A 53,984-nucleotide genomic window follows, 5' to 3' on the forward strand; every position below is an offset into this window, starting at 1 on the left:
TCCGCAGGCACCGGTGGCCACGAGCCGGCGCCGGGGATGGCGGAGACGAACCTGTTCGGCGCCGTCACCGCGGAGAAGATTCTCGACTGGATCCGAGACCTCGGACCCGACGCCACCCTCACCCCAGTCATCGACACCAACCAGACCTGGGCCGTCGACCAGCACGACCCACCCGAAGCCATGCGCGAACAAGTCCTCACCCGCGACCGAAACTGCGTCTTCCCACACTGTTCGGTTGACTCGAGGCGTTGCGACCTCGACCACATCACCGCCTACGACGACACCGGGCCACCGGGCCAGACCAGCCCCGACAGACTTGCCCCGTTGTGTCGACGACATCACCTCGCCAAAACCCACGGCAGATGGTCCTACGTCCGCAACAAGGACGGCACCTATACCTGGACCAACCAATACCGCCGGACCTGGCTGGTCACCACCCACGGGACCATCGAACTCCCCACCAACTGAACCCGACACCTGCAGCCTCATCCGCGGGCAATGTCGGGAACAGCACAAGCAGCACCGGCCCCACAGCACCACCAGCGCAAGCCCCGCCACCACAACACGGTGGCCGGGGCTACCGCCACGCCCACACCCGGCCCCACCCGCCGTCCTCACCGCCCGCCTGGCCCTGTTGCCCTGACCGGGCCTGGTTTCGGGACGGTCGCCAGAGCGACCTCCTCAACCACCGATCCATGCATGGTTCGAGACGGCGCTGGCGCGCCTTCTCAACCACCGAGAAGCGCACGGCGTCGCAAGCACGGCCTTCCGAGGTGGCTGACGACTCCCGATCGTCGTCTGGACGACAAGCACCCACCACGGAAACAACAGCCCCGACGCCCGCGCGAATACGAGACCGCAGACCCTTGAGCGACCGAGGCAAGCCTGACTATCGAGCTTGGAGGAAGGCGGTCAGCAGGGGGCCGGCGGTCGCCGAGCCGGACTCGCCGGTCTCCACGAACACCGCCAGGGCGAGGTCCTTCGTCGACGCGATCATCCAGGTGTGCGTGGGAAGCGGGTCGCCGGTGCCGTACTCCGCGGTGCCGGTCTTGGCCATCACCTCGCCTGGCAGCCCGGCGAGGAACGAACCCGAACCGTCGGTGACCACGCCCCGCATCAGCTCGCGCAACTGGTCCGCCTCGCGGGCGGTCAGCGGCACCTCGGGCTCGATCTGGGTGACCTTGTGGCCGGTGATCAACCGCGGAAGAACCGTGCGTCCGGCGCGCACCGACGCAGCCACCGTCGCCATCGCCATCGGGGAGGCGAGCACCGTGCCCTGGCCGATCTGGTCCGCCGCCTTGCCAGTCTCGCTGGTCGGATCCGGCACCTGCCCGAAGTAGGCCGGGAAGCCGAGGTCGTGGTCGACGCCGAGGCCGAGGGCTGCGGCGGCCTGCGCCAGGTCGCCCTTCTTCAACCGGTCGCGCTCGGCGATGAAGGCGGTGTTGCAGGACTGGGCGAAGGCCTCACGGAACGGGATGTCGCCGATGTGTCCGGCCGGGTAGTCGTCGTAGTTCTTGAACGTCTTGCCGTCGACGACCAGCGTCGAGGTGCACGGCACGGTCGTGTCCGGGGTCAGGCCGGCACGCAGCAGTGCCAGCGCGGTGACCACCTTGAACGTCGAGCCGGGTGCGTACTGCCCGAACGTCGCGGTGTTGATGCCCTTCGAGCCGGGGCCACTCGCGGCGGCGAGGATGTCGCCGTTCTTCGGGTCGATCGCGACGATCGCGCTGGCCGGCCTGGTCTGTGCGAGGACCTGCTCGGCCCTCATCTGCAGGCCCGAGTCGAGGGTCAGCACCAGCGGCTCACCGTTGACCGGCTTCGTCGTGAAGAGCTCCCGCTCGCTGCCCTTGCCGGCCACCGCCTCGATCTGCACGCCGGCCTTGCCCGACAGCTGTTCGTCGTACCTCGCCTGCAGTCCGGAGAGCCCGGTGAGGTCACCGGCCGAGAGGCGTCCCTCGGACTTCTCGATCGCCTCGGCGGTGGCCTCGCCGACGGTGCCGAGGATCGGGGCGGCGAACTCCTTGGTCGGGGCCAGCGGGCGCTGTGAGCCGATCGCCACGGCGCCCTTGATCTCACCGTACGTCGGGGGCAGGTCTGCCGCGGCCGACTTGCGCAGCACCAACGCCTCGACGAACGCCTTGTCCCCGCTGGCCTTGGTGCGTGCCACGAAGGACTTCACGTCGAGGTCGAGGACCTGGGCAATGGCCCGGGCGCTGGCCAGCTCCTCGGCCTTCGTCAGGGTGGACTTGTCGAGGCCGAGCTTGACGACGTCGCGCTCGACGACGATCGGGGCTTCCTGCGGCCCGAGGATCGCGCCACGGGAGGGCAGCAGCGTGTCGACCTCGAGCACCTCCTTGTCGGTCAGCGAGGGCTCCACGATGGCGCGGTCCCAGGCCACCTGCCAGTCGTCGCCGCTCTTCTCCAGCGCGGCCGTTGACCGGTAAGACCATTCGTTGCCCTTGACGTCCCACGTCCAGGTCAGTGCGACCGAGCCCGTGTCACCGTCGAGGTCCGGCTCGGCAGCCTTCACCTCGAGCGGGGCATCGCCCAGTCCGCCGATCACCTCGGCGTACTCCTCGGTCGGGTCGGCGCCGGTGAACGCCACGTCGGAAAGTTTCTTCTGGGTCAACCCCGCGGCCAGGTCGTCGGCGACTCCCTGGGCGTCGTCGTCCCCGTCGGACGAACACGCGGTCGGCAACAACAACAGCAACGAGATCCCGAGAGCAGCGGTGCGCATGCGCAGATCATGTCAGCCGGGTCCTGACGGCGTCGCCGGGAATTTCGCTTGCGCAGGTTCGGCATGATGTCTCCATGGCCCGCACCTTCGACCGCATCGACTGGCCCGTGCGCACCGATCGCCTGACGTTGCGCCCCGCCACGTTCGCGGACGCCGACGCGACCTGGGAGTTCCGGCACCTGCCGGAGGTGAGCCTCTGGATCACCCGTGCAGCCACCGACTACGACGACTACGTGCGCCGCTTCGTCGAGCCGGACTCCATCGACCTCACCCTCGTCATCGAGCTGGACGGCGAGATCATCGGCGACCTGATGCTGCGGGTCAACGACCCGTGGAGCCAGGTCGAGGTCCGTGAGCTCGCCGCGGGCACCCAGGCCGAGCTCGGGTGGTCCCTCCATCCCGACCACGGCGGCAAGGGCTACGCCACCGAGGCGGTCGCCGCCGCCATGGGAGTCTGCTTCGACCAGCTCGGGCTGCGCCGGGTCACTGCCGAGTGCTTCGCCGAGAACGAGGCGTCCTGGCGGCTGATGGAGCGTCTCGGCATGCGAAGGGAGTCACACACCGTGAAGGATTCGTTGCATCGCGACGGCGAGTGGCGCGACGGGCTGCTCTACGCGATCCTCGACGAGGAATGGAGGGCCCGATGAAGTTCACCGAACGAGAGATGACCGAGGCCGTCGACGCAGTCGGTCAGAAGGTCTTCGCCGCCTCGCGGCCCCTGAAGCGCAACCACGACGAGGCTTGGCAGGCGCTGTCGAAGATCGAGAAGTACCACCACCGCGCGGCCGCCGGCGAGATGATCCTGACCGCGTTGATCGCGCTCCCGGAGCGGCCGACGGTCGGCTCGCCGCCGCAGTTCACCCCCGAGGAGTACGCCGAGGCAGCCACTGCCGGCACCCGTCAGCTGATGGACCACCGCCGCCCCGGCGCGTGGGACGGGCTCTCCTCACGCAAGCAGAAGGCGTTGGTGAAGGCCACCGCGATGATGGTCGAGATCGGCGTGCTGGCGATGCCGATCCGTCAGGACCCCGACGCGTTCATCGTGCCGGACCACCTCTGACTCATTCGCTCCGGGCGCTGATGTTGAAGCCCCAGGGAGTGCCGAACCTGTCGACCAGGTCGCCGTACTCGTCGCCCCACACCTGCGTGGCCAGCTCGGTGCCGACCGTGCCGCCGTCGGCGAGCCTGGCCCACTGGGTGCGGAGTGACTCATCGTCGCCGCTGAGCATCACGGTGATGCCTGCCGGCGCCTCGTAGGTCATGCCGGGCGGGGTGTCTGCGCCCATCATCGTGAAGCCGGCCGCAGTCTCGAGCTGACCGTGCATGACCAGGTCGGCCTCGGGTGCATCGGGGTGGCCGAGCGAGCCGAACGTGTTGATGTCGAGCTCGCCGCCGAACACGTCGCGGTAGAACTCCAATGCCTCGCGGGCGTTGCCGTCGAAACTGAGATACGGGGTGAGCAGGGAAGCCATGTCTCCTCCAGGGAAGTCGGGTTGCTCCCGACGTTAGACCCCGGGACCGACACGTGGAATCGCTCGAGCGCACGATTTCTGTCGCAGGCCGCGAAGACCGCGACAGAGATCGTGCGCTCGGCGCTCAGGCCCCGATCGTGGCGGTGTCGATGACGAACCGGTAGCGCACGTCACCGGCGACGACCCGCTCGTACGCCGCGTCGACCTCAGCGGCGGCAACGGTCTCGACGCTGGCCCCGATTCCCTTCTCGGCGCAGAAGTCGAGCATGTCCTGGGTGGCCTGGATGCCGCCGATGTTGGACCCCGCGACGACGCGGGATCCGCCGATGACCGAGCCCGGAGGGATCGACCACGCCGACGGCGGCATGCCCACGTTGACCAGGGCGCCGAGCGGCTTGAGCAGCGCGATGTAGTGCTTGAGGTCGAGGTCGGCGCTGACCGTGTTGAGCACGACGTCGAAGCTGCCGCGCAGCTTCTTGAGCTTGAGTGGGTCGGCGGTCGCGACGTGTGCGGTCGCGCCCAGGGCCGCGCTGTCATCGGCCTTGGCGTCGCTGCGGGAGAGCACCGTGACCTCGGCGCCGAGGGCGGCCGCGAACTTCACGCCCATGTGGCCGAGCCCGCCGAGTCCGATGACGGCGACCTTGCTGCCCGGGCCGACGCCCCAGCGCTTGAGCGGTGCCCAGGTCGTGATGCCGGCGCACAGCAGGGGCGCAGCCTCGTCGAGGCCGATGCCGTCGGGGATCGAGCAGACGAACCGCTCGGAGACAGCGACCTGCTTGGCGTAGCCGCCCTTGGTCTCCTCGCCGTCGTAGCCGGTGCCGTTGTAGGTCATCACCGCACCCTTGAGGCAGTACTGCTCCTCGCCGTCCTTGCAGTACTCGCACTCGCCGCACGAGTCGACCATGCAGCCGACGCCGACCCGGTCGCCGATCTTGTGCTTGGTGACACCCGAGCCGACCGCCGACACGACGCCGGCGATCTCGTGTCCGGGAGTCATCGGGAAGATCGCCTTGCCCCACTCCTCGCGCACCTGGTGGATGTCGGAGTGGCAGATGCCGGCGTACGCGATGTCGATGAGGATGTCGTCGTCGCGCAGGTCGCGGACGGGGACCTCGGCGACCTCGAACGGGGCGCCGGCGCTGGCGGCCTGGAGTGCAGTGGTGGTGGTAGGCATGCTCCCCACACTAACCACGCATTCAACGCCTCAGGAGTGGTGGATCACGACCATCACCACCGTGGCTACGTTGACCGCGACACCGGCCAGGACCAGGCGCTCACGGTGGAGCGTTTCGAGGAGATTGCCGTCCCGAGAAATTCTGCACATGTCGAGGAGACGGCCCCGCGGCCGTCCCATGACGCGACTCTCCGCCCGATCAGCGCCCGGGGTCGGTCACGGCGGGGTCGGTCAGGGCCGGATCCACGACCGTGGGAGGCACCGGTGGCACGTCGTCTCCCCCGCCACCGCCGACGCCGTTCACCTCGGGCGAGATCTGTCGCTCGAGGCGTACGGCGACCACGGCCAGCACCGCACACCCGGCCAGGAGTACGCCGATGAACGCGCTGCCCAGGTGGTGGCGCAGCAGGAACCCGGCGACCAGCGGTCCGACCACCGCGCCCAGCTGGAACGCACCCGACGTGAGGGCGTTGTAGCGGCCGCGCAGGTGCGCAGGAGCGAGGTCGTTGGTGATCGCCGGCAGGGTCGGCTGGAGCAGGGTCTCTCCACTGGCGAACAGTGCGTGGAAGACCAGCACCATCGTGGCCGCGGTGAGGGTGCCGGCGAACGGGGCGGTGGCACCGAGCACCAGCCAGGACACGGCCCAGATCGCGGCCATGAGTACGACGACCCGCGTGCGCCGGTGCCCCTCGATGCGGCGCAGCACGAAGAACTGGAACGCCACGATCACGACGGTGTTGACCGCGAACGCCCAGCCGATCACCTGGGTGGAGACCTCACTGACCTGACGGGCGAACGCCGGGAACCCCGCCTCCATCTGGCCGTAGCCGACGAACGAGAAGACCAACCCGATCAGCACCAGGTGGAGCACGCCGGGCCGACGCAGCAGGGTGAGGTAGGAGACCTTGGTGTCGACCTCGTCCTCCGGCGTCTCGCTGCGGCCGTGCACGTGGCGCAGCGGCCCCAGCATCAGGCCGATCGGGATCAGCATGCAGACCGCGTCGACCAGGAAGATCGTGGTGAACGTCTCCGGGCGGTGTACGTCGACGAACACTCCACCCACCACGCCTCCGAGCCCGATGCCGAGGTTGATCAGGGCGAAGTTGATGCCGAAGTACTGCACCCTGACCGGGCCGTCGACGAGCGAGGAGATCAGCACGTTGAACGCCGACCAGCCGCCGGCGTTGCAGATGCCGACGAACACCATGGCCAGCGCCACGGTCGGGATGTCGTCGGCGAAGGCGAGGATCGCGACGCCCACGCTCTGCGCGGCGCTGCCGATCATCACCATGATCCGTGCACCGAGCCGGTCGGTGAGGCTGCCGGCCAGCGGGGTGAGCACCAGCGCCACCGCGAAGGCCAGGCCCATCATCGTGCCGGCCACGTCGAGGGTGAGGTCGCGCACCTCGTGGAGGTAGATGATCGTGAACGGCAGGGTGAGGCCACGCCCCAGCACCTGGAAGACCGTCGAGGCGAGCAGCCAGCGCGCGGGGGTGGGAAGTGCTGCCCAGAAGGACCGCAGGGTCATCTGGTCCGGGGAGGTCACCGGTCCATCATCGGTGGTGGCGGGGCCGGTGATCCACTTGTTATCGGCGCATCACGTCCACGTCTACCGGCGTGTCCACGCCGTCGACGGATCCGTGGTCGTCGCGCTGCCAGATGACCCAGTCACCGGGTGGTGCCTTCGTGCCCACTCGTCGTACCCACAGGCGGCGGTCCAGGTCGGCGACCAGCGCGTAGTGCGCCTCGAAGTCGGGGTGGAAGTAGACGACGATCTTCGTGCCGGTGGCGGCCTCCACGCGCTCGATGAAGGTCACCACGTCGGCCCGGAGCCCTGCCTTCACCGGCGGCGGGTCACAGTTGCCGATCAGCTCCAGGTCGACGACGGGCGGGAGGTTCGTGCGGGCCGGTTGCAGCGTGGCCACGAAGTGGTCGGCCTGGGCCTCGGGCCGGGCGCACAGCGTGTAGTAGTGGTAGGCGCCGACCCTCAGCCCGGCCGCCCTGGCCTCGCGGGCGTTGGTCGCGAAGCGGTCGTCGGTGAACCCGCTGCCCTCGGTGGCCTTCAGGTAGGCGAAGTCGATGCCGTCGGCGGCCACGCGCGGCCAGTCGATGGCGCCCTGGTGGTGGGAGACGTCGATGCCGCGCAGGTTGGTGGCCCGTTTCTCTGACCCTTCCTTCGACCCGTCCTCCGACCGAGTCGACGCGCTCGGCGATTCCGTCGACGTCTCCGTTGTCTGCGAAGCGGTCGCGCTAGGCGGCGAGGTGTCGGGCGCATCCGACGCATCTCCCGAAGCGCTGCCGCCACCGCACCCGGCCAACGCCGCGCAGAGTGCGAGCGGCGCCACCAGTCGCCTCACGTCCTTCGTCATGGGTCATAGATTGACACCCATGGCCGCCGAAGACACGCCACTGCTGCGCCCCGCCACCCACGCCGACGTGCCGGTCGTCGCCGCGATCTGGGAGCCGGGCTGGGCCGAGGCCCATGCCGGCCGGGTGCCCGACGCACTCGTCGCCGCCCGACCGTCGGAGTACTTCCTGCACTGCACCGCCGATCGAGTGGCCGACACGGCCGTCGCCGAGATCGACGGCCGGGTGGTCGGGTTCGTCATGGTCGCCGACGACGCCGTCGACCACATCTTCGTCCACCCCGGCGAGCGCGGTGGTGGCGTCGCCGCGGCCCTGTTGACGCACGCAGAGAACCGGATCGCGGCGGCCGGGCACGACCGGGCCTGGCTGGCCGTGGTGCCCGGCAACGACCGCGCGCAGGCGTTCTACAGGCGCCAGGGTTGGCGCGACGAGGGCGTCTTCGACCACGCCGCCAAGGGCCCGGACGGTCCGATCCCCACGCCGTGCCACCGGTTCGTCAAACCGTTGCGCTGAGCCTCGTCGGCGTCCGCGTCTGCACGATGCGGTTGTCACCAGCGACATCCGCAACCATTTCGTGCAGACGTGCAGGGTCACACCCGCGCCAGTCCGAGGAACGCGGCCAAGGTGTCGATCTGCTCCTGGACGTCGGCGCGCATGCCCGGCGTCCAGGAGCCGTCCTCGTGCACGGCGTCCACGCGCAGCACGCCGGCCTCACGGTCTGCGGTGGCGTCCAGCTTCCCGACCAGGCGGTCGTCGTACAGGATCGGCATCGCCCAGTAGCCCCAGCGCCGCTTGGCGGCCGGCTTGAACATCTCGAGCTGGTAGTCGAAGTCGAAGATCTCGGTCATCCGCTTCCGGTCGATCACCAGCCGGTCGATCGGCGAGAGCAGCACCGTGCGGCCGGTGAAGCCACCGTCGGCGCCGACCAGGTCGAGGTACGCCGGGTCGAGGCGCCACTTCCCGCGCACTCCCTCGATGACGGCCGGTACGCCGACCTGCCCCACGTCGTTGGTCTCGTTGGGGATCTGTTGCCCCTTCGCACGGCTGACGCCCAGGGCCCGCAGGCGCCGCTCGCCGAGGGTGCGGGCTGCCTCGTCGAAGGGCACGACCGGGCCGTCGGGGTAGATGCGCTCGGCCAGGTCCCACACGCGTTCGCGGCCCTCGGTGCCGGCGGCGGCGATCTCGCCGCGGGCCACCATCATGTCGAGCAGTCGCCGCACGTTGCGGTCGTTGTTCCACCCGCTCGACTGCCACGGCACGACGGTGGTGTCGGGCAGCTGGCTCGCGGGCAGGGGTCCGTCGCCGCGCAGGCTCTCGAGGATGTCGCGCCGGCACTCGTCGTTGGCCTCGACCCAGTCGCGCACGTCCTCCTGCCACGGCTTGAGCGGCCCGCGCCCGGGCCAGGCCCCCATCTCGGCCCGGAAGAGCCCGATGTCCTCGGCCGGACGCAGCATGTTGTGCAGCTCGATGACCACTCCGGTGGTCGTCAGCCGCTCCAGGTCGCCCAGCTCGTACGCCGATCCGAGACGGCTCCACGCCACGATCTCCGCGCTCGGGGCGACCGGCCTGGCCGGGTCGTTCTGCACGACGGTCAGGTGGCGCACCACCTCGAGGAGGTCGACCCGCTGTGGTGCGTCGAGCAGCTGTGCGCGCACGGCGATCCGGCGGGCGTCGCGGGCACTGAGCTCGACGGGCGCCTGTTCGGCGCTCATGGCACCAGCCGCATCAGCACCCGAGGGAAGCCGCCCGAGACCGAGTCGGTCGGCGAGGCCACGGTGAAGCCCGCGGCCTCGAACAGCCTGCGGGTGCCGACGTAGGCCATGGTCAGGTCGACCTTCTCGTCCCCGTTGTCGACCGGGTAGCCCTCGAGGGCCGGCGCCCCCTGAGCCACCGCGTAGTCGACCGCACCGGGAATGAGGTGGCGGGCCACGCCGCGTCCGCGGTGCCCCGGCCGGACGCGGATGCACCAGATCGACCAGACCGGCAGGTCGTCGAGCTGCGGGATCTTGCGGGACGTCGCGAACGGCAGGTCCGCCTTCGGCGCCACCGCCGCCCATCCGACGACCTCGTCGCCGTCGTAGGCCAGCACGCCGGGGGCCACCTTCTTCGCGCACAGCTCGCGGACGAACTCTCCACGCTCAGGGCCGACCAGCGACCGGTTGACCCTGGCCGGGATGCGGTGGCTCAGGCAGAAGCAGACGGACGACGTCGGGTTCTTCGGCCCGAGCATGGTCGCGGTGTCGTCGAAGTCGTGCGCCGGGCGGATCGTGATCGTCACACGGCGACACTAGAGTCGGTAGCGGACGTTCTCCTTCCTGAACCGGAGCGGCTCATGCAGACCGATGTCAGTCCCACCGCGCGCGCCCTCCTGACCCTCGAGCTGCTCCAGAGCCAGCCGGGAATCACCGCACGCCGACTGGCCGAACGCCTCGGCGTCTCCGACCGGGCCGTGCGCCGCTACGTCGACATCCTGCGCGAGGCCGGCATCCCGGTGGAGTCCGAGCGCGGGCCCTACGGCGGCTACCGCGTGGGCCGCGGGCTGCGCCTGCCGCCCCTCACCTTCACCGCCACCGAGGCGCTCGGAGTCGTGATGGCCGTGCTCGACGGGCACCACCGCGCGGGCGACCCGACCGAGCCGGTCGGCAGTGCACTGGGCAAGATCGTGCGGGCCCTGCCCGAACCGGTCGCTGCCCAGGCCGAGTCCGTACGCCGGGCCGCGGCTCCGGTGCCCGACCGCTCCGCCGCCCGCCCCGACCCCGGTACGACGACCGCACTGGTCGAGGCGGTCTCCGACCACCACGTGGTGCGGCTCGACTATCGCAGCGAGGCCGGCACGGAGTGGACCTGTGAGGCCGAGCCGTGGGCGGTCGTCGTACGCCACGGGCGGTGGTACCTCCTCTGCCGCCTGGTCGACCGCGACAGCATCCGCACGCTGCGCGTCGACCGGGTCCGCGCTGTCGAGCAGCTCGAGGCGACGTTCACGCCGCGCCCCGACCTCGACCCGGTGGCCGAGCTCGAGAAGCACCTCTCGGTCGGGTGGGAGTTCGAGGTCGACGTGGTGATCGACGCACCGCTGGCGTCGATCTGGTTCCCGCGGGCGCTCGGCAGTCTCGAGGCGATCGACGAGGCGACCACCCGGCTCACCGGCACCACCAGCAACCCGTGGATGTACGCCGAGGCGCTGGCCGGTCTCTCCGTGCCCTACCGCATCGTGGGCGGCGACGAGGTGCGGGCCGCCGCCCGCAAGGTCGCCGAGCGGATGCTGGCCGCGACGCAGGGCTAGCCGGCCTCGGGCAGGCGTCGCTCCGCGTAGCCGTCGACGTACTCCTGCCCCGTGAGCGCGCGGATCTCGCCCATCAGGTGGTCGGTCGCGGCACGCCACGCGGTGGGGTCGTCAGGAGTGAGACGCCAGCGGTCGAGATCGAGCGGCGCGCCGAAGGTGACTCGCACCCGCCCCCTCCGCCAGCCGCGGCGTCCGGGTGCGTCCACGGCGGCGGTTCCGTGGAGGCCGACCGGGATCACGACCACCTCCGGCACGCTGAGCGCCACCCGCATCACCCCCGTGTGGCCCCGGTGAAGTCGGCCGTCCGGGGAACGCCTGCCCTCGGGGTAGATCGCCCAGACACCGCCGTTCGACAGCAGTTCGCGAGCGGCGTCCAGTGCGCGCAGTGCCGCGTCCCCGCCGTTGCGGTCGAGGGCGATCTGGCCGGTGACGGTGCACAGCCAGCGGTCGGCTCGACCACGCAGGGTCGCGGCGTCGAAGTACTCCCGCTTGGCGACGAAGGTCGGGCGTCGCGGGCTGACCAGCGAGAGCACCAGCGAATCGATCTCGGCGTGGTGGCTGGGCGCCAGGATGACGGGGCCGTCGGCGGGCAGGTGCTGCCGGCCGATCACCACCGGCCGGGCGAAGAGCCGCACCACCGGACCGAGCAGCACCCATTTGAGCAACCAGAAGATCACGGGCCCTCCAGAAGTAGACAGTGTCTACTGGACAGTGTGCCGCATTCTTGTTGACACTGTCTACATGGCCACCAAGGACGATCTCGTCGATGCCGGCGTACGCCTGCTCGAGCGCGACGGCCTCGCGGAGCTGACACTGCGCACCATCGCCCGTGAGGCCGGCGTCTCGCACGGCGCGCCACGTCGCCACTTCCCGACGTACGCCGCACTGCTGGGTGCCGTGGCAAGACGCGGTGTCGACGACCTCGACGCACTGCTCGCCCCCGCGTTGAAGCGGGCCCGCGGCGCCACCGGGGTGCGCAACGCGGCGCAGGCGTACGTCGACTTCGCGATGCAGCGGCCGGACATGTTCGAGCTGATCACCAGGCACGACCTTCTCGAAGGAGCCGGAGGCGAGCTGCGAGGCGTCACCGCCAGCTGGTTCGACTCGTTGCGCGCCGCCATGTCGCGCGTGAGTGGTCGAGAGGTCGAACCGGTCGACGCCCTGTCCCTGTGGGCCGGCGTGCACGGGGTGGCAGTGCTCTTCTCCCGACGGGCTGTCGAGGCCGCCGCTCCGGGGGCCACTTCGGGCGCCGACGATCCGGCCCCCGCCCTGGCCCGTCTGGTCGACGCGCTCGTCCCTGCCGCTGGGGCCCGATAGTCTCGACGGCATGGCTGAGTTTCCGCAGCTCCTGCACACGGTGCTCGACACCACGGACGTGCGCGGACTGGCCGAGTTCTACCGCGAGCTGCTCGGCCTGAGCTACCGCCCCGGGGACGAGCCACCGACCGATGGCTCTCCGGATGAAGAGGACTGGCTGGTGCTGGTCGATGACGACGGCGCCCGCAAGCTGGCGTTCCAGGAGGTCGAGCGGCTGGAGCCGACCACGTGGCCCGCGCACGACGTGCCGATGCAGCTGCACGTCGACTTCACCGTGCCGACTCGCGAGGAGCTCGAGCACCACGTGGAGCGGGCGGTGGCACTCGGCGCACGGGTCCTGCTCGATCGCACGGACGAGGAGGGCGAGCCGTTGTACGTGCTGGCCGACCCCGCGGGGCACCCGTTCTGCGTCTTCGTCGGCTGAGCCGACCGGCCGGACCGGGTCGTCGGTGGCGGGCACTAGAGTCGACCTCGTGAGCCAACGATGAGCAAGATGGATGACCTGCGCAAGATGCGCGAAGCCCGCTATGAAGCGGCCGCCGCCCGCGCCAAGCAGTCCGCGGCCGGCAAGGCGGCCGCGCGCCCCGCTGTGGCGCCGAACGCCGCGCCCGAACGCGCCGCGGTCAAGAAGGTCGAGAGCCCGGCCGACGAACCCGTGGCGACCGAAGCCCCCCAGGAAGAGGCCCTCTGCGGGCACCGCAACATGAGCGGTCGCACCTGCACCCGCGAGCAGGGCCACTCGGCCAAGAGCCACCGCTACTCCTGACGCAACCGGGTCGGCGCGTCAGGCTCCGGGCAGCAGCCTGGTCCGGAACAGCTTGAGGACGTCGTCGAGTGCGGCGCGCGTGCGGGTGCCCGGCTCGTCGATGAGGTGCTCGGTCAACACCGAGTGCGGCGGCAGCAGCCCCTCGGGGTTGGCGTCCTCGTCGTCGAGCTCGACCGCGACGAACGCGTCACCGAGCTGCGCGCGCAACCAGTCGAAGCGCTCGTCGGAGACCAGCTTGTCACTGCGGAAGCGCAGGCCCATCACCGTGAGGTCACCGGCCACGCAGCGCTGCCTGACCACGGCCAGGTCGTCGGCCGAGATGTCGGTGCCACGCTTGCGGCCCGGGATCACGGTCAGCGGAAGGGACGGTTGCGACAGCACGGGAGCGAGCATGCGTTCGTCGGTCGCCATCGCCAGCGCGAAGCCGCCGGTCAGGCACATCCCGACCGCGCCGACACCCGGGCCTCCACAGCGCTCGTGCTCGTGGGCGGCCAGCGCACGCAGCCAGGTCACCACCGGCGAGGTCCGGCCCGTCGCGAAGAGGCTGAACTCGCGGCTGACGCAGACCCGGCCGAAGGCACGGGCGCCGGTCGCCACGGTGCCGGCCCAGCCGTGCGCCGGCGGGTTCGGGTCGCGGCCCGGCACTCCGAACAGGTGCGGCAGGACGACGGTGAAGCCCTCCTCGCGCACCGTGCGGGCGAACTCGACCACCTTCGGGGTGATGCCGGGGATCTCGGCGATCACGATCACCGCCGGTCCGCTGCCCGAGCGATAGACCCGGTGCTCGGTGCCTCCGTGGCCGAAGGTCTCCTTGTCGAAGTCGGCCAAAGCGTCGTCGCTCATCTGCGCCCCATTCGGTCGGCTGAAGTGTCGGCTGCCGCTGCCTGCCATGTCTGCGCCCGCACTCTAACCGGCTCGGGCCACGTGGGACCGTTGCACCATGAGCGGTCACCACCACGATCACGAGACGCCCGACTGGGACGTGCACTACGCAGGCGCCGCCCCGGTGTGGAGCGGCAATCCGAACGAGGCGCTGGTGCGTGAGGCCTCCGACCTCCCCGCCGGTACGGCGCTCGACGTCGGCTGCGGCGAGGGCGCCGACGCCATCTGGCTGGCCTCCCGGGGCTGGCAGGTGACCGCGCTCGACGTCTCGGGCACGGCCCTCGACCGCGCCCGCGCCGCAGCGGAGTCGGACGGGGCGCAGGTGGCCTGGCTGCACACCGGGCTGGCCGATGCTCCCACCGCGTCCTACGACCTGGTCATCTCGTTCTACCCGGCGCTCGAGCGTGCGGACGGCGCCAACGTCGACCGGTTGCTCTCACTGGTGACTCCCGGCGGCACCCTGCTCGTCGTACACCACGCCGACGTGGACCGGGAGCGGGCGCTGGAGCACGGCTTCGACCCCGAGGCGTACGTCGGCCACGAGCACCTCGTGGACGCCGTCACCGACGCCGGCTGGGTCGTCGAGCAGCAGGGCCGGCGCGCGCGTACGGCGCCGGAAGGGCCCGGCGCGCACCATCACACCGACCTCGTGCTCAGGGCCCGGCGACCGGGCTGACCCGTTCGGCGGCGGCGTCGAGGATCACCCGCGCGAGCGCTTCGGGCTGGGTGAGCTGCGGCCAGTGCCCGCCGGGCAGGTCGACGTAGTCCACCTCGGCGGCGCCCGACAGCTCGGGCAGGTCGCCCGAGTCGACCCAGGCGCGCAGGTCGGCGGCGGTGTACTCGGGGCAGACCGCGGTGACCGGCACCGCGAGGCGGCGCTCGTCGACGAGGTGCACCGGGTCCTTCAGGACCCGGGCCGGTGCGGGGATCGCGTCGGCGTAGAAGCGCGCCAGGGCCGCTCCGTCGAAGTCGACGATGTTGGCGTCCTCGCCCACCTCGGCCCAGTCGGGCATCAGCACCTCGCCGTCCACCGCGGGCAGGCTGCCCAGCAGCGCCTCGCCCTCGGCACTGGGGAACCCGCCAACGTGCACCACTCGCGCCACCCGGTCGGGTCGGGCGTCGATCGCGCAGTGACCGATGCCGCAGCCGGCCGAGTGGCAGACCAGCAGCACCGGCTCGTCGGCGGCGTCGAGGGCGGCGACCACGGCGGCCACGTGGTCGGCCAACGTGATGCCCGAGCGGTCGGCGTCCTTGCTCTCCATGCCGGGCAGCGTCAGTGCCTGCACGGAGTGGCCGGCGGCCTCGAGGTGCGGGGTCACGGCGTCCCACGTGTGGGCGTTGAGCCAGAGCCCGGGAACCAGGACGATCTTCATGACGCTCTCCATCCGTTGGGCGGGTCTTCGCCGACCACGCCGTCGACCGCCTCGCGCAGCAGGTCGGCATGGCCGGTGTGGCGGCCGTACTCCTCGATCAGGTCGCACAGCATGCGGCGCAGGTTGGCGTGTTGCCCGTCGGAGTCGGCTGCCGCGACGGGTTGGTCGAGCCCGCCCCGGGCCAGCACCTTCGCAACGCGTTCGCGGGAGCGTTCGACGGCTCCCTCCCACAACGCGTAGAGCTCCTGCGGGCTGTCGGCGGCGGCCGAGTCGAACTCCCAGTCGTTCATGCCGTCCCAGTCGGAGCTCTCCCACGGCTCCCCGATGGCGTCGCCGGTCATCTTGACGGTGAAGTAGTAGTCCTCGACCGCGGCGAGGTGCTTGAGCAGCCCGCCGAGCGACATCGAGGACGACGGGATCCGGTGGTCGAGCCCGGCGGCGTCGAGGCCGTCCGCCTTCCAGCGGAACGTGGCACGCAACCGGTCGAGCGCACCGATCACGGCCTCGGCTTCGGTGCCCGCGAGGGGCGGTTCCCAGGGTCGGTCGTCTGTCATGTCGGCCAACCTAGGGCTGGTTCCGGACGGTCGGGTTCCGCAATCAGCGCCAGCGGGTGCGGCTGCTCGGCGCCGGGCCCTTCGGCTCGTCGCCCACCTGCAGCTCCCCGCCGTACGACCAACCCTCGCGCAGCGGCAGGTAGGCGCCGCTCCAGAACGTTCCAGGGTCGTACCAGATCGCCTTGCGGTCGTCCTCGAGCACGCCCATCTCCTGGAGAGTCAGGGCCACGGTCTCGGCACAGAAGGCCGCCTCGGGGCGCACGCGCTGGCCGCGCTTCCTGCGTGGTTGGTAGCCGTCACGGCCACGCAGCCACCGCTTCGCGAGCATCGCCGTGCTCGGGAACGAGACGCCGTCGAGCCGGGCGATCGTGCGCAGCACCGAGTCCTCCTCGGCGCGGCCGACCTCGGGGCTGAGCTGGCGCAACCACGAGGCCTGGCCGTAGACGTCGCGCCAGCGGCGGACCGCGTCACCGAGGTCGTGCAGCTGTACGCCGCGGTGGTGGCCGCCGCTCCAGTGGTCGAGGAGGTGCTTGCTCAGCTCGGCGTGCCACATCAGCGGTGGCAGGTCGTCGATCACCACCGCCATGCCGACGTGGTTGACCGGCGCGTTGGTCAACGTGCGGATCGCGCGGTCGGCCGCCGTACGACCGCGGAAGAGCCACAGGTCGCCGGTGCGGGTCAGCTTGACTGCCTCGTCGATGTCGAGCACGGGGCCAGTCTGCCCGGTTAGGGTTCAGGACATGGCGAAGCGTTGGTGGAAGTGGCTCGGACTCGCAGGTGTCGCCGGCGTCGCGGCGACCGGTGCCGCGATCGCGCGGCACGAGCGCGTGCGCCGCGCCTACACGCCCGAGCAGGTGCGCTCGCGGCTCCATGAGCGGTACGCCGAGGCGCGCGACGCCTGAGCCCTGGGCCGGGTCGGCACGTGCCTGTGGATGACGCGAGCGGCGACCCGTCGATCTGTTGCAGCCTTGTCGGCATGACCTTCACAGACCTGCCAGCGTCCTGGGGCGACCACCCCCTCACTCCGGACCTGCTCCCCGACGTCGTCGACCTGTTCGTCTCCGAGCACGACCGCGTGTGCGGCTGCCTGGTGCTGCTCCTGCTCGACGCCGACCATCGACTGCTGCAGCCGATCGTGGTCGGTGACGTGCCGTTGCACACCGGGCCGACCGGCGGCGAGGAGTTCTTCGAGCATCTGGCCCAGATGGTGAAGGACGACGACGGCCACGTCGTGGTCGCACGCGGCCGACGGGGTGGCGAAGACCTCACGGTCGACGACGAAGACTGGCGCGCGGCCTGCTCCCGCGCGTTCGGCGAGCGCCTGGTGGCCATGTTCGTCGCCGCGCCCGGCGTCGTACGCCGCATGCCACCGGCCGCACGCGCCGCCTGACGCAACCCTGCTACTGCCCGGTGCGACCGTCGATGCACTCGCGCAACAGATCAGCGTGGCCGGCATGGCGCGCGTACTCCTCGACCATGTGCACGAGCACGTCGCGGATGCTGACCTTGTCGTCCTTGCCCAGTGGCACCTCGCGCCCGAGGTCGGCCTCGGCGACGGCCTCCACCCAGGCCTCGGCCTTTGCGATCTCGGCCTTCCAGGTGGCGAACGCGTCATCAACGACGGCCTGGTCGGCCACGGCACCGTTGAAGTCCAGGTCACGGTCGTCCTCACTCCGGTAGAGGCGCGGGTCGTCGCGGTGTCCCTCGAGCACGCGGTGGAACCAGTTGTTCTCGACACTCGCCATGTGCCGCACCAGGCCGAGCAGGCTCATCGTGCTGGGCGGCACGGAGCGGGCCGCGAGCTGCTCCGGGGTGAGGCCCTGGCACTTGAGCTCGAGGGTGAGGCGGTAGTTGGCGAGGTATTCCTGCAGGGTCGCCTTCTCGCCGACCGGGTTGCCGTAGGTGCGGGGGTCCTCGGCGGGGTCGGTCCACATGTCGCTCATGGTCAGGAGCCTGCCCCCATGCGGGTTCTGCGTGCAAGGACATTTCGCCCGCTCACAGTTGCTGCTTGAACCCCACGTGGGTCGCCGCGAAGCCGAGGCGCTCGTAGAAGGTGTGCGCCTCGGGCCGCGCGCTGTCCGAGGTGAGCTGCGCGAGCGCTGCTCCACGACGTCGACCTTCGTCGAGAGCCCAGCGGATCATCGCCGACCCGAGTCCGCTCCCCCGTTGGGATTCGGCCACCCGCACGGCCTCGATCTGCAGGCGGGTGGCGCCTTGTCGGGACAGGCCGGGAATGAACGAGAGCTGCATGGTGGCGACGACCTGCTCGCCGGCGCGGCCGACGACGAGAAGCTGCGCCCGGTCCCGGTCGATGGCCGCGAACGCGTCGGCGTACGCCGCGCCAAGGCCCGCGTCGGCGGAGTCGCCGCGACTCCGGGCGATGGCGTCGTCGGCGATCAGGGCGACGAGCGCGTCGAGGTCGGCGGCAGTAGCCCGGGCCAGTTCGACCGGCCCGTTCGGAAGATCGAGGAGGGCGAGGGTCACACGCCCATCCTGCATCACGGTAGCGCGGCGGCGTACACCCGGAACCGCTGGTCGCCGAACTCCTGCTCCAGCACCAACCCGCACTTCTCGGCGACCCGTTGCGAGGCCCGGTTGTCGGGATGCACGATCGCGATCAACCGCTCGATGCCACGTCGGCGCGCCAGTTCGCGGCAGGCCCGGGCACCCTCGCTGGCCAGTCCGCGACCCTGCATCGCGGGCACGACGTGGTAGCCGATCTCGAGGTCCTCCCGGCCCTCGACGCGCTGCCAGGTCAGGCCGCAGTCCCCGACGAAGCGCCCCTCGAGGTCTTCGATGATCCAGAGCCCGAAGCCGTCGCGCGCATAGTTGGCCAGATTCCATTCGACCCACGCCTGCGCCTCGGCCCGGGTCTTCGGGCGTGGGTAGTGGGCCATCACCTCGGGGTCGCCGAGCAGGTCGCTCATCGCGTCGAGGTCGTCGATGGTCATCTCGCGGAACCGGAGCCGTTCGGACGACGGCCGCTCGGACGACGACGGCTCCCGCTCAACCACGCGACTGGAGGACGTCGAGGTCGCGCTCGGCGTACAACCGGTGCTGCCACTCCTCGTTGAGCACGATCCGCAGCGGTTCGGCGAACGGGAACGCACGCGCGGGCGGCCAGCCCGGCCCGTCCACGGGCGTGGTCTCGGCGGCCAGCTGTTCGTCGGTCAGCTCGTCGAGCACCCGGCGCACCGTCGCCTGGCGTTCGGCCCGCACCGCGAGCACCTCGTCGAGCGAGGGCCGGACGTTGAGGTCCCACGGCACCTCGGGATGCGGCGTCGCGCCATCCCACGGCAGGTCGAGCGGGTGGAACGGCCTCGGGTCGCCGAGCAGCACCCGGTTGACCCAGCAGTCGGTGGCATAGACGAGGTGGCGCAGGGTCTGGATGAACGACCACTCGCCGTCGACCGACTCGTGCAGCAGGTCGGGATCCAGGCCGCGCGCGCGGTCGACGGTGCCCGCCCACATCCGTTGGACGACGTCCCAGCCGTCGCGGAACCCGGCGGCATCGGTCGGCCGCATCTTGACCCGGTTGGGATGACGGCGGTCGAGCTCGGCCTCGACCAGCGGGACGACGTCGACGCCGTTGATGCGCAGATCCGAGATCTCCCCGTCGATGTCCACGTCCACCAGCTCGACGCCGCGCATGACGGTGCCGGTGAGATCGACGTCGCGCAGCCTCGACCGGCTCAGGTCGACGTTGTGGAAGGTGGCACCACTGAGGTCCTGGTTCTCGAAGCTGGTCATGTCGCCCACGCTAGAACCCAAGCAGGACGAATCGCGTCCGGTACCGCTCCTCGTGGTCGTACTCCCTCCGGGCTGGAAGAAGCAGGACCTCCACTGCGCCTGCTGGGCCGATTGGCTCGCTCTGCGATGGGTAGAAGGGGCCAATCGACTCAGCAGACCGAGTGGTCACCGGACTGCCCGTCCCGGTCACCGACGAGGTGACGGGCGTGCAGGGCGGCGGATGGACGCCGGAGCACAGCTCGGCTGACGCCCCGACTCAGCCACCCTGTCCATCGGGCTCGGTCGCGGCGCGCTCGGCAAGGCGGCAGGCGGCGTGCGCCACCAGGTCAGCCTCTTCAGGGTCGACCGCGGCCTGCTCCGGCACCGCCCCGCCGAGCAGTCCCGCCGGTTGGGTCAGCCAGGCCCACGCGTTCCACGGATCCATTCCCGCAGCGAGGAGTGGCCCGATGACGGGAGCCAGCTCGGCACGCAGTGCGCCGTCCGTGTCGAGCTGGAAGGCCGGGACCAGCGTCTGGCCCTCGTCGGCGATGACGAGGAGCGCGTGGTCGGCGGCGGCCTTGTGCACGGCGAAGCGGGTGGCGTTCACCGTCGTCCCGCGCAGGGTCGCCAACGTCTCGTAGGTGTGGGTGGGGCTGGCGACCAGCTCCGCCCGGACGCGGGCCTTGCGGGCCAGCATCACCAGCGCGACGGGTACGGCGTGGGCCGGGTCGGTGCCGTCGTTGTGGAGCAGGGCGTCGAGCCCCTCGAGCTGCTCGGAGGTCATCGGCTCACCCGTGGCCGGGTCGGTCCAGGTCGCCGTACCGTCGGCGTCGCGGGTGAAAGTGGGCAGCCCCGCCTCTGCCAGCTGATCGGCCAGGCCGAGGCCCTCGAGCCAGGCAGCCAGCCGCTCGCCGACCTCGCCGGCATCGTTCGCAGTCATGGCACCAGCCTGCCGCACGCGTCGTACGGCGGCTCAGGCAGGCGTCAGCGGAGGACCCGGTAGCGCACGTGCATGACCCGGTGCTCGGGGTCGAGGTCGGGCGTGGTCAGCGTGCGCATCAGCTCGAGCTCGATGTGCTCGGCGGGGAGGTGGTCGAAGAGCCGGCGGCCCTGGCCGAGGAGCACTGGTACGACGTGCAGCTCGAGCTCGTCGACGTGTCCGGCGCGCAGCAGGGCCTGGGCCGCCCCCGCGCCGTGCACCATCACGTCTCCGTCGCCGGCCGCCTCGCGAGCCAGCGCTGCGCACTCGTCGACGTCGGTCACGTAGCGGACGCTGCCCGGCGGTGGCTCGTCCGGCACGTCGTGGGTGAGCACGAGGACCGGGACCCCGTCGTGGTGGTCGCCCTGCCACCGGTTGGCCAGCTCATAGGTGCGTCGCCCGGCGATGAGGGCGCGGGTGGCCAGGGCCTCGGCGTACACCTGCCCGCTCGGGCCCGGGGCCTCGCGATGGTCGAGCCAGTTGAACAGCCGGAAGCCACCGGCGCCCAGCGGCGATTCCGCACTGTCGTCGGGGCCGGCGACGAAACCGTCCACCGACACGGTCATGTAGAGCCTGATCGTGCTCATGGGTCACCTGGGCTTTCGTGGGTTCGGGCGTCCTGGTCGTGCTGACCCGGCCGCGAGCCCGGAATCATCGCGGCAGACCCCATTGCCACTGCATCACTATGTGCTTATCATTGGTTATGGCTTATGAAGCGCTGGACTGCATCGGCGATCCCACACGCAGGGAGATCCTGACCCTGCTGCGCGGCGGCGAGCGATCGGTGCGCGAGCTGACCGACGAGCTCCCCGTCTCGCAGCCCGCGGTGTCCCAACACCTCAAGGTGCTGCGCGGCGCCGGGCTGGTGAGCTCGCGCACCGAAGGGACCCGCAACCTCTACCGCGTCGACCTCGACGGACTCGCCGGGGTGCGCGCCTGGGTCGACCAGTTCTGGGACGACGCACTCGACTCGTTCGTCCGCTACACCGAGGAGAAGTCATGACCACTCCCGTGCTCCGTGCCGCCGACGTGGCCCACGGGCCCGAACGCACTTTCGCGATGTTCACCGACCACATCGGGGCCTGGTGGCCGCTCGCCACGCATGGGCTGTTCGGCACGCAGGGCACCGTCGGCTTCGAGGACGGTCGCCTCGTCGAGCGATCGCTGCGCGGCGACGAGTGCGTCTGGGCCGAGGCGACCACCTGGGAGCCACCGCACCGACTCGTCCTGCAGTGGCACCCGGGCCGCGGCACCGACGAGGCCAGTGAGGTCGAGGTGCGGTTCATCGCCACGGAAACCGGCACCCGCGTCGAGATCGAGCACCGCAGCTGGGAGCGGTTCGGGGTCGACGCCGCCCAGCGCCGGTCGTCGTACGCCGGGCCGAGCGCGTGGGGCTTCGTGCTCGACCACTTCGCCCATCTGGCCGAGCCGTCGCCCGGCGCGCGGGAAGGCCTCGCCGACCTCGCCACGGCCTACGACGCGTTCTTCGCCGAGGCGGAGGCCGGCGGCTTCTTCGCGCCGAGCGACGGAGGGTGGGACGCCGCACAGACCATCGCCCACGTGGCGCTCAACGACATCGCGATGGCGGCGGTCGCCCGCGACCTGATCAACCGCGGTGAGCCGGCGTTCGAGAACCAGACCTGCCAGGACCACGCCGTGCTCGACGCCCTGGTCGCGCGGTGCGGCACCTTCGAGGAGCTGGTGGCGTTTGCCCGCGCGCAGTCGCGCAACGCCCTGGACCTCTCCGGCCGCTTGAACGAAGAGCAGCTCGCCGCACCGGTGCCGTGTCACCTCACCCACGACGGAGACGTCGTGCTCGACCGGCCGATGCCGTGGGGCCAGATCGCCATCGTCACCCAGGCCGCACGCCACCTGCCCGCCCACGTCGAGCAACTGACCAAGCTGCGGTTCTTCGGCTCGTGGTCCGACGAGCCGGACGACGAGTGGTTGCCGGAGTCGGCGGTCGGCCAGTCGTGCGCGATCTGCCAGGGCCAGGACGTCGCCTGGCTGCATCCGCTCGCGGCCGACAAGGTCGGGTTCCGGGCCTTCGGACAGGGCTACACGCTCCCGACCTTCTGGACGTTGTGCCGTCAGTGCGAAGACCTGTACGACGACCGCGACGACGAGGCGCTCCTCGCACTCATGCAGCAGCCAGATGACGCCGACGACGAGCTGAGTCGGTCGTCTCTCGCCGCATTCCGAGCCGCAGATCTCGGAGCCCGTCCATTCCAGGCCTGAGTCGACGACCCACCCTGGCACTTGTGCGGTGGTGTGGTCGCTCCACACGTGTCACGACACGTGTGGAGCGACCGTAACCCCGCGTTACTGCGAGTGGTGAGGGATCAGTTCTTGACGTCGAACCGGTCGGCGTCCATGACCTTCGCCCAGGCAGCGACGAAGTCGTGCACGAACTTCTCGTTCACGTCGTCACTGGCGTAGACCTCGGCGACGGCGCGCAGCTCGGAGTTGGAGCTGAACACCAGGTCGGCGCGGGTGCCGGTCCAGGACTGGCCCTCCGCACCGGTGCCGACGTACGTGCCCTGACCGTCACCCGGGCGCCACGTGGTGCCCAGGTCGAGCAGGTTGACGAAGAAGTCGTTGGTCAGCACGCCGACGCGGTCGGTGAGCACACCGGCCGTGGAGCCGCCGCTGTTGGCGCCCAGGACGCGTAGTCCACCGACCAGCACGGTCAGCTCGGGAACACCCAGGTTGAGCAGGTTGGCCTTGTCGACGAGGTGGTTCTCGGCCGGCAGCTTGAGGTCGGCCGCGGCGTAGTTGCGGAACCCGTCGGCGCGCGGCTCGAGGTAGGCGAACGACTCGACGTCGGTCTGCTCCTGCGTCGCGTCGCCGCGGCCACCGGTGAACGGCACCTCGACCTTGGCGCCCGCAGCCGCGGCCGCCTGCTCGACGCCGACGTTGCCCGCGAGCACGACGGTGTCGGCGAAGGACACGCCCGTCTCACCGGCGATGGCCTCGAGCTTCTCGAGCACCGGCGCCAGCTCGGCCGGGTCGTTGGCGGCCCAGCTGCGCTGCGGCTCGAGCCGCAGGCGACCGCCGTTGGCACCACCGCGCTTGTCGGACTGGCGGTACGACGAGGCTGCCGCCCATGCCGTCTTGACCAGCTGCGAGACGCTGAGGCCGGCGTCGGCGATCTGCTGCTTCGCGGCGGCGACCGCGTCGGCCGACGGCGCTGCAGCCTCGGGGATCGGGTCCTGCCAGAGCAGCTCCTCGCTGGGCACCTCGGGGCCGAGGTAGCGCGAGACGGGGCCCATGTCGCGGTGGGTCAGCTTGTACCAGGCGCGGGCGAACGCGTCGGCGAACGCCGCCTGGTCGTCCTTGAACCTGCGGCTGATCGCGTCGTACGCCGGGTCGGTGCGCAGGGCGATGTCGGAGGTGAGCATGCGCGGCTCACGCTTTCCGTCACCGAACGCCTCGGGCACCAGGTCGGAGCCCGCGCCGCCCTTGGGCTTCCACTGGTGCGCGCCGGCCGGGGACTTGGTGAGCTCCCAGTCGTAGGCGTAGAGGATGTGGAAGAACTCGTTGTCCCAGCGGGTCGGGTGGTAGGTCCAGGTGACCTCGAGGCCGCTGGTGATCGCGTCGGGACCGGAGCCGGTGCCGTAGCTGTTCTTCCAGCCGAGGCCGTTCTGCTCGATCGGCGCACCCTCGGGCTCGGGGCCGACGTTGGGCTCCGGGTCAGCGGCACCGTGGGTCTTGCCGAAGGTGTGGCCACCGGCGATCAGGGCGACGGTCTCCTCGTCGTTCATCGCCATCCGCGCGAAGGTCTCGCGGATGTCGATCGCCGAGGCGAGCGGGTCGGGGTGGCCGTTGGGACCCTCGGGGTTGACGTAGATGAGGCCCATCTGCACGGCGGCGAGCGGGTTCTCGAGGTCGCGCTCACCGGAGTGGCGCTCGTCGCCGAGCCACTCGGTCTCGGGGCCCCAGTAGACGTCGTCGTCGGGCTCCCAGGCGTCGACGCGACCGCCGGCGAAGCCGAAGGTCTCGAAGCCCATCGACTCCAGCGAGACGTTGCCGGCCAGGACCATCAGGTCGGCCCACGACAGGGCGTTGCCGTACTTCTTCTTCACGGGCCACAACAGGCGGCGGGCCTTGTCGAGGTTGCCGTTGTCGGGCCACGAGTTGATCGGGGCGAAGCGCTGCTGGCCGGTGCCCGCGCCACCGCGGCCGTCCTGGACCCGGTAGGTGCCGGCGCTGTGCCAGGCCATGCGGATCATCAGCGGACCGTAGTGGCCGAAGTCGGCGGGCCACCAGTCCTGCGAGGTGGTCAGCACTGACTCGACGTCGCCCTTGACCGCGGCCAGGTCGAGGCCCTCGAACGCCGCTGCGTAGTCGAAGTCGCCGCCGAGCGGGTTGGCCACCGCCGGGTTCTTGGCGAGGATCTTGAGGTTGAGGCGCTCGGGCCACCAGCCCTGGTTGGCACTGCCCTGCGTCGGGTGCGCCCCGCCGTCGTGCAGCACCGGGCAGCCGCCACTGGCGCCGCTCTCGTTCATCTCTTTCATCTCGGTGCCGGCGTCGTTCGTCATGGGCATCCCTTCGTCGTTTCTGGGTCGGTTGCTGGATGTTCTGGAAAGCTCAGGCGGTGGAGCAGTCGGGGCAGGTGCCCCAGTAGACGACCTCGGCCTCGTCGATCTCGAAGCCGTGGTGCTCGGAAGCAGTGAGGCAGGGGGCGTCGCCGACGCTGCAGTCGACGTCTGCCACCGCACCGCAGGTTCGGCACACCACGTGGTGGTGGTTGTCGCCGACGCGCAGCTCGTAGCGCGCCACCGAGCCGGCGGGCTGGATGCGGCGCAGCATGCCGGCATCGGTCAGCGCGTTCAGGCAGTCGTAGACCGCCTGGTGGCTGACCGCAGGCAGCTCGACGCGCACCGCGGCGAGCACCCCGTTGGTGTCTGCGTGCGGGCGCGAGCCGATGGCGTCGAGCACGGCCAGGCGCGGCTTGGTGACACGGAGCCCGGAGCTCCGCAGCGCCTGGTCGTGGGTGTGCGTCACAGGGCCAACACTTCCGCGTTTTCTTGAATGAGTCAAGTAAGGACGGGCATCGATTTCACGACTTGTCGACGTACGCCGCCAGGTGCTCGCCGGTCAGGGTCCTCGCATCGGCGACGAGCTCGGCCGGCGTACCTTCGAAGACCACGGAGCCGCCGTCGTGACCCGCCCCCGGACCCAGGTCGATGATCCAGTCCGCGTGCGCCATCACGGCCTGATGGTGCTCGATCACGATCACCGACTTGCCGGAGTCGACGAGCCTGTCGAGCAGCCGCAGCAGGTTCTCGACGTCGGCCAGGTGCAGGCCGGTCGTGGGCTCGTCGAGGATGTAGACGCCGCCCTTCTCGCCCATGCGCATGGCCAGCTTGATCCGCTGGCGCTCGCCCCCGGAGAGGGTGTTCAGCGGCTGGCCGAGCTTGAGGTAGCCGAGCCCGACGTCCTCCAGTCGGCCCAGGATCGCGGCCGCGGCCGGAGTCTTCGCATCACCGTCGGCGAAGAACGCGTGGGCCTCGGTGACCGGGAGGTCGAGCACCTCGGCGATGTTGAGGCCGCCGAAGGTCAGCTCGAGCACGGACGCCTGGAAGCGCTTGCCCTGGCACTCCTCGCACAGGGTCGCGACGGTCTCCATGAAGCTGAGCTCGGTGTAGATCATGCCGTTGCCGTTGCAGCTCTCGCAGGCACCCTCGGAGTTGGCGCTGAACAGCGCCGGCTTCACGCCGTTGGCCTTGGCGAACGCCTTGCGGATCGGCTCGAGCAGCCCGGTGTACGTCGCGGGGTTGCTGCGCCGCGACCCCTTGATCGCACCCTGGTCGATCACCACCACGCCGTCACGCCCGGCGATCGACCCGTGGATCAGCGAGCTCTTTCCGGAGCCGGCGACACCCGTGACGACGGTCAGCACTCCGGTGGGTACGTCGACGTCGACGTCGCGGAGGTTGTGGGTCGAGGCGCCCCGGATCTCGAGCGCACCGGTCGGCTGGCGCACCTCGTCCTTCAGGGCCGCGCGATAGCTGAGGTGCCGGCCGGTGAGCGTGTCCGACGTGCGCAGCCCGTCGAGGTCGCCCTCGAAGCAGATCGTGCCGCCGCCCGTGCCGGCGCCGGGCCCGAGGTCGACGACGTGGTCGGCGATCTCGATGGTCTCCGGCTTGTGCTCGACCACGAGCACGGTGTTGCCCTTGTCGCGCAGCTCGAGGAGCAGCTTGTTCATCCTCGCGATGTCGTGCGGGTGGAGGCCGATGCTGGGCTCGTCGAAGACGTAGGTGACGTCGGTGAGCGCCGAGCCGAGGTGCCGGATCATCTTGGTGCGCTGGGCCTCTCCGCCCGACAGGGTGCCAGCGGGACGGTCGAGCGAGAGGTAGCCGAGGCCGATCTCGACGAACGAGTCGAAGAGGTGGAGCAGGTTGGCCAGGAGCGGGGCAACGGACTTGTCATTGATGCCGCGGGCCCATTCGGCAGCGTCGGTGATCTGCATGGAGCAGACCTCGGCAATGCCCTTGCCGTTCACCTTCGACGAGCGGGCGGCCTCGTTGAGCCGGGTGCCGTCGCAGGCGGAGCACGGTGCGAAGACCGCGGCCCTCTCGACGAACGCCTTGATGTGGGGCTGCAGCGAGTCGACGTCCTTGCTGAACATCGACTTGCGGATCTTGGGGATCAGGCCCTCGTAGGTGACGTTGATCTTGTCGACCTTGACCTTGCGCGGCTCGGCGTACAGGAAGTCCTGGAGCTGCTCGTCGGTGAACTTCGAGATCGGCACGTCGGCCGGCACCGCGACCTTGAACGCGGCGACCATCCAGCCGTCGGCGGTGTAGCCCGGCACCAGGATCGCGCCGTCGACCAGCGACTTCGACCCGTCGTAGATCTCGGCGAGGTCGAGGTCGGAGACGGTGCCGCGGCCCTCGCACTCGGCACACATGCCGCCGAGGTAGACGGCGTTCTTGACGACCTTCTTCTCGACCTTGCCGCCGGCCTTCTCGGTGCTCATCACGCCGCCGGCCCTGCGGGTCGGCACGTTGAACGCGAAGGCGGTCGGCGGCCCGATGAACGGGTCACCGATGCGGCTGAACAGCACGCGCAGCATGGCGTTGGCGTCGGTCGCCGTACCGACCGTCGAGCGGGCGTTGGCACCCATGCGCTCCTGGTCGACCAGGATCGCGGTGGTCACGCCCTCGATGTTGTCGACCTCGGGGCGGGCCAGGTTGGGCATGAACCCCTGCACGAAGGTGCTGTAGGTCTCGTTGATCATGCGCTGCGACTCGGCCGCGATCGTGGCGAAGACAAGGGAGCTCTTCCCCGAGCCCGAGACCCCGGTGAAGACGGTCAACCTGCGCTTGGGCAGCTCGATGCTGACGTCCTTGAGGTTGTTCTCCCGAGCCCCGTGGACCCGGATCAGGTCGTGGGTGTCGGCGACGTGCTGGGTCATCGTTCTCCATCTCTCGGGCGGTGCAGTCCAACCAGCCCCAATCCAAGCAGGACACCGGGAACCGCGCTTCTCGATTCGTGATCACCGGGAACTTCGGACAACCCCTTGACCACGTACAACCACCTGGTTGTATGTTTCTTCCATGACGACACGGGACCGGGACGCCGACGAGGACAGGGCAGACGCCATGTTCCATGCGTTGGCCGACCGGACCCGCCGCGACATCCTGCGGCGGGTGCTGGCCGGAGAACACTCGGTCACCGCCCTCGCGTCGTCGTACGACATGAGCTTCGCGGCCGTGCAGAAGCACGTCGCCGTCCTCGAACGAGCCGGCCTGATCAGCAAGCGACGCAATGGTCGCGAGCAGCTGGCGAGCGGCGAGGTCGAGGCGATCCGTTCGGTGGGCTCCATGCTCACCGAGCTGGAAGGCGTCTGGCGCGGCCGCATCGCCCGGATCGACGAACTGCTCAAGACACCCACCACCCCACCCAGTTCTCCACCCGCCACCCCACCCCAGTAATCCCCCGCCACCCCACCCCCGCCACCCAAAGAATCGAAGGAATGAGAACCATGCCCGTCACCGACGTCAGCCACGACCTGGACAACCTGACCCTCACCATCCACGCCGAGTTCGCCGCCCCGGTGGAGCGGGTGTGGAACGTGTACGCCGACCCGCGCCAGCTCGAGCAGGTCTTCGGCCCGCCGTCCTACCCGGCCACCTTCGTCGACCACGAGCTGCGCCCCGGCGCCCGTACGACGTACTTCCTGACCTCGCCGGAGGGCGAGAAGCACGCCGGATTCTGGGAGATCACCGAGGTCGACGAGCCCCACAGCTTCAGCTTCGTCGACGGTTTCGCCGACGAGGACTTCAACGTGATCGAGGGCATGCCGGTCTCGACGAACGTCTACGCCCTCGCGCCGACCGAGGCCGGCACCAAGGCCACCTACGTCGCGACCTACGCGTCGGCCGAGGCGCTGCAGCAGGTGCTCGACATGGGTGTCGTCGAAGGAGCCAGCTCGGCGATCAACCAGATCGACGACCTGCTCGCCAAGGGCTGACTCACCAAGGGCTGATCGACCCGAGCTCCCGCTCTGTTCCTGAGCGCACGATTCCTGTCCGGTTCTCTCCGAAACGCGACAGGAATCGTGCATTCACGAGGTTCTGCGCAGCTCGGCCGATGATTTCTGCCGGCACCCGTGGTCTGATCGCCAAAGGTTCCGGAGGAGGAGTGATCGTGGGAGACGTCTGGCCGATCGTGCACACGGAGCGGGCCGCGCTGGTCGCGGACCTCGAGGGCCTCACTGATGCCCAGTGGGAGCAGTCGTCGCTGTGCACGGGCTGGAGCGTGCACGACGTCGCCGCCCACCTCGTCGACGTCGCGCGCACCACCCGGTTGGGGTTCCTGGCCACCATGGCCCGCGCCCGCTTCGACTTCGACCGGCAGAACGCCGACGGCGTACGACGGCACAGGGGCGCCACTCCGCAGCAGACCCTGTCGGCCCTCCGCGAGGTGATCGGTCGTACGTCGACCCCGCCCGCGCCGCTCGACAGCCGGATCGTCGAGGAGATCGTGCACGGCGAGGACATCCGCCGCCCTCTGGGCATCACCCGCGCCTACCCGGTCGCCGCAGTGGCCGGCGCGCTGTTGCACCAGGTCGGCACGAAGGGCGCGTTCGGTGGAGCCAGGGAGGCGGTGTCCGGCGTACGACTGGTCGCGACCGACGCCGACGTGTCGATCGGCGACGGTCCCGAGGTCACCGGTCCCGCGCTCTCGTTGCTCCTGGCCGTGTCCCGACGAACCGGCGCCCTCGACGAGCTCACCGGCCCCGGCCTCGGCACACTCGCCAGGACACTCTGAACACCCGGCGCTCCACCCACCACCCACCCAGCGCTCCACCCACCACCCACCCAGCGCTCCACCCACCACCCACCCAGCGCTCGACCCACCACCACCCCCAAGGAGCAACACATGGGCCTCGTCCACGCAGACCTCGGCATCACCCTCGACGGCTACTCGTCCGGGCCCAACCAGCGACTCGAGCAGCCGTTCGGCGACTTCCCCGTCGACAAGCTGCACGCCTGGATGTTCGAGCACGGCGACGAGAACGCAGCCGAGGTCGCCGCGATCGTCGACGCCGGTGCCTTCGTCATGGGACGCAACATGTTCACCGCCGGCAGGGGTGAGCACGACCCCGAGTGGAAGGGCTGGTGGGGCGAGGACCCGCCCTACCACGGGCCGGTCTTCGTGGTCAGCCATCACGCGCGGGAGTCGATCCCCATGGAGGGCGGCACCACGTTCCACTTCGTCACCGACGGCGTCGAGTCGGCGATGGCGCAGGCCAAGGCACAGGCGGGCGACCGCAACGTGTCGGTCACCGGCGGCGCCCAGACGGTCAACCAGTGCCTGGCCCTCGGCCTGATCGACGAGCTGCGACTGCACGTGGTGCCGTTCACCGCCGGCGACCCCGTCGCCGAGGGCTCGCGAGTCTTCGCCGGCGTGCCACCGATCGCCCTCGAGATCGCGTCGGTGCGACACACCCGGCACGTCACGCACCTGACCTACCGACGCCCGGGCCTCTGACCCTGGAGGACCCTGGAGACGCCCCCGGCTGAGCTCCCGGCCGAACTTCCGGCCGAGCTCCGGGGGCGACGCGGCGAGGCCGCCCGAACGTGGCGGAAGTTGCTTGGTATGTCCTACCGTCGAGTGATGAGACTCTCGGACCTCACTCGCACCAAGCACGTCGACGACGTCATCCACCAGAACGAGGCAGACCCCGAGGACGAGCACGCAGGCCACCTCAAGCAGGACCTCACGGCCCGTGACCTGATCGGGTTCGGCATCGGCATCGTGATCGGGACCGGCATCTTCACCCTGACCGGCCTGCAGGCCAAGGAGAACGCCGGCCCGGCGGTGGTGATCAGCTTCCTGATCGCCGGCTTCGTCAGCCTGCTGGCCGCCCTCTGCTACGCCGAGCTGGCCGCGGCGGTGCCGACCGCGGGCAGCTCCTACACCTACGCCTACACGACGATCGGCGAGATCTTCGCCTGGATCATCGCGTGGGACCTCATCCTCGAGTTCGCCCTCGGTGCCGCGGTGGTGGCCCGCGGTTGGTCCGGCTACGTCGCCGGGGTCTTCGACCTCCCGCAGAAGTGGTTCGGCGAGGAGGGCTCGGTCATCAACGTCGGCGCGATCGCGATCACCCTCGTGCTCGGGTACGTCGCGATCCGCGGCATCCGCGAGTCCAAGTGGGTGACCAACGGGCTGGTCGCGATCAAGGTCATCGTCTGCCTCTTCGTGATCGCGGCGGGCTTCTTCTACGTCAAGACCGACAACCTGACCCCGTTCATCCCGAAGTCCCGGCCCGGCGACAGCGACTCCGGCTCCCTGACCGCCCCGCTGTGGCAGTTCGTCACCGGCATCGAGCCCTCGACGTACGGCGTCGCCGGCGTGTTCGTCGCCGCGGCCGTGGTCTTCTTCGCCTACAGCGGCTTCGAGGCGGTGGCCAACCTCGGCGAGGAGACCAAGAAGCCCGAGCGCGACATGCCGATGGGCCTGCTCGGCACCCTCGGCATCTGCACCCTGCTGTACGTCGGCGTGTGCCTGGTGCTGACCGGCATGGTCAGCTACAAGAACCTGTCCGAGGGTGACGCCGTCGCCGACGTGTTCGACCAGGTCGGCCTGGCCTGGGCCGGGATTCTCGTCGGCATCGCGGCCGTCGCCGGCCTCTGCTCGGTGATCCTGGTGGACCTCGTCGCGATGGGCCGGATCGGGTTCGCGATCGCCCGCGACGGCCTGCTGCCACCCGTGTTCAGCCGGGTGCACCCGACGTGGGGCACCCCGGTGCTGATGACGTCGCTGACGGTGGGCGCGGTGGCCCTTCTCGGCGGCCTGATCCCGATCTCGGTCCTGGCCGAGATGGTCAGCATCGGCACCCTGTTCGCGTTCGTCGTGGTCTCGGTCGCGGTCGCCGTACTGCGCCGTACCCAGCCGGAGATGAAGCGACCGTTCCGCACGCCGCTGGTGCCGCTCGTGCCGATCGCGTCCGTGGTGTGCTGCGTCGGGCTGATGGCCAGCCTCGCGGTCGAGACCTGGTTGCGCTTCCTGGTCTGGCTGCTCCTCGGCTTCGTGGTCTATGCGTTCTACGGGTTCCGGCACTCCCGGGTCGGCAAGCGAGCCAAGGCCGAGGCCGAGGAGGCGACCGCGTGAGCATCGTCGTCGGCTTCGGTCCCGATGTCCGCAGCACGGCGGGCCTCCGCCTGGCCGGGCAGCTCGCCCGTTCCACCGGCCTGCCGCTCGTGCTGTGCTGCGTGGTGCACGACGCCTTCGACACACCCGGTCTGCGCGACGCCCACCACGTCGACGCGGAGTGGCGCGCGCACCTGCAGAGCTCGGCGAAGGAGGCGATCGCCGCGGCCCGCGAGGTGCTGCCCGCGGAGGTCACCGCCGAGACCGTCGTGCGCACCGGTCGCTCGGTGCCGCAGGTGCTGCGTGACGAGGGCGCCCGCCGCCACGCCGAGCTCCTGGTCGCCGGGTCGGCGACAGTCGGTGGAGTCGGCCGGATCTCGCTGGGCAGCACGACCGACCGCCTCGTGCACAGCTCGGCGGTGCCGGTGGCGCTGGCGCCCCGCGGCTACCAGGACGACGGCGACGTACGCCGGGTGGTGCTCGCGGTCGAGCCGACCCGCGGCGACGTGGCCCTCGCGGACCAGGTCGCCGCCTTCGCCGGACACCTGGGCGTCGAGGTGGAGATCGTGACGTTCCTGGTGCGTCAGCGCTCGGCCAACGCCGCGTTCGTGTCGAGCGGTGTGGTCCGCGCATGGAGGGAGGAGGTCGCCCAGGCGCACCGTGAGATCGCCGACCGACTGCGGGCGCGCGACGTGACAGTGGCCGGAACCCGCATTGCCGAGGCCGAGAGCTGGTCCGACACGGTCCGCGTGCCGGAGTGGCAGCAGGGTGACCTGCTCGTCATCGGCTCCAGCCAGCACGGGCCGATGGCGAGCGTGTTCCTGGGCTCCACCGCCGCGCGCATCCTGCGCCACTCACCGGTGCCCGTGATCGTGCTTCCCCGCCTGCGCGGCCGGGCCGACCAGTAGGCCGGGTCAGCGGGGCCAGACCGGGTCGACGTCCACCGTCGCCGATCGGGGGTCGCGCGGCCGCTGGGCGAAGTAGGTCGTCCCCGCCTCGGCGGCGTCGAGGAACAGCGGGTCCTTGACGACCGCTGCCATCTCGTCGGCGGTGAACGCGATCTGTGCGTTCTCGTCGGGGTGAGCGAACATCCCCCACTCGAGGAAGAAGTTGTCGCCGAGCACGATCACCGCTGCCCCATGACCCACGGGAGCATCCGGGTCGGACTCGTCGTTCGACGAGTGGTTGCCGAGCGCGGAGAATTCGCGGTCGGCCAGGTAGACCAGCTTGCCCCCACCGGTCGTGCCGTCCGCACAGTCGACGATCTCCCACGTGAAGTTGGCCTCGGCGGCGACTTCACGGAGGCCGTCGCAGCCGCCGTACCCGGGTTGGTGTGAGCGCGCGCCTTCGTAGCCCTGGATCCCGATGCCCGAGTCGAAGCGAGGATTGTCGCCGCGCGTGCGGAGAACGGTGATCCCGTCACGCCGGTGCACCTGGTCGACGCCGTCGAAGCGCTTCGGCAGCAGGGCGTCGAAGGTGGCATCGAGGACGTCGTTCCACTCCTTCTCGGTGACCTTGCCGTCGGCGCGGGCATCGGCGATGACCGCCGTCGCGGTGTCACGCAGGTCGGGGGCGGTGGCCGGATCGACGGCCACGCTCTGGTCCCGGTCATCGGAACCAGGTGCCGGGTCGTTCGTGCCGACCACATGGCCACCGACCGCGAGGGCCGCCACACTCAGCACGGCCACGCCGGTGCTCACCCGACGTCGGCGCAGCCGCCGTTCGCCCGCCGACCGGGCCCGGGCCACGACGTCGGTCGGGGCGAGGGTGTCGAGCTCGTGCGCGATCCGCTCGCGCAAGTTTTCAGGTGACGTCATCGGAGGTCCTCTCTCACACGGGTCGGCACGTCCGGCGCGGCTGCCCCGGCGTGCTCCTCGAAGCCCTCACCCAGGAGGTCCCGCAGCCGGGCGAGCCCGCGGCTCGCGGTCGACTTCACGTTCCCGGTGCTGGTGCCCAGCAGCTCGGCGGTGCGCTCCACACTGAGGTCCTCCCAGTAGCGCAGCACCACCACCGCCCGCATCCGGTCCGGCAGCGCGGCCAGCGCGTCGAGCACGGTCAGCGAGCGCGACGGGTCCCTGTCGGGAACCGCGCCGTCACCGAGTCGGTGCAGCTCCCGCTCGCGGTCACCGCGCTTCTTGGTGCGCAGGAACTCGCGCAACAGGGTGCGATAGGCGTACGGCGCGGGGTCCTTGATGCGCGGCCAGGCGACGTACAACGCGGTGAGCGTGCTCTGCACCAGGTCCTCGGCGCCGGCACGGTCACCGGCGAGCAGGTAGGCCTGCCGGAAGAGTCGCTGTTGCGACTCCTGCGCAAAGGCGGTGTAGCCCTCGCGGGCGGCACTCCTCGTGCTCCCGAACATCGGTCTCCTCGTGGGTCGGTCTTCATCATGGTTCGAGACGCGACCCCGGCAAAGGGTTGCTTCAGGACCGCCGATTCGTGGCGAGAAGCTCGTCGAGGTCTTCGGGCCAGTCCAGCGTCCCGAGTCGATCCCGCGCCGCGAGCGCGGTGACGTAGACCTCCACGTCGCGCAGGTCCGGCGTGACTCGAGGGCGCAGCCGGTCGAGGACCGGGACCACCTCGTCGCGCCACCACGCTGCCGCGAGGTCGGAGACCGTGGCCGGCCCGCACCTGCTGCCGCGTGTGCGATGCGCCCACGCCTCGGCCGAGTCCGCCAGCCGGGCCCAGTCGGCGGGGGCGTCGAGCCACAGGTCACGGCGTACGTCGTCGGGCAGCGGCACGCGCTCCAGGAACCTGCGTTCGGCCGCCTTGCTGGGCAGGTGTGACCTGCGCAGGCAGCACATCGCGTAGGCGACCGTGCAGACTCGGGTGACCCTCGCCGGCAGGCTGTCCCAGCCCAGGGTCTTGGCCGCCGAGACGCGGTGGTGCCCGTCGCGCACGAAGTAGAGCTCGCCCAGCTGGACCAGGTCGACCGGCCCCAGGGGCTCACCGGCACGAAGCATCGCGGCCAGCCCGTCCCGCCGGCCGCGCAACGCCGGGTTGGTGAGACCGAAGTCCTCGTCGAAGTCCTGGGCGCGTGCCGCACTGCCGACCACCGCGTCGAGCGGGACGATGCCCTCGTGTCGCCCCATCGTCCCGGCATCGCCCAAGGCGTCCAGGGCGTCGTACAGCGGGATCAGGGTCGTCATCCGCCTGCGCCACCTCAGCTGTCCCATCGCGCTCCCCGTCCGGGCCGGTGGTGCCTGGCCGCGGAGTCGGCGGGCACCCGACGACCGTGCCGGATGGCATGACCGGCGTCCACGCCGGCCGCGAACTCGCGCACCCACCTGTTGAGCAGTCGCATCCTCGGTCCCATCACTCCTCCTTGGTACACTGATCTGTGAAGTTGCTTCCACCCTAAGTACACAGATCTGTGAATGCCAGGAGATTCGGAGAATGCCCGCCACCCCCACGGTCGACCTCGACTCACTGACGCCGGGTGCCCGGAGAATCCTCGACACCGCCTCGACCCTCTTCTACGAGCAGGGCATCCACGCCGTCGGCGTGGACACCATCGCCGCCGAGTCCGGGGTCACGAAGCGGACTCTCTACGACCGGTTCGGCTCCAAGGACGCCCTGGTGGCGGCCTACCTCCAGTCACGGGACCGTCGCTGGCGCTCGATGATCGCCACCCGCCTCGACGAGGGCGGCGCTGACCCCGTCTCCCGCGTCCTGGTGCCGTTCGACGTGCTCCCGCTCTGGCTGGACGAGTGCGCTCGCGGGTGCAGCTTCATCAACGCCTTCGGAGAGCTGCACGACGCCGACCACCCCGGCCGCGACTTGATCGTGGAGGAGAAGACCTGGCTGCTCGACCACTTCCGGACGACCCTCACCCACGCAGGGATCGCGGAACCCGAACCACTCGCCGTCCAGCTGCTGAGCCTGCACGAGGGTGCGATCGTCGCCTACTCCATCGCCGGTGCCGCCGGCGCCGCGGAAGCCGCGCACGCCGCGGCCCGGAGCCTGGTCGAGCTGGCGCTCGTGGGTCAGGGCACGAGGTAGGCACTGTCGCGGGCGTCGGTGATCGCCATGTGGCCGGGCGCGTGCCCGATCGCGAAGGGCGGTCGCGACGCCATGACGGCCGCCTGCGGGGTGACGCCGCAGGCCCAGAAGACCGGCACCTCCCCGGCGCGGATCTCCACCGGGTCGCCGAAGTCGGGCGCGTCGAGGTCGGTGATGCCGAGAGCGGCCGGATCGCCCACGTGGACCGGCGCCCCGTGCACGGAGGGATAGCGCGACGTCACCCGCACCGCGGTCGCCACCTGAGCGGCCGGGACCGGCCGCATCGAGACCACCATCGGCCCCGACAGGCTGCCGGCCGGGCGGCAGTCGACCGAGGTTCGGTACATCGGCACGTTGCGGCCCTGCTCGATGTGCCGCACCGGTACGCCGGCCTCACCGAGGGCCGCCTCGAACGTGAACGAGCAGCCGATCAGGAACGCGACCAGGTCGTCGCGCCAGAACTCGGTGGCGTCGTCGACCTCGGCAACCGGCTCGCCGTGCTCGTAGACGACGTACGCCGGCAGGTCGGTGCGCAGATCGCCGGCGAAGAGCGGGCTGCTGGACGCACCCACCTCCGTCACGTCGAGCACCGGGCAGGGCTTCGGGTTGCGCTGCGCGAAGAGCAGGAAGTCATAGGCCAGGTCGCGCGGCAACGCGATCAGGTTGGCCTGGGTCCAGCCGGCGCTCCAGCCGGAGGTCGGCACCCGGAGCCCGCCGCGGAACAGGGCGCGCGCCGCCTCCGGGGAGAGGGACGCCGGCTGTTCGGGAAGGACCGGGGCGGGCAGATCAGAGGTCATCGAAGTCTCCTCCAGGGACGGTCGTGCGGGTGAACCTGACGCGCTGCCCGGGGCGGGCCTGCGCAGCGAGCGGCAGGTCGGCGGCGACCACCACGGCGATCACCGGGTAGCCGCCGGTGACCGGGTGGTCGGCGAGGAAGAGGGTGGGCTGGCCCGACGGCGGCACCTGGAGGGCGCCGCGCACCATGCCCTCGCTGGAGAGCTCGCCGTCGACAGCACGCTCGAGCGGTTCCCCGGACAGGCGCATGCCGATCCGGTTGCTCTCGGCGGTGACCTCGTAGGAGCCGCCGACCAGGGCGGCGAGGGCCTCGTCGGTGAACCAGTCAGCCCGCGGGCCGGGCACGACGCGGAGCACGACCTCGTCGTCGGACGGCGGGCAGACCGGCGCCAGGTCGACGTCCGGCAGCTCGCCGGTCGGGGTGCCGACGGGCAACGTGACACCCTCGGCCAGCGGGTCCGGACCGACCCCGGCGAGCGCGTCGGTCGAGCGTGAGCCCAGCACCGGTGGCACGTCGAAGCCGCCGCGCACCGCGAGGTAGCTGCGCAGCCCGCTGGTCGGTACGCCGAGGCGCAGCGTGGCGCCGTCGGGCATCCAGATCACGGAGTTCGCGGCCACCTGGCGACCGTCGAGCGTCATCGGGCACGGTGCCCCGGTCAACGCGACGTAGGTGCCGCCGCCGCGGGCCGCCACTTCGAGCCCGCCGAACGTGACCTCGATGGCCGCGGCCTCCGCGGGGTTGCCGAGAAGCCGGTTCGCCAACCCGAAGGCGTGCGTGTCGGCGGCTCCGGACTGCCCGACGCCGAGGGCGGCCAGGCCGGGGCGGCCGAGATCCTGAAGGGTGGCCAACGGACCCGGCGTGATGACTTCGAGGGTGCACATCATTTCACGCTTCCACGAAGCGCACGCGGATGCCCGGGGAGAGCAGGGCCGGCGGGTCACGGTCGAGGTCCCACGCCTGGACCGGTGTGTGCCCGATCAACTGCCAGCCGCCCGGCGACTCGCGCGGGTAGACGCCGGTGAACTCGCCGGCCAGGGCCACGGCGCCGGCCGGCACCTTCGTGCGGGGCGTGCTGCGGCGCGGCACCTCGAGCCTGTCGTCGGTGCCGACGAGGTAGCCGAAGCCGGGAGCGAAGCCGCAGAACGCGACGGTCCACTCCTGGCTGGTGTGGGCCTCGATCACGCCGCGCTCGCCGAGCCCGGTGAGGCGGGCCACCTCGGCCAGGTCCTCGCCGTCGTAGGTGACCGGCACCTCGACGTGGCCGGCGTCGGGCCGGGTGCCGCTGCGCGGGTCGGCGGCGAGGACGGCGCGGGCGACCCGGCGCAGGTCGGTGCGCTGCGGGTCGATGCGCAGCAGGAGGGTGCGGGCCGCGGGCACCAGGTCGACCACTCCCTCGGGTGGTGCGTCCACCAGCTCGGCGTACAACGCGAGCACCTCGTCGAGGTCGGCCAGCTCGACGAGGACGCCCTGGTCGGCACAGGGCAGCAGCTTCACGAGCCCGGCCCGTCGACGAACGGCGCGATACGCACACCGGCCTCGTCGAGGCGGCGGCGTACGTCGGTCGCCATCGCCACCGCACCGGGGCTGTCTCCGTGCACGCACAGGGATCCGGGTCGCACCTCGACGACGGAGCCGTCGACGGCCTCGACCTCGTGGCGGGTGACCATGCGCTCGCAGCGCTGTGCCACCTCGGTCGGGTCGTGCAGCACCGCCCCGGGCTCGCGGCGCGAGACCAGCGTGCCCACGGGGGTGTAGGCGCGGTCCGCGAACGCCTCGGGCACCGTGGTGAGTCCGGCCTCGTCGGCCAGGCGCAGCCACGCCGACCCGGGCAGGCCGAGCACCGGCAGGGACGGGTCGTAGCGGCGTACGGCGTCGACGACCGCGGCCGCCTGCTCCTCGTGGTGCACGATCGCGTTGTAGAGCGCGCCGTGCGGCTTGACGTAGCGCACGCTCGTGCCGGCAACACGGGCGAAGGCCTCCAACGCGCCGATCTGGTAGAGCACGTCGTTGGTCAGCTCGTCGGGCGCCACGTCGATGAAGCGTCGGCCGAACCCGGCCAGGTCGCGGTAGCCGACCTGGGCGCCGATCACGACGCCGCGGTCGGCGGCCGCCTGGCAGGTACGCCGCAGCACGGTCGGGTCTCCGGCGTGGAAGCCGCAGGCCACATTGGCGCTGCTGACCAGGTCGAGCAGCGCGTCGTCGTCGCCGAGGGTCCACTGGCCGAAGCTCTCACCGAGGTCGGCGTTGAGGTCGATCGTCAGGTCAGTCATCTCGGTCACCACAGGTCCTTGATCCCGCCCAGCGACTCCCAGCCGAGGTAGATCGTCAGCATCCAGACGAGCACGCCGGCCGCCAGCAGCCACTTCGGGTAGTGGTAGCCACCCAGCAGGTCCCCGGAACGCCGGAAGGCAACCCACAGGATGACGGCCAGGCCGACCGGCAGGATCAGGCCGTTGAGGGCACCGGCGAGGACGAGGAGCGTGACCGGCGCCTTGCCGAGGGCCAGGAACGCGACCGCGCAGGCCGCGATGAACGCGACGACGGCGTAGTTGCGATTCTTGCTCGAGCCCCTGAAGGCACCGGAGAAGAACGACACGGAGGTGTAGGACGCGCCGACCACCGAGGTGATGCTGGCTGCCCACAGGATCACGCCGAAGACACGGACACCGACGTCGCCCATCACGTGCTCGAACGCGGACGCCGTCGGGTTGGCGTCGGACAGTGCCACGCCACCGGAGACCACGCCGAGGATGGCCAGGAAGAGCAGCGCCCGCATGACGCCGGTGACCAGGATGCCGGTGACCGATCCGCGGCTGATCATCCGGATGCTGTCGGTCCCGGTGATCCCGGAGTCGACCAGGCGGTGCGCCCCGGCGTACGTGATGTAGCCGCCGACGGTGCCGCCGATGAGCGTGGTGATGATCAGGAAGTCGACGTCGTCGGGGAGGACGGTCTGCTTGAGTGCCTCACCCGCGGGCGGGTCGGAGGCGATCGCGGCGTAGAGCACCATGCCGATCATCAGCACGCCGAGCACCACGACGATGCGGTCCATGGCGACGCCGGCGCGGCGGCTGAGGAAGATGCCGATCGCGATGATCGCGGAGATGGTGCCGCCGATCTTCACGTCGAGGCCGAACATCGCGTTCATGCCCAGAGCGGTGCCGCCGATGTTGCCGATGTTGAAGATCAGGCCGCCGAGGAACACGAGGACGGCCAGGAACCAGCCGGCGCCGGGGATGACCTTGTTGGCGAGGTCCTGGGCGTGCATCCCGGCGATGCCGATGACGCGCCACACGTTCAGCTGGACCGCGATGTCGACGACGATGGACAGCAGGATCGCAAACGCGAACGCCGCGCCGAGCTGCTGGGTGAAGACCGTGGTCTGCGTGATGAAGCCGGGGCCGATCGCGCTGGTGGCCATCAGGAACATGGCGCCGAGGAGGGCACCGCGTCCCGCCCGTGCGGCCACCGGGTTCGGTGGGGTGGTCGTCGTGCCGTTGTCCATGGAACTCGCCTTGCTGTCGGGGTCCGGTCTGACCTGTTCGCTGCCCTCGGGCTGTGCTCGTGGAGATGGGGGTCACACCAGAATGAGGGATTGTTGAACAATTCGTCAATACCCCCATCTGTCTAGACTGTCCGCGTGACGACGAACGAGCGGGGAATCGGGTGGGTCGAGGAGCTCGGTGCCGAGCGCGCCTCACTGGGGCGGGCCAGCACCGCGCGCCGGGTCGCCGACGTGCTGCGGACCCGGATCACCGAGGGTCGACTGCCCCCCGGAACCCGTCTCTCCGAGGAGGACATCGGCGCAGCGCTCGGGGTCTCGCGCAACACCCTGCGTGAGTCGTTCCGGCTGCTCGCCCACGAGCGCCTGCTGGTCCACGAGTTCAACCGCGGCGTCTTCGTCCGCAAGCTCGACGCCGACGACGTGCGCGACCTCTACGCGTTCCGGCGGATCCTCGAGTGCGGCGCGCTGCGTCACGCGACCCGCACCGAGGAGGCCGTACGCCGTACCGCCGTCGAGGCCGTGCGCCGAGCGGTCGAAGACGGAGAATCCTCAGCCACACAAGGGAACTGGGTCGACGTCGGCACCGCCAACATGGCCTTCCACCAGGCGATCGCACTGTTCGCGCAGAGCCCGCGGGTGGACGAGGCGATGCGCCACGTGCTCGCCGAGCTGCGCCTGGTCTTCCACGTCATGGCGGCGCCGCAGACCTTCCACGAGCCCTACCTCACCGACAACCGCCGCATCCTGGGCCACCTCGCCGACGGCGAGTTCGAGGCCGCGGCGCAGGCCCTGGCCGCCTACCTCGACGCGGCCGAGTCCCAGCTGGTCGCCGTCTTCGACTGATCACTCCTCACTCGACGTGAGTGAGTTGCGGGCAGCCCGAGATGAGCAAGCTGTTCATTTCAACCTGCAGTTCGCCCGGGTCCAGGGCACGGCACCGCTCAGCGGCCGCCCCAGAGGCGTGAACTGACTGTTGAAATGAACAGGAGGCTCGCGCTGAGCGAGCTGGACGACCTGACCCGGACGCGAGTGCGGCATCGGTCAGGAATCGAGAAGCACCGCCCGCGGGGCGCGCCTAGCGTTGCGGGCATGACTTCCATCGACACCTTCACCCTCGAGGTCGACGACCTCGCCACCGCCACCGACTTCTACGACGCCGCGTTCGGACTCTCCGGACCCGGCAGCCTGCTGCAGCTGCGCGCCACCGACGCCGCGACCTCCGGGTTCCGCGGCTTCACGCTGTCCCTCATCACCTCCCAGCCCGCCGACGTGGACGCCCTGGCCGAGACCGCGATCGAGGCCGGCGCCGAGGTGCTCAAGCCGGTCGCCAAGTCGTTCTGGGGGTACGGCGGCGTGCTCCGCGCCCCCGACGGGACGATCTGGCAGATCGCCTCCTCGTCGAAGAAGAACCACGGCCCTGCGACCCGCAGGATCGACTCCGTCGTGCTGCTGATCGGCGCCGACGACGTGCTGGCGAGCAAGAGATTCTACGAGGAGCAGGGCCTGGAGGTGGCGAAGAGCTTCGGCCGCAAGTACGTCGAGTTCGAGGCCGGTGCCGGGCGCGTGACGCTGGCCCTCAACGGCCGCAAGGCGCTGGCCAAGGTGGCAGGTGTGCCACTCGAGGGCGAGGGCTCGCACCGCGTCGTGATCGGCACTGCTGCGGGTGCGTTCACCGACCCCGACGGCTTCACGTGGGAGTCGGTGCCCGTCGACGTACCGCGCCGGCCCGTCAACGGCTGACCGTGTGCCACCCCGCGTGGCAGCGTGCCCTCGCCGACGCCCACGCGCTCACGACCGTGGGCAGCTCAGGCGTGCTGGTCGAGCCAGGCGATCACGTCGGCGGTGACCTCGTCGCGGTTGGTCTCGTTGAAGATCTCGTGGCGCGCGTCGTCGTACACCCGGACGGTCACGTCGCCCAGCCCGGCGTCGCGGTAGCGCTGCCCGAGCAGCTGGACCAGGTCGCCTCCGCCGGCCAACGGGTCCGCGCTGCCGGAGGCGATCAGGATCGGCAGGTCGCCGCGCACGGCTGACGGGTCGGCGAGCCGCGCGGCCGGACCGAACAGGGCGGGAACCGTCTCCTCGGGCAGGTCGAAGCCGGACAGCGGGTCGGCCACGTAGGCGTCGACCTCGGCCTCGTCGCGGGAGAGCCACTCGTACCCGGTGCGGTTCTCGAAGGCGGCGTTGAACGCCTCCAGGCCGACCGGTCCCTCCGACTGGGCCAGCCCGGCCGCGAGCACGTCGAGCGCGGTCGAGCCCGACAGCACCACGCCGGCGTACTGCGCACCGTGCTCGAGGATCGCGGCCTGGGCGGCGAACGACCCCATCGAGTGGGCGACCAGGAAGAGAGGCAGGTCCGGGTGGTCCTCGCGCAGCCGGGCGCCGTACGCCGCCAGGTCGGTGATCAGGCCGTCGAAGCCGGCCGCACCGAAGTCGCCCGGCACGTCGGTGACCGACTTGCCATGGCCCCGGTGGTCGAGGCCGCGCACAAGGTAGCCGGCGGAGTTGAGCGCGGTGGCGAGCCGGTCGTAGCGGGCCAGGTGCTCGGCGACACCGTGCGCGAGCTGGACCACGCCGCGGGGTTGCGCCGCGTCGTTCCAGGCGTAGGTCGCCAGCGCGATCCCGTCGACGGGCGATGTGAAGGTGGAGCGCTCGAAGGTCATGGCTGATCCGTTCTCTGCAGGGGTGGGACGGGACGGGTCACTGGGACCTCAGCGCGGCTTGGGGCCCTCGAGCTCCACGACGTCGAGCTCACCGGCTGCGTGCTGAGCGCGGATCACCTTCTTGTCGAACTTGCCCACGCTGGTCTTGGGCACCTCGGCGATGAAGGCCCAGTGCTCGGGCAGCTGCCACTTGGCGAACCGGTCGGCGAGCGAGGCGCGCAGGGCCTCGGCGTCGGCGCCAGCACCCTCCTTCAGCACCACGGCGACCAACGGGCGCTCGTCCCAGGCGGTGTCGGGCACCCCGATGACCGCGGCCTCGAGCACGTCCTCGTGTGACATCACCGCGTTCTCGAGGTCGACCGACGAGATCCACTCGCCGCCCGACTTGATCACGTCCTTCGAGCGGTCGACGAGGGTGAGGTAGCCGTCGGGGGTGATCCTGCCGACGTCACCAGTGCGCAACCAGCCGTCGTGGAACTTCTCCGGGTCGACGGTCCGGCCGTCGGGTGAGTAGTAGGAGCCGGCGATCCACGGCCCCTTCACCTCGAGCTCGCCGAGGCTCTCGCCGTCGTGCGGCACGATGTTGCCGGCGTCGTCGATCAGCCGCGCCTGCACCGACGCGGCGAACTGGCCCTGACTGATCCGGTAGGGCCAGGCTTCCTCGGCGGTCGCCTTCGCGGGCGGGTGGGCCACCGAGCCCAGCGGCGAGGTCTCGGTCATCCCCCACGCGTGGAGGATCGGGACGCCGTGCTTCTCGTCGAATTCCTTCATCATCGCCGGCGGCACCGCGGAGCCACCGACGATCACCTCGCGCAGGTGGGTGATGTCCTGCGGGTGGACGGCGAGCTGGCCGAGCACGCCGGTCCAGATGGTCGGTACGGCGGCGGCGAAGGTCGGCTTCTCGACCGCCATCATCTCGAGCAGCGGCTCGGGCTGGAGGAACCGGTCGGGCATCAGCAACGAGGCGCCGCACATCAGGGCGGCGTACGGGATGCCCCAGGCGTTGGCGTGGAACATCGGCACGATCGCCAGCACGTTGTCGCGCTGCGAGAGGGCCATCCCGTCGGTGGTGCAGACGTGCATCGAGTGGAGCACGCTCGAGCGGTGGGAGTAGGCCACGCCCTTGGGTTCGCCCGTGGTGCCCGAGGTGTAGCACATGGCCGCGGCCAGGCGTTCGTCGACGACCGGGAAGTCGAACTCCTCGGAGTGCGCCGCCAGCAGGTCGTCGTACGCATGGACCGTGACGCCGGCGGGAGCCTCGAGGGCACTCGCGTCGCCGTTGGCCACGATCACGTGCTGCACCGACCTCAGGCCCGGCAACAGGGGTCCGAAGAGCGGCAGCAGCGAGCCGTCGACGATGACCACCTTGTCCTCGGCATGGTTGGCCACGAAGGTGAGCTGCTCGGGGAACAGGCGGATGTTGAGGGCGTGCAGCACCGAGCCCATCGCCGGAATCGCGTTGTAGGCAACGAAGTGCTCGTTGTTGTTCCACATGAACGTGCCGACCCGGTCGGTCTGCTCGACCCCGAGTCCGCGCAGCGCGTTCGCCAGCCGACCGGCCTGGCGGCCGACTTCCCCGAAGGTCATCCGGCGCACCTCGGACCCGGTCCAGGTGGCGACCTCGGCGTCCGCCTTCGACGTCATCGCGTGGCGGAGGATGGTGGCCAGGGACAGGGGCTCGTCCTGCATCGTGCTCAACATGGGCCATCATGGCCACACTTCCCGCTCGAGCGCACCACCCTCCGGGAGGAAATGTGCAGCCTTCGGGGAGCTGGTCAGCCCGCAGGGCTCGACGAGGGTCGCTTCGGCAGGCGCACGCGGAACACCGTCCGGCCCGGTTCCGACTCGATCGTGATCTCGCCGCCGTGGCGTTCGACGACGATCCGGCGCGAGAGGTCCAGGCCCAGGCCGGTCCCCTGCCCGACGTCCTTGGTGGTGAAGAACGGCTCGAACGCGTGCGCCTGCACGTCGTCGGGCATCCCCGGGCCGGAGTCGACGATCTCGACGACCACTCCCTCACCCTGTGCGCGCGTCGACACCCGCAACGTGCCGACGCCCTCCATCGCGTCCACCGCGTTGTCGATCAGGTTGGTCCACACCTGGTTCAGCTCCGCCGCGGTCGCCTCGATCTGGGGTACGTCGGAGCCGTAGTCGCGCACGACGGTGATGCCACCCAGCTTGTGGCCCAGCATCACCAGGGTGCTCTCCAGTCCCTCGGTCAGGTCCATCCGCTGGACCGAGGCCCGGTCGAGCTGGGAGTAGGTGCGCACCGCGGCCACCAGCTCCGAGATGCGCCGCGTCGACTCCTTCACCTCCGAGAGGAGTGCCGAGGTGGAGAGCGAGCTGGCCACCCACCCGAGTCCCGCGGCCAGCGGGCCACCCTCGAGCACGACAGCCACCCGGTCGCACCACGCCACGTCGACGCCGGCGGCGGCGAGGTGGGAGGCGACCTCCCACTCCCGTTCGACGCCGTGCGCGGCGAGCCAGTCGGAGAGCGCGTCCTCGCGATCGGCCACGGCCAGGGGATCGGCGACGGCCGGCGGCGGTTCGATCTCGCGGCGCAACGTGTCGAGCTCCACGAACTGGCCGGCGGTGATCGGTCCCTCCGCGAGCCGGGTCAGCGAGGACAACAGCTCCTCGCAGGTCTCCGCGAGGGCGTCGACCGCGCGGGTGGCGGCGGAGGCCGGGTTGTTGATCTCGTGCGCCAACCCGGCCGCGAGCGTGCCGAGGGCGACCAGCGCCTCACGCTGGCGGGTGCGCGACTCGATGCTGCGCACGGTGTTCATCAGTCCGCTGATCATGTGGACCCCGAACGGGAACCAGGCGTCGGCGAGCCCACGGAGCCGGTCCGCCGGCACCCGGAGCAACCGTCCCGCGGTGTCCCCGCGACCCGTGGCGGTGTAGATGCCGTGCGGGTCCCAGGCCTGGAACCCGCCGGCCCATTGGCCGGGGGTCGCCATCCTGCCCATCAGGGTCTCCTCGTGGCCGACGTGACGGGTCAGCGTGAGGGAGCCCTCGAGGAGCACCCACCAGTCGGCGGCCGGGCGGGCCTCGCGGAACAGCTCCTCCCCGACCCCGAAGCCGACCTCGTCTCCGGCATCCAGCAGCTGACGGAGCTGGTCGTCATCCAGCCCGTCGAAAAGTGCGATGGCCCGCACGGCGTCGAAGCTCATGTCGTCGCCAGGTAGCGGTGGACCAGGTAGACCGACATGGCGCCCTCACCCACGGCGGAGGCGACCCGCTTCATCGAGTCCAGGCGCACGTCACCGGCGGCGAACACTCCGGGCACGCTCGTCTCCAGGGCGTACGGCGACCGCAGCAACGGCCACTGCCCGGCGTGGGCAGAGGCGAGCAGCTCCTGCCCGGTCAGCACGAATCCCTTGTCGTCACGTGCCACGGAGTCGCCGAGCCACGCGGTGTGCGGCACCGCGCCGATGAAGACGAAGAGCCACGACGTCGACACCTCCGTCGTCGTCCCACGGGCCCGGTCGGCCAGGGTGATCGCCTCGAGGTGGCCGTCGCCACGGGCCGCCACCACCTCGGTGCCCAGCTGCACCTCGACGTTCTCCGCGCCACGGATCCGGGCGACGAGATACTGCGACATCGTGTGCTCCAGAGCATCACCGCGCACCACGAGCACGACCCGCTTGGCGTAGCGGGCCAGGTTGAGCACCGCCTGACCGGCGGAGTTGGCCGCGCCCACGACGTACACCTCCTCGCCGGCGCACTCGACCGCCTCGCTCGCGGTCGCCCCGTAGCGGGCACCGTGCAGGCCGAGCCCGTCGAGGCCCTCCGCCTCGAGCCGGCGGTAGGAGACGCCCGTGGCGACCAGCAGCGACCGCGCCTCGATCTCGCCGGAGTCGAACAGCACCGCCCGGACCGGGCCGCGTGTCTCGAAGCCCACCACGTCACGCGCCAGCACCATCTCCGCACCGAACCGCGACGCCTGGGCCACCGCCCGGTGGGTGAGGTCGGCACCGGTCAGGCCCTTCGGGAAGCCGAGGTAGTTCTCGATCGCCGCGCTCTGGCCGGCCTGCCCACCCGGGGCGTCCCGCTCGACCACGACGGTGCTCAGGCCCTCCGAGGCCGCGTAGACCGCCGCCGCCAGGCCGGCGGGCCCGCCGCCGACGATGCACAGGTCGTAGAGCGGCTGCTCGGCCCTCGTGCGCAGGCCGAGCGCTTCGGCCAGGTCCAGGGTGGTCGGCGTGCGCAGGGTGTCGTGGTCGGGAACCAGCACGAGGGGCAGGTCGGCGGCTCCGCCACCAGCGAGGGCGAGGAGCTTGCGGGCCTCGTCCTCGCGCTCGATGTCCAGCCACCGGTAGGGAACATGGTTGCGGGCCAGGAAGGTCTTGAGCTCGTGGCTGCGGTCGGACCACCGGTGCCCCACGACCCGCACGGTCGCGGCGTCGTCGGGGTGGTCGCTGCTCCAGTCGTCGAGCAGGTCGTCGACCACCGGGTAGAGGTGCTCCGCTGGCGGGTCCCACGGCTTGAGCAGGTAGTAGTCCAGCCCGATGTCGTTGATCGCCTTGATCGCCACGTCCGTGTCGGCGTACGCCGTGAGCAGGAGCAGCTTGGTGTCGGGCGTGAGGAGCCGCACCTGCTCGAGGAGCTCGATGCCGGTCATGCCGGGCATCCGCTGGTCGGAGGCGACCAGCGCCACCGGCCGGGCCCGCAGGGCCAGCTCGGTCATGGTGGTCAGCGCCTCGGAGCCGGACGTGGCCCGGATGATCGTGTAGTCGCCGCCGTAGCGCGTGCGCATGTCCCGCGCGATGGCGCGGGAGACCCCCGGGTCGTCGTCAACCGCAAGGATTGCGGGTTTCGCCATCGCAGCACCCCTCCAGGACCACCATCGAAGGTATCGGCGCCGACGGCGATCGCGTGGGTTTCGCTCCCGACCTACCCGATTCTGGGGATGCGGGTCATTGTCAGCGGCTGAGCTCGACCTCCTGGAGGATCCGGGACAGCTTCTCCGGGTTGCGCAACGCGTAGATGCCGCTGACCAGGCCCTCCTCGACGCGCAGGGAGACGACGCTGTCGAGCTCGTCGTCGATCCACACGACCAGGGCCGGCCATCCGTTGACCGTCACCGTCTCGGTCCTCGTGGCGCTCGCGGCAAGGACGGCGAGCCCGGCCCTGAGCAGGCGGCCCACCTTGTCGGCGCCGCACACCGCGTTCGGCACGGCCTGCTTGATGCCGCCGCCGTCGCCGAGCACGACCACGTCAGGGGCGAGGATGTCGAGCAGGTCCTCGATCTCGCCGGTGGCCACCGCCCGTTGGAACGCCTCCAGCGCTCCCTGGGTGTCGGCCCGCGAGACCGCGCCGCGCGGCTTCCGCTCGGCGACGTGTGCCCTTGCCCGACTGGCGATCTGGCGTACGGCGGCCTCGGACTTGCCGACCGCCTCGGCCAGCTCGTCGTAGCCGAAGTCGAACACGTCGTGCAGCACGAACACCGCGCGCTGGGTGGGGGTGAGCGTCTCGAGCACCAGCAGCATCGCCATCGACAGGCTGTCGGCCAGCTCGACGTCCTCGGCGATGTCGGGGCTGGTCAACAACGGCTCGGGCAGCCACTGCCCGACGTACTCCTCACGGCGGCGGGACGCCGTACGCAGCTGGTCGAGCGCCGCACGGGTGACGATGCGGACCAGGAACGCACGCGGGTCACGCACCTCGGCCCGGTCGACCCGCGTCCACTTCAGCCACGTCTCCTGGACGACGTCCTCGGCGTCGGCCGCCGTCCCGAGCATCTCGTAGGCGACCGTGAAGAGCAGGCCCCGGTGGGTGACGAACGGGTCTGTGGTCACGACGCCGACACTACGGGTCGCGACGATGCGGCGAGGGGCGCCAGCCCGCAGGCCTCGGCGAACTCGGCGGACCTGATGCCGAGGGCCACGTTGCCGCGTGCGGTCATGTTCATCATGCCGACCCGCGAGGTCAGCTCGAGCAGCCCGGCGGCACCGAGATCCTCGAGCAGGGCGGCCGCCAGCTCGTCGGTGACGGCCACGGGGAGCTGGCACATCGCGACGGCGTACTCCATCACCCGGCGCTCCACCGGCGTGAACGCGTCGGACTCGCGCCAGCGCGGCACCTCGCGCGCCTTCGACTCGTCCAGTCCCTTGTCGTGGGCCAGGAAGTAGTGGAAGTCGAGGCAGAAGCTGCACCCGATCTCGGCCGCCGCGGCCATCGCGGCGAGGGTGGCCAGGGTGCGGTCGAGCTTGTCCCACTTCTCCACCTTGGCGCCGAACTTCATGCTGTCCTTGAAGATCGCGGGGTGGTGCCACATCACCTCGGCACCCTCGGGCACGCTGCCCATCTTCTTCTTCATCGCGAACTTGAGGATCCCGCCGTAGATGCCGTCGAGGGGCTTGCGGGGGATGCGGGTCGTGCCGTTCATCGTGGTCTCCTGTCGTCGGTCACGACATGAAGACGCCGGCCATCGTCGATCTGTGACAGTTCGTGCTGACCGGTTCCGCGGATCAGTGCACGGACTCGTAGTCGGCCGGGTCGAACCTGGCCTGCCGGCGGTACTGCACGCCGAGCCACGGCCAGTTGGTCGTGATCCGTCCGTCGGCCTGGCGGTACCACGAGGCGCACTGGCTCCAGACGCTTCCGCGCAGCTCCTGCTGCACGCGGTCGTCGTACGCCGCCTCGACGTCGGCGCGCACCTGGAGGGGAGCTCCCGTCGTGGCGAGGTGCTCGACGTAGTCACCGAGGTGGTCTGCCTGGGCCTCCAGGAAGTAGATGATCGAACCACCTCCGGTGTTGGTGTTCGGGCCGTACATCACGCACAGGTTGGGGAAACCGGGCACCGTCATGCCGTAGTAGGCGTGCGCGCCCGTCGCCCAGGCGTCGGCCAGGCTGACGCCGTCCGGACCCTCGATCCTCATCGGCGCGAGGAACTCGGTGGCCTTGAACCCGGTCCCCCAGACCAGGACGTCGGTCTCGTGCTCGCGTCCGTCCGCGGTCGTGACACCAGTGGGGGTGATCGCGGTGATCGCCTCGGTCACCACGTCGACGTTCGGCTGGGCCAGCGCCGGCAGGTAGTCGTTGGAGAAGAGGATCCGCTTGCAGCCGATCGGGTAGTCGGGCCACACCTTCTCGAAGAGCCCCGGCCGCGACTTGGTCTGACGGCGCATGTGGAACTTCGAGACTCGCTTCAGCACGCGGGACAGCGGCTTGGAGTAGACCCACGCGACGCTGAGTCCCTCGACGACGCCGTACCACGTGCCGCGTTCGGCCAGCTCGGTCGCGGGCACCTTCTCGAAGACCTTGTGGTGGGTCGCGCTGAACTCCCGGTCCATCCGCGGGATGATGTACGGCGCACTGCGTTGGAACAGCGTCACGTGCGCGGCGTCCTCTCGGATGTGCGGCACGAACTGGATCGCGCTGGCGCCCGTGCCGACCACCGACACACGCTTGCCGGTCAGGTCGACGTCGTGGTTCCACTCCGCCGAGTGGAAGCTCTCGCCGGCGAAGGTCTCGCGGCCGGGGATGTCGGCGTACGCCGGCCGCGACAGCTGGCCGACCGCGGAGACGAGCACGTCGACCTCGATCGGTTCGCCGCCGTCGATCTCGACGGTCCACCGTCCGGTCGTGGCGTCGTACGACGACCCGAGCACCTCGGTGCCGAGCCGGAGGTGCCGGCGCAGGTCGTACTTGTCGACGACGTGGTGGATGTAGTCGAGGATCGCCGGCTGCCGCGAGAAGCGGTGCGGCCAGCGCGGGTTCGGCTCGAACGAGTAGGAGTAGAACGGCGAGGGCACGTCACAGGCCGCGCCGGGGTAGGTGTTCTCGCGCCAGACGCCGCCGACGTCGTCGGCCTTCTCGAGGAGCACGAGGTCGTGGAAGCCACGCTTCTTCAGCTCGATGGCCGCGGCGAGACCGCCGAAGCCGGTCCCGATGATGGCGATGGACGGGTTCGCAGGCATTGGCTGATCGTGGCACGCCCGCCGACCCGTCGCCAGTTCCAGTTGACCTGTCGCCAGTTGTGGGTGTCCAGCGCATACTCGAAGACCAGTTGACCCCAACGAGAGGAAGCGTCGTGGCCCAGGAGCTCGCCAGCCAGTTCGTGGAACAACTGCAGTCCGCGGGAGTGCAGCGCATCTACGGGATCGTCGGTGACAGCCTCAACCCGATCGTCGATGCCGTGCGCCGCACCGGTGGCTCGGCCAAGGGCGGCATCGACTGGGTGCACGTGCGGCACGAGGAGGCCGCGGCCTTCGCGGCGTCGGCCGAAGCACAGCTCACCGGGAAGCTCGCCGTGTGCGCCGGATCGTGCGGCCCGGGCAACCTGCACCTGATCAACGGCCTCTACGACGCCAACCGATCGGGGGCACCCGTCCTCGCCCTGGCCTCCCACATCCCGAGCCGCCAGATCGGCAGCGGCTACTTCCAGGAGACCCACCCGGACCGGATCTTCACCGAGTGCTCGGTCTACTCCGAGCTGGTCAGCACCACCGACCAGGCGCCCCGCGTCGTCCGCGACGCGATCCAGCACGCAGTCGCCAGGCGCGGCGTCGCGGTGGTGACGCTCCCCGGAGACGTCGCCGATCTGGAGGCGTCGGCCCCGACGCCGTCCTGCCGTCCCGTCGAGCCGGGAGCGCTGCACCCCGCGCCGGAGAGCGTGCGGCGGCTCGCGGACGCGATCAACAAGGCCGACAAGGTGGCGATCTTCGCCGGCGCCGGCGTGCAGGGCGCCCACGACGAGGTGATCGAGCTGGCCGCGAGGATCAACGCACCGATCGGCCACTCGCTGCGCGGCAAGGACTTCATCCAGTTCGACAACCCCTTCGACATCGGGATGACCGGGCTGCTCGGCTACGGCGCCGCGGCCGAAGGCATCGAGGACGCCGACCTGCTGCTCCTGCTGGGCACCGACTTCCCCTACGACCAGTTCCTCCCGGACACCCCCACCGCCCAGGTCGACCGGGCCGCCGAGCACATCGGGCGCCGTACCGAGGTCGCCGTACCCGTCCACGGCGACGTCCTGCCCACCCTCGCCGCGCTGCTGCCGCTGGTCGAGGCGAAGAAGAGCGACCGGTTCCTCACCCGGATGCTCAAGAAGCACGACAAGCTGATGAACAAGGCCGTCAGCGCGTACACCCGCAAGGTCGACAAGCTCGTGCCGATCCACCCGGAGTACGCCGCGTCCGTGCTCGACGACGTGGCCGACGAGGACGCGATCTTCACCGCCGACACCGGCATGTGCAACGTGTGGACCGCGCGCTACATCCGGCCCCTGGGCACTCGCCGGCTGATCGGCTCCTACCTCCACGGATCCATGGCGAACGCGCTGCCCCACGCGATCGGCGCCCAGATGAGCCATCCCGACCGGCAGGTCATCTCCGTGTCCGGCGACGGCGGACTGTCCATGCTGCTGGGCGAGCTGGTCACCGCGGCGGCGTTGAAGATCCCGATCAAGGTCGTGCTGTTCAACAACTCGACGCTCGGCATGGTGAAGCTGGAGATGCTGGTCGACGGGCTGCCCGACTTCGGGGTCGACGTCCCCGACACCAACTACGCGGCGGTCGCGCAGGCGATGGGCTTCCACGCCCAGCGGGTCGTGCAGCCGACCGACCTCGAGGAGGCCTACCGGGCCGCGTTCGCGCACGACGGGCCGGCGCTCGTCGAGATCATCACCGACCCGCAAGCCCTGTCCCTGCCGCCCAAGATCACCAGCGAGCAGGTCTTCGGCTTCGCCACGGCGATGTCGAAGATCGTGCTCAACAAGGGTGCGGGCGAAGCGGTCAGCATGGCGCGCAGCAACATGCGCAACCTGCCCCGCCGCTGATCCTGGTCAGCGTCCGCCCAGCCCGGTGTAACGCGGGGTTATGGTCGCTCCACACGCGTTCTGACACGGGCGAACCGTCAACAGCACCGCGCCAGTGCCGCCGTACAGGCTCTGGACAGACGTGGTCACGCGCGGCAAGGTGCCAAGCATGCGCATCCTCCTCGGAACCCTCGCCCTGGTCGTCAGCTCGCTTCCGTTCGGTACGCCGGCCGTGGCCGCCGCCCCGCACGATCGCGGGCACTCGGAGCCCACGTGGAGCGAGTCAGTCGTCGACGCCGACCAGAGCTTCCGTGGCCTCGACGCGGTCGACGACCGGACGGCGTGGGTCAGTGGCGGCAGCCTGACCGACGGCGGGCCGGGCAAGGTCTTCCGCACGACCGACGCCGGCGAGTCCTGGCAGGACGTCAGCCCGCCCGGCACCGAGGGACTGGGCTTCCGCGACGTCGAGGCGAGCAGCGCCAGGACCGCTTCCGTGCTGGCGATCGGGCCCGGCGAGGCGTCCCGGATCTACCGCACCACCGACGGTGGGACGACCTGGACCGAGACCTTCCGCAACACCGAGGAGACCGCGTTCTACAACTGCATGGACTTCTATCCCGGCGGCAAGCGTGGCCTCGCGGTAAGCGACCCGGTCGACGGCAAGTTCCGCATCATCGGCACGCACGACGGCGGCCGGTCATGGCAGGTGATGTCCGACCGTGGCATGCCCGACTCGACCGGTGAGTTCAACTTCTCCGCCAGCGGTGACTGCCTGGTGATCAACGGCCGCCACGCCTGGTTCGGCTCGGGCGGCAGCATCTCCCGGGTCTTCCACTCGACCGACTTCGGGCGCACCTGGGAGGCCACCGACTCCACGATCCCGGCCGGCGAGGCGGCAGGCGTCTTCGGCCTGGCCTTCCGTACGCCGGGCGAGGGCCTGGCCGTCGGCGGCGACTTCTCCGCAACCGACAACGGTGTCGACGCCACGGCGGTCACCACGCGACGCGGCGACTGG

General features: G+C 70.6%; 62 protein-coding genes (1 of these 62 cut by a window edge). 24 read left to right on the forward strand and 38 right to left on the reverse strand.

The window, feature by feature from the left end; all coding sequences use genetic code 11:
* The coding region (locus tag ASH02_RS22515; protein WP_162262617.1) for an HNH endonuclease signature motif containing protein at nt 1-468 on the forward strand (468 nt) is incomplete at its 5' end.
* A gap of 421 nt (nt 469-889) precedes the next feature.
* Here ASH02_RS22515 and ASH02_RS22520 read toward each other — a convergent pair.
* Nucleotides 890-2,737: a penicillin-binding transpeptidase domain-containing protein gene (locus tag ASH02_RS22520; protein ID WP_056683682.1), complete on the reverse strand. Its 1,848-nt coding sequence runs from the start codon at nt 2,735-2,737 to the stop codon at nt 890-892.
* A gap of 74 nt (nt 2,738-2,811) precedes the next feature.
* On the opposite strand from ASH02_RS22520, the gene ASH02_RS22525 reads away from it, so the two are divergent.
* Nucleotides 2,812-3,384, forward strand: coding sequence for a GNAT family N-acetyltransferase (locus ASH02_RS22525; RefSeq protein WP_056683684.1), 573 nt, complete (start codon nt 2,812-2,814; stop codon nt 3,382-3,384).
* Complete coding sequence (locus tag ASH02_RS22530; protein ID WP_156388752.1) at nt 3,381-3,797, forward strand: hypothetical protein; 417 nt, start codon at nt 3,381-3,383, stop codon at nt 3,795-3,797. Before ASH02_RS22525 ends, ASH02_RS22530 begins: the two co-directional genes overlap by 4 nt.
* A gap of 1 nt (nt 3,798) precedes the next feature.
* On the opposite strand, the gene ASH02_RS22535 is transcribed toward ASH02_RS22530, so the two are convergent.
* The 5 genes from ASH02_RS22535 to ASH02_RS22550 all read right to left on the reverse strand — a co-directional run bounded on the left by ASH02_RS22535 (nt 3,799) and on the right by ASH02_RS22550 (nt 7,752).
* Nucleotides 3,799-4,209 (reverse strand): VOC family protein, encoded by a 411-nt coding sequence (locus tag ASH02_RS22535; RefSeq protein ID WP_056683690.1) that lies wholly within the window; start codon nt 4,207-4,209, stop codon nt 3,799-3,801.
* Between the two features lie 124 nt (nt 4,210-4,333).
* A complete protein-coding gene (locus tag ASH02_RS22540) occupies nt 4,334-5,383 on the reverse strand; it encodes an NAD(P)-dependent alcohol dehydrogenase (RefSeq protein WP_056683693.1) in 1,050 nt (349 codons plus the stop codon).
* Between the two features lie 30 nt (nt 5,384-5,413).
* Nucleotides 5,414-5,563 (reverse strand): hypothetical protein, encoded by a 150-nt coding sequence (locus ASH02_RS26275; RefSeq protein WP_156409837.1) that lies wholly within the window; start codon nt 5,561-5,563, stop codon nt 5,414-5,416.
* A 19-nt stretch (nt 5,564-5,582) separates the two neighbouring features.
* Nucleotides 5,583-6,929 carry an MFS transporter gene (locus ASH02_RS22545; RefSeq protein ID WP_200951163.1) on the reverse strand — a complete coding sequence of 449 codons (1,347 nt, stop codon included), beginning with the start codon at nt 6,927-6,929 and terminating at the stop codon, nt 5,583-5,585.
* A 40-nt stretch (nt 6,930-6,969) separates the two neighbouring features.
* Entirely contained in the window at nt 6,970-7,752 is a 783-nt protein-coding gene (locus ASH02_RS22550; RefSeq protein ID WP_082620984.1) for a glycoside hydrolase family 25 protein, read from the reverse strand.
* Nucleotides 7,753-7,771: 19 nt separating this feature from the next.
* Here ASH02_RS22550 and ASH02_RS22555 point away from each other — a divergent pair, with 19 nt between their 5' ends.
* Nucleotides 7,772-8,263: a GNAT family N-acetyltransferase gene (locus ASH02_RS22555; RefSeq protein ID WP_057295482.1), complete on the forward strand. Its 492-nt coding sequence runs from the start codon at nt 7,772-7,774 to the stop codon at nt 8,261-8,263.
* A 77-nt stretch (nt 8,264-8,340) separates the two neighbouring features.
* Here ASH02_RS22555 and ASH02_RS22560 read toward each other — a convergent pair whose 3' ends face one another.
* Together ASH02_RS22560 and ASH02_RS22565 are read right to left on the reverse strand one after the other, a co-directional pair.
* Nucleotides 8,341-9,462, reverse strand: coding sequence for a DNA glycosylase AlkZ-like family protein (locus ASH02_RS22560; protein ID WP_057295483.1), 1,122 nt, complete (start codon nt 9,460-9,462; stop codon nt 8,341-8,343).
* Nucleotides 9,459-10,028, reverse strand: a complete 570-nt coding sequence (locus ASH02_RS22565; RefSeq protein WP_057295484.1) for a GNAT family N-acetyltransferase — start codon at nt 10,026-10,028, stop codon at nt 9,459-9,461. The genes ASH02_RS22560 and ASH02_RS22565 overlap by 4 nt, the downstream gene beginning before the upstream one ends.
* Nucleotides 10,029-10,082: 54 nt before the next feature.
* Here ASH02_RS22565 and ASH02_RS22570 point away from each other — a divergent pair, with 54 nt between their 5' ends.
* Nucleotides 10,083-11,033 carry a helix-turn-helix transcriptional regulator gene (locus ASH02_RS22570; RefSeq protein WP_057295485.1) on the forward strand — a complete coding sequence of 317 codons (951 nt, stop codon included), beginning with the start codon at nt 10,083-10,085 and terminating at the stop codon, nt 11,031-11,033.
* Here the strand turns inward: ASH02_RS22570 and ASH02_RS22575 are convergent.
* A complete protein-coding gene (locus tag ASH02_RS22575) occupies nt 11,030-11,710 on the reverse strand; it encodes a lysophospholipid acyltransferase family protein (protein ID WP_057295486.1) in 681 nt (226 codons plus the stop codon). The two genes, ASH02_RS22570 and ASH02_RS22575, sit on opposite strands and share 4 nt — an antisense overlap.
* A 64-nt stretch (nt 11,711-11,774) precedes the next feature.
* On the opposite strand from ASH02_RS22575, the gene ASH02_RS22580 reads away from it, so the two are divergent.
* The 3 genes from ASH02_RS22580 to ASH02_RS22590 are packed head-to-tail and all read left to right on the forward strand — an operon-like array spanning nt 11,775 to nt 13,116.
* Entirely contained in the window at nt 11,775-12,350 is a 576-nt protein-coding gene (locus tag ASH02_RS22580; RefSeq protein ID WP_082620985.1) for a TetR/AcrR family transcriptional regulator, read from the forward strand.
* A 10-nt stretch (nt 12,351-12,360) separates the two neighbouring features.
* Nucleotides 12,361-12,774 (forward strand): VOC family protein, encoded by a 414-nt coding sequence (locus tag ASH02_RS22585; RefSeq protein ID WP_056683713.1) that lies wholly within the window; start codon nt 12,361-12,363, stop codon nt 12,772-12,774.
* Between the two features lie 60 nt (nt 12,775-12,834).
* Nucleotides 12,835-13,116 carry a hypothetical protein gene (locus ASH02_RS22590; RefSeq protein ID WP_056683716.1) on the forward strand — a complete coding sequence of 94 codons (282 nt, stop codon included), beginning with the start codon at nt 12,835-12,837 and terminating at the stop codon, nt 13,114-13,116.
* A gap of 18 nt (nt 13,117-13,134) precedes the next feature.
* Here ASH02_RS22590 and ASH02_RS22595 read toward each other — a convergent pair whose 3' ends face one another.
* Nucleotides 13,135-13,959: a dienelactone hydrolase family protein gene (locus ASH02_RS22595; protein WP_057295487.1), complete on the reverse strand. Its 825-nt coding sequence runs from the start codon at nt 13,957-13,959 to the stop codon at nt 13,135-13,137.
* 97 nt (nt 13,960-14,056) lie between these two features.
* Here ASH02_RS22595 and ASH02_RS22600 point away from each other — a divergent pair, with 97 nt between their 5' ends.
* Nucleotides 14,057-14,674: a class I SAM-dependent methyltransferase gene (locus ASH02_RS22600; RefSeq protein ID WP_056891632.1), complete on the forward strand. Its 618-nt coding sequence runs from the start codon at nt 14,057-14,059 to the stop codon at nt 14,672-14,674.
* Here ASH02_RS22600 and ASH02_RS22605 read toward each other — a convergent pair.
* From ASH02_RS22605 to ASH02_RS22615, 3 genes are read right to left on the reverse strand one after another with little or no spacing between them, the layout of a single operon-like run.
* Complete coding sequence (locus tag ASH02_RS22605; protein ID WP_056891633.1) at nt 14,652-15,371, reverse strand: alpha/beta fold hydrolase; 720 nt, start codon at nt 15,369-15,371, stop codon at nt 14,652-14,654. The two genes, ASH02_RS22600 and ASH02_RS22605, sit on opposite strands and share 23 nt — an antisense overlap.
* Complete coding sequence (locus ASH02_RS22610; RefSeq protein ID WP_056683727.1) at nt 15,368-15,925, reverse strand: DinB family protein; 558 nt, start codon at nt 15,923-15,925, stop codon at nt 15,368-15,370. Before ASH02_RS22610 ends, ASH02_RS22605 begins: the two co-directional genes overlap by 4 nt.
* 43 nt (nt 15,926-15,968) lie before the next feature.
* Nucleotides 15,969-16,634, reverse strand: coding sequence for a hypothetical protein (locus ASH02_RS22615; protein ID WP_056891634.1), 666 nt, complete (start codon nt 16,632-16,634; stop codon nt 15,969-15,971).
* A gap of 31 nt (nt 16,635-16,665) precedes the next feature.
* Here ASH02_RS22615 and ASH02_RS26745 point away from each other — a divergent pair, with 31 nt between their 5' ends.
* Nucleotides 16,666-16,827: a hypothetical protein gene (locus tag ASH02_RS26745; protein WP_200950090.1), complete on the forward strand. Its 162-nt coding sequence runs from the start codon at nt 16,666-16,668 to the stop codon at nt 16,825-16,827.
* Nucleotides 16,828-16,901: 74 nt separating this feature from the next.
* Nucleotides 16,902-17,315 carry a hypothetical protein gene (locus ASH02_RS22620; RefSeq protein WP_056891635.1) on the forward strand — a complete coding sequence of 138 codons (414 nt, stop codon included), beginning with the start codon at nt 16,902-16,904 and terminating at the stop codon, nt 17,313-17,315.
* Nucleotides 17,316-17,325: 10 nt separating this feature from the next.
* On the opposite strand, the gene ASH02_RS22625 is transcribed toward ASH02_RS22620, so the two are convergent.
* The 6 genes from ASH02_RS22625 to ASH02_RS22650 form a co-directional block, all read right to left on the reverse strand.
* Nucleotides 17,326-17,868, reverse strand: coding sequence for a DinB family protein (locus ASH02_RS22625; protein ID WP_200950091.1), 543 nt, complete (start codon nt 17,866-17,868; stop codon nt 17,326-17,328).
* Between the two features lie 52 nt (nt 17,869-17,920).
* Entirely contained in the window at nt 17,921-18,409 is a 489-nt protein-coding gene (locus tag ASH02_RS22630; RefSeq protein WP_235530141.1) for a GNAT family N-acetyltransferase, read from the reverse strand.
* Between the two features lie 14 nt (nt 18,410-18,423).
* Nucleotides 18,424-18,939: a GNAT family N-acetyltransferase gene (locus ASH02_RS22635; protein ID WP_268793392.1), complete on the reverse strand. Its 516-nt coding sequence runs from the start codon at nt 18,937-18,939 to the stop codon at nt 18,424-18,426.
* Nucleotides 18,932-19,675 (reverse strand): DinB family protein, encoded by a 744-nt coding sequence (locus ASH02_RS22640; protein ID WP_056891742.1) that lies wholly within the window; start codon nt 19,673-19,675, stop codon nt 18,932-18,934. Before ASH02_RS22640 ends, ASH02_RS22635 begins: the two co-directional genes overlap by 8 nt.
* A gap of 256 nt (nt 19,676-19,931) precedes the next feature.
* Nucleotides 19,932-20,594: a hypothetical protein gene (locus tag ASH02_RS22645; protein ID WP_056891638.1), complete on the reverse strand. Its 663-nt coding sequence runs from the start codon at nt 20,592-20,594 to the stop codon at nt 19,932-19,934.
* 44 nt (nt 20,595-20,638) lie between these two features.
* Nucleotides 20,639-21,220, reverse strand: coding sequence for a dihydrofolate reductase family protein (locus tag ASH02_RS22650; protein ID WP_056891639.1), 582 nt, complete (start codon nt 21,218-21,220; stop codon nt 20,639-20,641).
* A 116-nt stretch (nt 21,221-21,336) separates the two neighbouring features.
* On the opposite strand from ASH02_RS22650, the gene ASH02_RS22655 reads away from it, so the two are divergent.
* Together ASH02_RS22655 and ASH02_RS22660 are read left to right on the forward strand one after the other, a co-directional pair.
* A complete protein-coding gene (locus ASH02_RS22655; protein WP_056683746.1) occupies nt 21,337-21,636 on the forward strand; it encodes an ArsR/SmtB family transcription factor in 300 nt (99 codons plus the stop codon).
* Nucleotides 21,633-22,871, forward strand: coding sequence for an SRPBCC domain-containing protein (locus ASH02_RS22660; RefSeq protein WP_056891640.1), 1,239 nt, complete (start codon nt 21,633-21,635; stop codon nt 22,869-22,871). Before ASH02_RS22655 ends, ASH02_RS22660 begins: the two co-directional genes overlap by 4 nt.
* 104 nt (nt 22,872-22,975) lie before the next feature.
* On the opposite strand, the gene katG is transcribed toward ASH02_RS22660, so the two are convergent.
* From katG to ASH02_RS22675, 3 genes are read right to left on the reverse strand one after another with little or no spacing between them, the layout of a single operon-like run.
* Nucleotides 22,976-25,174, reverse strand: coding sequence for a catalase/peroxidase HPI (gene katG / locus ASH02_RS22665; protein ID WP_056891641.1), 2,199 nt, complete (start codon nt 25,172-25,174; stop codon nt 22,976-22,978).
* 49 nt (nt 25,175-25,223) lie between these two features.
* Entirely contained in the window at nt 25,224-25,640 is a 417-nt protein-coding gene (locus ASH02_RS22670; protein ID WP_082599567.1) for a Fur family transcriptional regulator, read from the reverse strand.
* Nucleotides 25,641-25,695: 55 nt separating this feature from the next.
* Nucleotides 25,696-28,056 (reverse strand): ATP-binding cassette domain-containing protein, encoded by a 2,361-nt coding sequence (locus tag ASH02_RS22675; protein ID WP_056891642.1) that lies wholly within the window; start codon nt 28,054-28,056, stop codon nt 25,696-25,698.
* 142 nt (nt 28,057-28,198) lie between these two features.
* On the opposite strand from ASH02_RS22675, the gene ASH02_RS22680 reads away from it, so the two are divergent.
* The 6 genes from ASH02_RS22680 to ASH02_RS22705 all read left to right on the forward strand — a co-directional run bounded on the left by ASH02_RS22680 (nt 28,199) and on the right by ASH02_RS22705 (nt 33,151).
* Nucleotides 28,199-28,576, forward strand: coding sequence for an ArsR/SmtB family transcription factor (locus ASH02_RS22680; protein ID WP_056891643.1), 378 nt, complete (start codon nt 28,199-28,201; stop codon nt 28,574-28,576).
* A gap of 41 nt (nt 28,577-28,617) precedes the next feature.
* Complete coding sequence (locus tag ASH02_RS22685) at nt 28,618-29,115, forward strand: SRPBCC family protein (RefSeq protein ID WP_200950092.1); 498 nt, start codon at nt 28,618-28,620, stop codon at nt 29,113-29,115.
* A 176-nt stretch (nt 29,116-29,291) separates the two neighbouring features.
* Complete coding sequence (locus ASH02_RS22690) at nt 29,292-29,915, forward strand: maleylpyruvate isomerase family mycothiol-dependent enzyme (protein WP_057295517.1); 624 nt, start codon at nt 29,292-29,294, stop codon at nt 29,913-29,915.
* A 111-nt stretch (nt 29,916-30,026) separates the two neighbouring features.
* Nucleotides 30,027-30,638, forward strand: coding sequence for a dihydrofolate reductase family protein (locus tag ASH02_RS22695; protein WP_056683764.1), 612 nt, complete (start codon nt 30,027-30,029; stop codon nt 30,636-30,638).
* Between the two features lie 126 nt (nt 30,639-30,764).
* Entirely contained in the window at nt 30,765-32,264 is a 1,500-nt protein-coding gene (locus ASH02_RS22700) for an APC family permease (RefSeq protein WP_057295488.1), read from the forward strand.
* Nucleotides 32,261-33,151: a universal stress protein gene (locus ASH02_RS22705; RefSeq protein ID WP_057295489.1), complete on the forward strand. Its 891-nt coding sequence runs from the start codon at nt 32,261-32,263 to the stop codon at nt 33,149-33,151. The genes ASH02_RS22700 and ASH02_RS22705 overlap by 4 nt, the downstream gene beginning before the upstream one ends.
* 6 nt (nt 33,152-33,157) lie before the next feature.
* Here the strand turns inward: ASH02_RS22705 and ASH02_RS22710 are convergent, their stop codons facing one another.
* The 4 genes from ASH02_RS22710 to ASH02_RS26280 all read right to left on the reverse strand — a co-directional run bounded on the left by ASH02_RS22710 (nt 33,158) and on the right by ASH02_RS26280 (nt 35,556).
* A complete protein-coding gene (locus tag ASH02_RS22710) occupies nt 33,158-34,060 on the reverse strand; it encodes a hypothetical protein (protein WP_156409838.1) in 903 nt (300 codons plus the stop codon).
* Nucleotides 34,057-34,602, reverse strand: a complete 546-nt coding sequence (locus ASH02_RS22715; protein WP_056683776.1) for a SigE family RNA polymerase sigma factor — start codon at nt 34,600-34,602, stop codon at nt 34,057-34,059. Before ASH02_RS22715 ends, ASH02_RS22710 begins: the two co-directional genes overlap by 4 nt.
* Nucleotides 34,603-34,663: 61 nt before the next feature.
* On the reverse strand, nt 34,664-35,389 hold the full coding sequence (locus ASH02_RS22720; RefSeq protein ID WP_057295491.1) for a ParB N-terminal domain-containing protein: 726 nt from the start codon (nt 35,387-35,389) through the stop codon (nt 34,664-34,666).
* A gap of 14 nt (nt 35,390-35,403) precedes the next feature.
* Nucleotides 35,404-35,556, reverse strand: a complete 153-nt coding sequence (locus ASH02_RS26280) for a hypothetical protein (RefSeq protein ID WP_156388754.1) — start codon at nt 35,554-35,556, stop codon at nt 35,404-35,406.
* 80 nt (nt 35,557-35,636) lie between these two features.
* Here ASH02_RS26280 and ASH02_RS22725 point away from each other — a divergent pair, with 80 nt between their 5' ends.
* A complete protein-coding gene (locus ASH02_RS22725; protein WP_057295492.1) occupies nt 35,637-36,242 on the forward strand; it encodes a TetR/AcrR family transcriptional regulator in 606 nt (201 codons plus the stop codon).
* On the opposite strand, the gene ASH02_RS22730 is transcribed toward ASH02_RS22725, so the two are convergent.
* Genes ASH02_RS22730 through ASH02_RS22750 form a run of 5 tightly spaced genes read right to left on the reverse strand, consistent with a single transcriptional unit; the run spans nt 36,227 to nt 40,543 of the window.
* Nucleotides 36,227-37,039: a putative hydro-lyase gene (locus ASH02_RS22730; protein WP_057295493.1), complete on the reverse strand. Its 813-nt coding sequence runs from the start codon at nt 37,037-37,039 to the stop codon at nt 36,227-36,229. The two genes, ASH02_RS22725 and ASH02_RS22730, sit on opposite strands and share 16 nt — an antisense overlap.
* The gene (locus ASH02_RS22735; protein WP_057295518.1) at nt 37,029-37,919 is read right to left on the reverse strand and encodes a biotin-dependent carboxyltransferase family protein; all 891 of its coding nucleotides are present in this window, start codon (nt 37,917-37,919) and stop codon (nt 37,029-37,031) included. Before ASH02_RS22735 ends, ASH02_RS22730 begins: the two co-directional genes overlap by 11 nt.
* 4 nt (nt 37,920-37,923) lie before the next feature.
* Complete coding sequence (pxpB, locus tag ASH02_RS22740; RefSeq protein WP_057295494.1) at nt 37,924-38,532, reverse strand: 5-oxoprolinase subunit PxpB; 609 nt, start codon at nt 38,530-38,532, stop codon at nt 37,924-37,926.
* The gene (locus ASH02_RS22745) at nt 38,529-39,308 is read right to left on the reverse strand and encodes a LamB/YcsF family protein (protein ID WP_057295519.1); all 780 of its coding nucleotides are present in this window, start codon (nt 39,306-39,308) and stop codon (nt 38,529-38,531) included. The genes pxpB and ASH02_RS22745 overlap by 4 nt, the downstream gene beginning before the upstream one ends.
* Before the next feature lie 5 nt (nt 39,309-39,313).
* Entirely contained in the window at nt 39,314-40,543 is a 1,230-nt protein-coding gene (locus ASH02_RS22750) for an NRAMP family divalent metal transporter (RefSeq protein ID WP_057295495.1), read from the reverse strand.
* Nucleotides 40,544-40,678: 135 nt separating this feature from the next.
* Between ASH02_RS22750 and ASH02_RS22755 the strand changes: the two genes are divergently transcribed.
* Together ASH02_RS22755 and ASH02_RS22760 are read left to right on the forward strand one after the other, a co-directional pair.
* Nucleotides 40,679-41,386, forward strand: a complete 708-nt coding sequence (locus ASH02_RS22755; RefSeq protein ID WP_057295496.1) for a GntR family transcriptional regulator — start codon at nt 40,679-40,681, stop codon at nt 41,384-41,386.
* 246 nt (nt 41,387-41,632) lie between these two features.
* A complete protein-coding gene (locus tag ASH02_RS22760) occupies nt 41,633-42,283 on the forward strand; it encodes a glyoxalase (RefSeq protein WP_057295497.1) in 651 nt (216 codons plus the stop codon).
* A 65-nt stretch (nt 42,284-42,348) separates the two neighbouring features.
* Here ASH02_RS22760 and ASH02_RS22765 read toward each other — a convergent pair whose 3' ends face one another.
* The 7 genes from ASH02_RS22765 to ASH02_RS22795 form a co-directional block, all read right to left on the reverse strand.
* Nucleotides 42,349-43,203: an alpha/beta fold hydrolase gene (locus ASH02_RS22765; protein WP_057295498.1), complete on the reverse strand. Its 855-nt coding sequence runs from the start codon at nt 43,201-43,203 to the stop codon at nt 42,349-42,351.
* 48 nt (nt 43,204-43,251) lie between these two features.
* Entirely contained in the window at nt 43,252-44,904 is a 1,653-nt protein-coding gene (locus ASH02_RS22770) for a long-chain fatty acid--CoA ligase (RefSeq protein ID WP_056891656.1), read from the reverse strand.
* A gap of 74 nt (nt 44,905-44,978) precedes the next feature.
* Entirely contained in the window at nt 44,979-46,376 is a 1,398-nt protein-coding gene (locus tag ASH02_RS22775; RefSeq protein ID WP_057295499.1) for a sensor histidine kinase, read from the reverse strand.
* Entirely contained in the window at nt 46,373-48,028 is a 1,656-nt protein-coding gene (locus ASH02_RS22780) for an FAD-dependent oxidoreductase (RefSeq protein WP_057295500.1), read from the reverse strand. The genes ASH02_RS22775 and ASH02_RS22780 overlap by 4 nt, the downstream gene beginning before the upstream one ends.
* Nucleotides 48,029-48,128: 100 nt before the next feature.
* Complete coding sequence (locus ASH02_RS22785) at nt 48,129-49,004, reverse strand: RNA polymerase sigma-70 factor (RefSeq protein ID WP_200959225.1); 876 nt, start codon at nt 49,002-49,004, stop codon at nt 48,129-48,131.
* Complete coding sequence (locus ASH02_RS22790; RefSeq protein WP_057295501.1) at nt 49,001-49,594, reverse strand: carboxymuconolactone decarboxylase family protein; 594 nt, start codon at nt 49,592-49,594, stop codon at nt 49,001-49,003. Before ASH02_RS22790 ends, ASH02_RS22785 begins: the two co-directional genes overlap by 4 nt.
* Before the next feature lie 82 nt (nt 49,595-49,676).
* Nucleotides 49,677-51,128, reverse strand: coding sequence for a flavin-containing monooxygenase (locus tag ASH02_RS22795; RefSeq protein WP_057295502.1), 1,452 nt, complete (start codon nt 51,126-51,128; stop codon nt 49,677-49,679).
* Between the two features lie 113 nt (nt 51,129-51,241).
* On the opposite strand from ASH02_RS22795, the gene ASH02_RS22800 reads away from it, so the two are divergent.
* Both ASH02_RS22800 and ASH02_RS22805 read left to right on the forward strand, forming a co-directional pair.
* Nucleotides 51,242-52,990 (forward strand): pyruvate dehydrogenase, encoded by a 1,749-nt coding sequence (locus ASH02_RS22800; protein WP_057295503.1) that lies wholly within the window; start codon nt 51,242-51,244, stop codon nt 52,988-52,990.
* A gap of 148 nt (nt 52,991-53,138) precedes the next feature.
* Nucleotides 53,139-53,984 carry the 5' portion of a WD40/YVTN/BNR-like repeat-containing protein gene (locus tag ASH02_RS22805; protein ID WP_057295521.1) on the forward strand. 237 nt of this gene lie beyond the right edge of the window, so the window shows 846 of its 1,083 coding nt (coding positions 1-846); it begins with the start codon at nt 53,139-53,141; its stop codon lies beyond the right edge, outside the window.

Source organism: Nocardioides sp. Soil796, assembly GCF_001429525.1.
GTDB lineage: Bacteria > Actinomycetota > Actinomycetes > Propionibacteriales > Nocardioidaceae > Nocardioides.

Bases quoted from the DNA above. Each gene is read 5' to 3' on its own strand.
- ASH02_RS22605 (WP_056891633.1), bottom strand. From the start codon at position 15,371: ATGAAGATCGTCCTGGTTCCCGGGCTCTGGCTCAACGCCCACACGTGG.
- ASH02_RS22780 (WP_057295500.1), bottom strand. From the start codon at position 48,028: ATGGCGAAACCCGCAATCCTTGCGGTTGACGACGACCCGGGGGTCTCC.
- ASH02_RS22660 (WP_056891640.1), top strand. From the start codon at position 21,633: ATGACCACTCCCGTGCTCCGTGCCGCCGACGTGGCCCACGGGCCCGAA.
- ASH02_RS22620 (WP_056891635.1), top strand. From the start codon at position 16,902: ATGACCTTCACAGACCTGCCAGCGTCCTGGGGCGACCACCCCCTCACT.
- ASH02_RS22530 (WP_156388752.1), top strand. From the start codon at position 3,381: ATGAAGTTCACCGAACGAGAGATGACCGAGGCCGTCGACGCAGTCGGT.
- ASH02_RS22535 (WP_056683690.1), bottom strand. From the start codon at position 4,209: ATGGCTTCCCTGCTCACCCCGTATCTCAGTTTCGACGGCAACGCCCGC.
- ASH02_RS22560 (WP_057295483.1), bottom strand. From the start codon at position 9,462: ATGAGCGCCGAACAGGCGCCCGTCGAGCTCAGTGCCCGCGACGCCCGC.
- ASH02_RS26275 (WP_156409837.1), bottom strand. From the start codon at position 5,563: ATGGGACGGCCGCGGGGCCGTCTCCTCGACATGTGCAGAATTTCTCGG.
- ASH02_RS22645 (WP_056891638.1), bottom strand. From the start codon at position 20,594: ATGACTGCGAACGATGCCGGCGAGGTCGGCGAGCGGCTGGCTGCCTGG.
- ASH02_RS22655 (WP_056683746.1), top strand. From the start codon at position 21,337: ATGGCTTATGAAGCGCTGGACTGCATCGGCGATCCCACACGCAGGGAG.
- ASH02_RS22595 (WP_057295487.1), bottom strand. From the start codon at position 13,959: ATGAGCGACGACGCTTTGGCCGACTTCGACAAGGAGACCTTCGGCCAC.
- ASH02_RS22745 (WP_057295519.1), bottom strand. From the start codon at position 39,308: ATGACTGACCTGACGATCGACCTCAACGCCGACCTCGGTGAGAGCTTC.
- ASH02_RS22550 (WP_082620984.1), bottom strand. From the start codon at position 7,752: ATGACGAAGGACGTGAGGCGACTGGTGGCGCCGCTCGCACTCTGCGCG.
- ASH02_RS22775 (WP_057295499.1), bottom strand. From the start codon at position 46,376: ATGAGCTTCGACGCCGTGCGGGCCATCGCACTTTTCGACGGGCTGGAT.
- ASH02_RS22520 (WP_056683682.1), bottom strand. From the start codon at position 2,737: ATGCGCACCGCTGCTCTCGGGATCTCGTTGCTGTTGTTGTTGCCGACC.
- ASH02_RS22730 (WP_057295493.1), bottom strand. From the start codon at position 37,039: ATGACCTCTGATCTGCCCGCCCCGGTCCTTCCCGAACAGCCGGCGTCC.
- ASH02_RS22725 (WP_057295492.1), top strand. From the start codon at position 35,637: ATGCCCGCCACCCCCACGGTCGACCTCGACTCACTGACGCCGGGTGCC.
- ASH02_RS22640 (WP_056891742.1), bottom strand. From the start codon at position 19,675: ATGACCAGCTTCGAGAACCAGGACCTCAGTGGTGCCACCTTCCACAAC.
- ASH02_RS22600 (WP_056891632.1), top strand. From the start codon at position 14,057: ATGAGCGGTCACCACCACGATCACGAGACGCCCGACTGGGACGTGCAC.
- ASH02_RS22585 (WP_056683713.1), top strand. From the start codon at position 12,361: ATGGCTGAGTTTCCGCAGCTCCTGCACACGGTGCTCGACACCACGGAC.
- ASH02_RS22610 (WP_056683727.1), bottom strand. From the start codon at position 15,925: ATGACAGACGACCGACCCTGGGAACCGCCCCTCGCGGGCACCGAAGCC.
- ASH02_RS22735 (WP_057295518.1), bottom strand. From the start codon at position 37,919: ATGTGCACCCTCGAAGTCATCACGCCGGGTCCGTTGGCCACCCTTCAG.
- ASH02_RS22680 (WP_056891643.1), top strand. From the start codon at position 28,199: ATGACGACACGGGACCGGGACGCCGACGAGGACAGGGCAGACGCCATG.
- ASH02_RS22750 (WP_057295495.1), bottom strand. From the start codon at position 40,543: ATGGACAACGGCACGACGACCACCCCACCGAACCCGGTGGCCGCACGG.
- ASH02_RS22700 (WP_057295488.1), top strand. From the start codon at position 30,765: ATGAGACTCTCGGACCTCACTCGCACCAAGCACGTCGACGACGTCATC.
- ASH02_RS22580 (WP_082620985.1), top strand. From the start codon at position 11,775: ATGGCCACCAAGGACGATCTCGTCGATGCCGGCGTACGCCTGCTCGAG.
- ASH02_RS22525 (WP_056683684.1), top strand. From the start codon at position 2,812: ATGGCCCGCACCTTCGACCGCATCGACTGGCCCGTGCGCACCGATCGC.
- ASH02_RS22795 (WP_057295502.1), bottom strand. From the start codon at position 51,128: ATGCCTGCGAACCCGTCCATCGCCATCATCGGGACCGGCTTCGGCGGT.
- katG (WP_056891641.1), bottom strand. From the start codon at position 25,174: ATGACGAACGACGCCGGCACCGAGATGAAAGAGATGAACGAGAGCGGC.
- ASH02_RS26745 (WP_200950090.1), top strand. From the start codon at position 16,666: ATGGCGAAGCGTTGGTGGAAGTGGCTCGGACTCGCAGGTGTCGCCGGC.
- ASH02_RS22685 (WP_200950092.1), top strand. From the start codon at position 28,618: ATGAGAACCATGCCCGTCACCGACGTCAGCCACGACCTGGACAACCTG.
- ASH02_RS22625 (WP_200950091.1), bottom strand. From the start codon at position 17,868: ATGAGCGACATGTGGACCGACCCCGCCGAGGACCCCCGCACCTACGGC.
- ASH02_RS22695 (WP_056683764.1), top strand. From the start codon at position 30,027: ATGGGCCTCGTCCACGCAGACCTCGGCATCACCCTCGACGGCTACTCG.
- ASH02_RS22790 (WP_057295501.1), bottom strand. From the start codon at position 49,594: ATGAACGGCACGACCCGCATCCCCCGCAAGCCCCTCGACGGCATCTAC.
- ASH02_RS22590 (WP_056683716.1), top strand. From the start codon at position 12,835: ATGAGCAAGATGGATGACCTGCGCAAGATGCGCGAAGCCCGCTATGAA.
- ASH02_RS22650 (WP_056891639.1), bottom strand. From the start codon at position 21,220: ATGAGCACGATCAGGCTCTACATGACCGTGTCGGTGGACGGTTTCGTC.
- ASH02_RS22715 (WP_056683776.1), bottom strand. From the start codon at position 34,602: ATGTTCGGGAGCACGAGGAGTGCCGCCCGCGAGGGCTACACCGCCTTT.
- ASH02_RS22570 (WP_057295485.1), top strand. From the start codon at position 10,083: ATGCAGACCGATGTCAGTCCCACCGCGCGCGCCCTCCTGACCCTCGAG.
- ASH02_RS26280 (WP_156388754.1), bottom strand. From the start codon at position 35,556: ATGGGACCGAGGATGCGACTGCTCAACAGGTGGGTGCGCGAGTTCGCG.
- ASH02_RS22770 (WP_056891656.1), bottom strand. From the start codon at position 44,904: ATGTTGAGCACGATGCAGGACGAGCCCCTGTCCCTGGCCACCATCCTC.
- ASH02_RS22760 (WP_057295497.1), top strand. From the start codon at position 41,633: ATGACTTCCATCGACACCTTCACCCTCGAGGTCGACGACCTCGCCACC.
- ASH02_RS22720 (WP_057295491.1), bottom strand. From the start codon at position 35,389: ATGACGACCCTGATCCCGCTGTACGACGCCCTGGACGCCTTGGGCGAT.
- ASH02_RS22710 (WP_156409838.1), bottom strand. From the start codon at position 34,060: ATGACGTCACCTGAAAACTTGCGCGAGCGGATCGCGCACGAGCTCGAC.
- ASH02_RS22765 (WP_057295498.1), bottom strand. From the start codon at position 43,203: ATGACCTTCGAGCGCTCCACCTTCACATCGCCCGTCGACGGGATCGCG.
- ASH02_RS22555 (WP_057295482.1), top strand. From the start codon at position 7,772: ATGGCCGCCGAAGACACGCCACTGCTGCGCCCCGCCACCCACGCCGAC.
- ASH02_RS22540 (WP_056683693.1), bottom strand. From the start codon at position 5,383: ATGCCTACCACCACCACTGCACTCCAGGCCGCCAGCGCCGGCGCCCCG.
- ASH02_RS22675 (WP_056891642.1), bottom strand. From the start codon at position 28,056: ATGACCCAGCACGTCGCCGACACCCACGACCTGATCCGGGTCCACGGG.